This window comes from Streptacidiphilus jeojiensis (genome assembly GCF_042510965.1).
GTDB classification, from domain to species: Bacteria; Actinomycetota; Actinomycetes; order Streptomycetales; family Streptomycetaceae; genus Streptacidiphilus; species Streptacidiphilus jeojiensis.
The window spans coordinates 57,672-115,065 of the sequence record NZ_JBEUKS010000006.1 but is presented as its reverse complement, the minus strand read 5'-3'; the positions used below and the strand labels follow the sequence as shown (position 1 = coordinate 115,065).

Genomic DNA, 57,394 nt, shown 5'->3' with positions numbered 1-57,394 from the left:
CGGCAACGGCTCGCTGGTGTACTCCCCCGCCGCCGGCAGCTCCTTCGACCCGGCCGGGACGACCTACGCGAAGATCGTCGTACTGAAGCACAGCGGCACCGCCAACGGGCGCATCCTGGTGACCTACGACCAGCTGGTCTGGGTGAACGGCAAGCAGGTGTACCCGATCTACTCCAGCAGCGACAACGGCGCGACCTGGACGCACCTCAGCGACGTGGTGCCGGGGAACGACTTCTCCACGCTGATCAAGACCTCGCAGCCGTCGTTGTACGAGGTGCCGCAGGCCACCGGCGGTCTCGCGGCCGGGACGCTGCTGCTGGCGGGGAACATCATGCCGTCGGACAAGTCCAGCACCCGGATCGTGGTCTACAAGAGCACCGACCACGGCGCCACCTGGTCCTACCTGAGCACCGTGGACAGCGGCGGCCCCGCCGTCTACGACCCGAGCGCGACCTCGACCACGACCGCGGTCTGGGAGCCCTCGCTCGGCCTGGACTCGGCCGGGGCGCTGGTGTGCTACTTCTCCGACGAACGGCAGAAGGCGAGCGGCATCCTGCAGGCGGTCTCCTACCACGTGTCCACCGACGGCGGGGCCACCTGGGGCGCGGAGGGCAACGTCACCGCGATCGCCAACGACAGCGACCGCCCCGGCATGATCACCGTCACCGCGCTGCCCAACGGCAAGTACATGGCGACCTACGAGGTGGTCAACCGCCCCTCGACGACGCTGAACACCGCGGTGGTGTACTACAAGTTCTCCGACGACGGCATCACCTGGACCGCCTCCGACCTGGGCACTCCGATCAAGCTGGCCAACGGCCGGGGGCTCGGCTCCTCGCCCTTCGTGAAGTGGGTGGCCGGCGGCGGGCCCAACGGCATGGTCGTGGTCTCCGCCAAGTGGGCCCTGGACTCCTCCGGGAACATCAGCGGCGGCCAGAACTTCTACGTCAACTACAACCTCGGCCAGGGGCCCTGGGAGCGGCTGCCGTACGCGGTGACCTACGACGCCAGTGACACCCAGGGCGGCTACTTCGCCGGATTCGCCCAGGCCTTCGACACCAGCGTGGACGGGAACACGTTGTACCAGGCGACCGATGTGGAGAACCTGACCACCACGTACAACGACATCCGGGTCGGCTCCGTCCCGCTGAACGCCCACCACTACGAGGCCGAACGGGCCACCCTGACCGACGCCTCCGTGGTCACCCAGGTCGACGCGGACAACGGCAGCAAGGTGGGCTACATCAACTACTCCGACAGCAAGGTCGCGTTCACCCACGTCAACGTCCCCACCGCGGGGACGTACACGGTGAACGTCCGCTACGACAACGGCAGCGGCGCCACCAGCAGCCAGACCGTGAGCGTGAACGGGGGCACGGCCAGCACGGTGAGCTATCCGGCCACCGTCGACTGGAACCGCTACGGCTGGGCGCAGTTCACCGCGACCCTGAACGCCGGGTCCAACACGATCACCTTCGGGTACAACGGCAGCTACGCGGAGCTCGACGCCATCGACGTCTACCAGGCCGGGGTCGCCGCGGACGGGGAGTTCAAGCTGGTCAACCGCAACAGCGCGAAGGACCTGGAGATCACCTCCGCGCTGACCACCGAGAGCGCGCCGGCGGGCCAGTGGGGGGACACGAACAACCCCACCCAGACCTGGCGGATCAGCGCCGCCTCCGCGGGCGGCTACACGCTGACCAACCTCAACAGCGGGAAGCTGCTGACCGTGAGCGGGGCCTCCACCGCCAACGGCGCCGCGGTGGTGCAGAACGCCTCCAGCGGCTCGGCCTCCCAGCGCTGGACCCTGACGCCGACCGACTCCGGGTACGCGACCTGGACCAACGCCAACAGCAGCAAGCTGTTGGAGATCTACGCGAACTCCACGGCCGACGGTGCCATCGCCGACCAGTGGGCGTCCACCGGCTACAACTGCCAGCAGTGGCTCCTGGTCAAGGAAGGCATCCAGTAGCCGTCGCACCACCAGCAGCGTGACCAGCAGGAGCAGTCGAGGCGGCGGGCCGTGCACGGCCCGCCGCCCGGCACCCCCACGCCCCGGGGCGGCCTCCGGCGCAGTGTTACGAAGAGGCGACGGCGGGATGTCGGACAGGCCATTGACGCGACCGCCGTACCACGGGTACAACGTAAGAACCTGATCAGCCGACCACCGCCACCAGCGGACTGCGGACGGCGAACCCCGCAGGTACGGGCCGGTGCTCCGCGCTTGGAGCCGCACCACCCCCAGGACCTTCGCCGGCGCCTGCCCGCCCCCAGCTTCGCCCGCTCCACCCCCTCTGCGCCACCCATCCGCCCCACCCCACCCGCGGCACTCCCCCTGCGTGTGCCGCACCCCCCGCTCGCCCGCCCCGCCGAACTCCACGGCGGCAGCCATCAGCAGCAGTCAAGGGAGACTCTCATGTCGTCGAACAGCTCCGAGCACAGATCCGCCGCCGACCAGCCCGTGGCCGGCCCGTCCCGCCGTTCACTGCTCCGTGTGCTCGGCGCGGCCGGTGTCGGAGCCGCCGCCGTCGGCGCGCTCAGCGCCTGTGCTCCCGGCTCCTCCGCCGCCCCCAAGGCCCTGGGCTCGGTCGCTCCCTCGCAGGCCAAGGGCAGCACGACGCTCTGGTTCAAGGACGACGACATCCTGAAGGTCTTCCGCGGCGTGGTGCCCTCGTTCACCAAGAAGTACCCGGCGGTGACCGTGAACCTGGTCGGCGTCGACATCGACAAGAAGCTGGCCCCGGCGCTGATCTCCGGCGCCGGCGTGCCCGACGGCGCCTACCTCGGCGACGGCAGCGTGCTGGGCCAGGCCGAGCATCTGACCGACCTGACCTCCCTGATGGCCAAGTACCGCGCCGACACCGTGCAGTACAAGCTGGACGTGAACACCGACGGCCAGCGCCTGGTCGGCATCCCCTGGGACACCGACCCCGGCCTGCTCTACTACCGCGAGGACATCCTGTCCGCCGCGAAGGTCGACCCCACCCAGCTCACCTCCTACGACGCCCTGCTGGACGCCGCCCGGGAGATCAAGGGCCGCAACCCCAAGGCCCAGCCGATCCCGCTGGAGCAGGACCCCGACCTGGCCATGCAGTGGCTGATGATGCTGGTCAACCAGCAGCAGGGCACCGGCATGGTCGACTCCGCGGGCAAGCTCACCATCGACACCGACGCCTTCCGCACGGCGCTGACCTGGATCAAGAAGGTCGCCGACGAAGGCCTGGGGGCCCGCAGCAAGTTCGCGAGCACCGCGCAGATCGCCCAGGCCGACGGCGGCACGGTCTCCCTGGTGCCGTGGGCGATCTGGTACAACTTCCTGGTCCAGGGCACCTTCAAGAAGAGCGTGGGCCACTGGCGGGCCGCGCAGCTGCCCGCGTGGACCACCGGCGGGGCGCGCTCGGGCGTGATGGGCGGCAGCTCCTTCGTCATCCCGGCCAAGGCCGCCAACCCGGACCTGGCCTGGCTCTTCTACGAGCACGCGGTCTACAGCGCCGAGGGCTACCAGGCCGTGTTCGGCAGCAACAGCGTCTACCCCAACGGCCTGAACACCGCGCTGCCGTCGGTCAAGTCCGCGCTCAACCCGCAGAACTCGCTGTTCAAGCCACTGGCCGGGCTCGGCAACGAGAACCTGTGGGAGGTCGGCACCCAGGCCTCGCTGGCCATCCCGCCGGGCTACCGCATCCCGACCTGGTTCAACCAGGCCGACGCCTACCTGGGCGCCAACCTGCAGAAGCTGATGGACGGGAAGATGAGCGTGGACGCGGTCATCAAGCAGTCCGTGTCGGCGATCCAGACCAACCTCGTCGACCGGGCCTGACCGCCATGGCGAACCTGACCTGGAACACACGCGCGCCGCAGTCGGCGCAGCAGGATTCGCCGCCCGCCCGCCGGGTCCGGGGCCGTCGCCCCGGGTCCGGCGGGTCCCGGGCCCGGCAGGAGCGGTGGTGGGGCCTGGCCCTGATCTCGCCCTTCCTGCTGATCTTCGCCGCCTTCACCGCCTACCCGCTGGTCTACGCCCTGGAGCTGAGCTTCAGCGACTGGCACGGCGCCGGCGTGCTGCGCTGGGTGGGCTGGTCCAACTACAGCTACCTGCTGACCAACGGGGACTTCTGGGCCTCGCTGGGCAACACCGGGGTGATGTGGCTGCTGATCGTCCCAGTGCAGACCCTCGGCGCGGTCGCGGTCGCCAGCCTGCTGACCCGCTCGCGGCTGAGGTTCAAGAAGACCCTGCGCACCGTCGTCATCCTGCCCTACGTGACGCCGCTGGCGGCGATGGCGCAGGCCTTCGTGCTGCTCTTCGACGACCACTTCGGCGCGGTGGACCGGGTGCTGACCGCGCTCGGCGGCCCGAACATCGGCTGGCTGACCACGACCACCTGGGCCAAGCCCGCCATCGCGCTCTTCGTGATCTGGAAGACCAGCGGCTTCGCCCTGATCATCATGCTCGCCGCGGTCCAGGGCATCACGCCCGAGGTGTACGAGGCGGCCTCGCTGGACGGAGCCGGTCCGGTGCGGACCTTCTTCTCGGTCACGGTCCCGCTGGTGCGCCCCGCGGTCGGCTTCTTCGTGGTCATCTCGACCCTCGGCATCTCGCAGATGTTCCTGGAGCCGTTCATGATCACCCAGGGCGGCCCCTACAACTCCTCGACCACGTCGGGCATGTACCTCTACAACCACATCCGGGCCTCCGACCTGGGCACCGGCGCGGCGAACTCCTTCCTCCTGGTGGTCCTCGTCCTGCTGCTGTCCCTGGCCGCGGTCCGCGTCCTGCGCTCCAGGGAGGACTGAGCCGGTGACCTCCACCACTCTGACCGAGCGGCCGCGCGCCGCCACCGCTTCGGGGGGAGCCGGGTCCGCCTGGCAGCCCGTCCGCACCGTTGCCGGCTACGCCTGCATGGTGCTGGCCGCGATCGTCTTCCTGTACCCCATCGTCTGGATGGTGCTGTCCTCCTTCCGGCCGGGCGCGAGCATCCTCAACGACCCGCTGGGCTTCGACCCGTCCGCGGCGACGCTGCGCAACTGGACCGGCATGCTCGACAACACGCCGATCATGCACGCCCTGTACAACACCGCCCTGGTGGTGGTCGGCAAGGGCGGCCTGCTGCTGGTCCTCAGCCCGCTGGCCGGCTACGGGTTCGCCAAGTTCGACTTCCCGTTCAAGAGCGCGTTCTTCGGGCTGGTGCTGCTCACCCTGATGCTGCCGACGATGGTGCTGATCATCCCGATGCTGCTGGAGATGAGCCAGCTGAACTGGGTGAACACCTACCAGGCGCTGATCCTGCCCGGCGCGGTCGACGCCTTCAGCGTGTTCTGGATGCGGCAGACCATCAGTCAGATCCCGGACGAACTGCTGGACGCCGCGCGGATCGACGGCTGCGGGCCACTGCGCGCCTTCTGGTCGGTGATCGTCCCGGTGCTGCGGCCCAGCCTGGCCGCGCTGGCCGTGCTGTCCCTGTTCAACATCTACAACGACCTGGTCTGGCCGATCGTGGCCATCAACGACCAGCAGCACGAGACCCTCTCGGTCCTGCTGGCGGGCATGTCCTCGAACATCCAGGGCGGTCAGGCCGGCGTGAGCAGCGCCGACCTGTGGGGCCAGCTGATGGCGGCCTGCACCTTCGCGACCGTGCCGACCGTGCTGCTGTTCGTGTTCCTGCAGCGCCACTTCATCCGCGGTCTGCTCGCGGGCAGCAGCCGCTGACCGCCACCAGCCCCGACCGCGCCAGCCACCGCCCGACCGCCGAAGGAATGACCTCCACGTGACCGCACGGCAGCAAGCCCACCTCACCGTCCACCCCCTGTTCGACATTGGCGAGATCGATCCGCGCATCTTCGGCAGCTTCGTGGAGCACATGGGACGCTGCGTCTACTCGGGCGTCTTCGAGCCCGGCCACCCCACCGCCGACGCGGCCGGCTTCCGCGGCGACGTCACCGACCTGGTCCGCGAACTGGGCGTCAGCGTGGTGCGCTACCCGGGCGGCAACTTCGTCTCCGGCTACGACTGGCGCGACGGCGTCGGCCCGGTCGGCGACCGTCCGACCCGGCTGGACCTGGCCTGGCGCTCGCTGGAGCCGAACACGGTCGGTATCGACGAGTTCCTGCCCTGGGCGCGACGGAACGGCCTGGAGCCGATGATGGCCGTCAACCTCGGAACTGCCGGACCCAAGGAGGCGGCGGAGCTGGTCGAGTACTGCAACCTGGCCGGCGGCACCGCCACCGCCGCCGAGCGCGCCGCCAACGGCCATCCCGCGCCGCACGCGGTGCGGACCTGGTGCCTGGGCAACGAGATGGACGGCCCCTGGCAGATCGGCCACACCACCGCGGCCGAGTACGGCCGCCGCGCGGCCGAGGCCGGCAAGGCCATGCGCCTGGTCGACCCGGGCATCGAACTGGTCGCCTGCGGCTCCTCCTTCCGCCACATGCCGACCTTCGGCGCCTGGGAGGACACCGTCGCCGAGCTCACCCTGGACGTCGCCGACTACATGTCCATGCACGCGTACTACGACGGCACCGCCGACCGCCGCGACTACCTCGCCTCGGGGCAGCGGCTGGAACGCTTCATCACCGACGTGGTTGCCACCTGCGACGCCGTCAGCGCCAGGCTGGGCTCCCCGCGCCGGATGATGATCTCGCTGGACGAGTGGAACGTGTGGTCGTCAGCTGCCGCCTCCTCGCCCGTCGGCGAGGGCCAGGACCACGAGATCAGCCACGCCCCGCGGATCACCGAGGACCCCTACCAGGCCCTGGACGCCGTCGTCCTCGGCGACCTGATCATCGGGATCCTCAACCACGCGGACCGGGTCAAGATCGGCTGCCTCTCGCTGCTGGTCAACGTCAGCGCGCCGATCCTCACCGAGCCCGGCGGCGGGGCGAGCAGGCAGGCGATCTTCCACCCCTTCGCCGCCGCCGCGCACACCGCGCGCGGACGCGCGCTGAACGCCCGGCTCACCGCGCCGGCGTTCGCGACGCCCACCCACGGCGACGTCCCGCAGGTGGCAGCCGCCGTCACCCACGACCCGGCGACCGGCCAGGCCGCGGTGTTCGCCACCAACCGCGGCACCGAACCGGTCGAACTCACCATCGACCACAACGCGTTCGGTGCCTTCGACATCAAGTCCGCGCACACCCTGACCGCCGCCGACCTTCGCTCCCCCGGCGACCTCACCCTGGTCCCGCTGGAGCAGTTCCACCCGGGGGCCCGCAGCTCGACGCTGCTGCTGCCGCCCGAGTCCTGGACCCTCGCCGAAGCCGTCGCCCGGGCCTGAGCCGGTCCGCCCGCCCGCCGCCCACCTGCCCTGGCCCTCCGCCTGCCCGCCTGCCCGCCTGCTCCGACCTTTCAGTGAAAGGCAGTCATGCCGCACCAACGCACCGCCCCCGCCCGCTTCACCCTCGACCCCGCGTTCAGCGTCGGCACGGTCGACCCGCGCCTGTTCGGCTCCTTCGTGGAACACCTGGGGCGCTGCGTCTACACCGGCATCTACGAGCCGGGCCACCCCGCCGCCGACGAGGCGGGCCTGCGCACCGACGTGCTGGAACTGGTCCGCGAGCTGGGGGTGACCACGATCCGCTACCCCGGCGGCAACTTCGTCTCCGGCTACAAGTGGGAGGACAGCGTGGGTCCGGTGGAGTCGCGTCCGCGCCGGCTCGACCCGGCCTGGCGCGCCACCGAGACCAACGCCTTCGGACTGTCCGAGTTCATGGGCTTCCTCGGCAAGCTCGGGCCCGAGGCCGAACCCATGATGGCGGTCAACCTCGGCACCCGCGGCACCGCCGAGGCGATCGAACTGCAGGAGTACGCCAACCACCCGGCCGGCACCGCGCTGTCCGACCTGCGCGCCGCGCACGGCGACAAGAACCCGTTCGCGATCGGGCTCTGGTGCCTGGGCAACGAGATGGACGGCCCCTGGCAGATCGGCCACAAGAACGCCGAGGACTACGGCAAGCTGGCCGCCGCCACCGCCCGCGCGATGCGCATGATCGACAAGAACCTGGAACTGGTCGCCTGCGGCAGCTCCAGCCAGAGCATGCCGACCTTCGGCGCCTGGGAGGCCACCGTTCTGGAGCACACCTACGACCTGGTCGACTACATCTCCATGCACGCCTACTACGAGGAGCTCGACGGCGACCGCGACTCCTTCCTCGCCTCGGCGGTGGACATGGAGGCGTTCATCGAGAACGTGGTGGCCACCTGCGACCACGTGGGCGCCCGGCTGAAGTCGTCGAAGAAGATCAACATCTCCTTCGACGAGTGGAACATCTGGTACAACGCCCGCTTCCAGCAGGACTTCGACGAGAACCCGCCGGACTGGCCCGAGGCGCCGCGGCAGCTGGAGGACAGCTACTCGCTGACCGACGCGGTGGTCTTCGGCTCGCTGCTGATCACCCTGCTGCGCCACGCCGACCGGGTCCGGGTGGCCTGCCTGGCCCAGCTGGTCAACGTGATCGCCCCGATCATGACCGAGCCCGGCGGCCCGGCCTGGCGGCAGACCACCTTCTTCCCCTTCGCGCAGGCGTCGCGGTACGGGCGCGGACGGGTGCTGCAGGTCGAGGCGGAGAGCCCGGCGTACACCACCGCCAAGTACGGCGAGGTGCCGCTGCTGCACGCCACGGCGGTGCTGGACGAGCAGAGCGGGGAGGTGACGGTGTTCGCGGTCAACCGCAGCCGGACCCGGGCGCTGCCGCTGGAGGTCGCCCTGCACGGCACCGGCGTGTCCGAGGTGGTCGAGCACAGCGTGCTGGCGGACCAGGACCCGGACGCCCGCAACACCCTGGCCGAACCCGACCGGGTCGTCCCCCGGCCGGCCGAGGGCGCCACCGTCGACGGGGAGCTGCTCCGCTGCGAACTCCCGCCGCTCTCCTGGAGCATGATCCGGCTGGCACCGGGCCGCGGCTGACCCTGCCGGCGGGGGCGGTCCGACGTGACCGGGCCGCCCCGGCCGTTCCACCCCCGCCGTACCGACCGGTGACAACCGTTCCCACGTTGTACCCTTGGCCTCGCAGGCCTGTCAGCGGTTGTCCGGCGGCTGCCCGCCTCGATTGGATAACGTCGGGCCGGAAGCACGCTCACGCAATGCTCAGCGGCGTCAAAGTCTCAGTGGACCGACATCTGGAGGAACCCCGTGGGTGAGCCCACCTTGCACGACGTCGCGGCCCGGGCCGGAGTGTCGATCAAGACGGTCTCCAATGTGCTCCGCGGGGTGACCGGCAAGGTGTCGGCGGAGACCTCGGCCCGGGTGCTCCAGGTCATCGAGGAGATCGGCTACCGCCCCAACCTCTCGGCCCGACGACTGCGCAGCGGCCGGTCCAACGTGGTCGCCCTCGCCGTGCCCGACCTGCGCAACCCGTACTTCGCCGAGGTCGCCACCGCGATGATCAGCGCCGCCCGACAGGCCGGCTACACCCTGCTGATCGAGGAGACCGGCGGCAACGCCGGGGACGAGCTGAACGCGGCCGAGGGGCTGCGCGATCCGCTGATCGAGGGCGTCATCATGGCGCCGCTGGCCCTGGACCCGCGGCAGTTGGACCGGCGCGGCCGTACCGTCCCGCTGGTGCTGCTGGGCGAGCACGACTACGACGGCGACTGCGACCACGTCATGTTCGACAATCTGACGGCCTCTCAGCGGATGACCGCGCACCTGATCGAGCAGGGCTACCGACGGATCGCGGTGATCGGACGGCAGGACGCCCCGCCGCAGGCGGCGGCCATGGCCGCGATGCGGTTCAACGGCTACCGCAGGGCGCTGACCGAGGCGGGTCTGGCCTACGACCAGCGGCTGGCCCCGGTCATCGCCACCACCGCCTACGGCAAGGCGGCCGGCGCCGAGGCGGCCGAGCAGATCTTCGCGCGGGGGCTGAAGCCGGACGCGCTGTACTGCTTCGCCGACGTGCTCGCCATCGGCGCGCTGCGCGCCGCGCACTGCCGGGGCCTGCACGCCCCCGAGGACTTCGGCCTGGCCGGGTTCGACGGCATCGAGGAGGGCCGGTTCACCATCCCCACCCTGACGACCATCGCCCCGGACTACGCGGACATGGCCGCACTGGCGGTGAACGCGCTGATCGAGCGGATGGAGTCGACGGTCCCGATCGGCCACCGGGACATCCTCTGCCGCTACGAGCTGGAGGTGCGCGAGAGCACCCAGCCGGGACTGCGCACCGGCGCTGCGGGCGCCTCGGGCGCCGGCGCGGTCAGGGCTGGGGCGGTCGGGGCGGTCGCCGGCTGAGCGTCGGGGCCCCGGCGCAGCTGCTTGAGGCGGTCGATGTCCCTGGTGTGCAGGGCGCCCTCGATCCGGTCGGGGGCGTGGCGGTCGTCCGGGGTCTCGATGATCAGCGGGACCCCGTCGGTGGCCGGGTGGGTGAAGAGTTCGCCGAAGGGCTCCGCGCCGATGTGACCGGCGCCGATGTTGGCGTGGCGGTCCTTGCGGGCTCCGGCCACGTCCTTGGAGTCGTTGGCGTGGATCAGCCGCAGCCGACCGGGACCGGCCGCGGCGACCAGTTCGTCCAGCATCCGCGCCGTGCCACCGGGGGCGGCCAGGTCGTGGCCGGCCGCGAAGGCATGGCAGGTGTCCAGGCAGACGCCGACCCTGGGGTGGCGCTCCAGCGCGTCGACGTACTCGGCGAGGTCCGCCATCCGCGAGCACAGTGAGCTGCCCTGCCCGGCCGTGGGTTCCAGCAGCAGCCAGGGCGCGTCCTCGCCGTAGCCGTCCAGCTCGTCCAGCAGCGGCAGCATGCCGTCGTGGACCTGGCGCAGTGCCGCCGTCCGGCTGCCGCCCACCGCCGAGCCGGTGTGCACCACCACTCCCGCCGCGCCGATCGCACGGCCGCGGCTCAGCGAGTGGCGCAGCGACTCGCCGGAGCGCTCGCGGGTCGCCGCGGAGTCGGAGCCGAAGTTGATCAGGTACGGCGCGTGCACATAGGCGGAGATCCCGCGCTCGGCGCAGCCGGCGCGGAAGGCCCGGTCCTGCTCCGGGTTGCCGGTCGGGGCGGCCCAGCCGCGCGGGTTGGCGACGAAGACCTGCACGCTCTCGGCCCCCACCTTGTCGGCGTAGGCCAGGCCGGTACCGGCCAGCCCCCGGCCGGCGACCGGGACATGCGCGCCGACGGGGTTGCGCGGAGTGGAACGGATCACCGCCCGAGCATCGCACACCTGTGGAGGCATGGGATCTCCCTGCCGTCCCATGTGGTTATCCCTGTGGTTCATGCCCGAGTGTGTGTTTTATTGCCCGAAACTCTTGACGGCCCTCGCAACCGGGCGTAAAACCATTCGAAACAAGCTTCTAACGGCGGTGAAACCACATGTACGCGGAGGAGCGTCACCAGCTCATCGTGGAGCAGGCGCGGCGGGACGGCCGGGTCGACGTCACAGCCCTCGCATCGGGGCTCGACGTCGCCACCGAGACCATCCGGCGCGATCTGACCATGCTGGAGCGGCAGGGCCTGCTGCGCCGGGTCCACGGCGGGGCCATCCCGGTCGAACGGCTCGGGTTCGAGCCCGGTCTGGCCCAACGGGCGGCCGCCCTGATCGGGGAGAAGGAGCGCATCGCCAAGGCGGCGGTCGCCGAGCTTCCCGACGAGGGGTCGATCCTGCTCGACGCGGGGACCACGACCGCCCGGCTGGCCGAGCAACTGCCCGCCGACCGCGAACTCACCGTGGTCACCAACGGACTGGCCATCGCGGCCCTGCTGGCCAACCGCCCCAACATCAACCTCTTCATCGTCGGCGGCCGGGTGCGTTCGCGCACCCACGCGATGGTCGGTGAATGGACCCGGAACCCGCTCGCCGACACCTATGTCGACGTGGCCTTCATGGGCACCAACGGCATCTCCGTGCAGCGCGGGCTGACCACGCCCGACTCCGCCGAGGCCGACGTCAAGCGGCAGATGATGGCCAGCGCCCGACGCACGGTGGTGCTGGCCGACCACACCAAGTTCGCCGCCGACCACTTCGCCCGCTTCGGCCGGGTGGACGAGGTCGACGTGGTGATCACCGATTCGGGCCTGGACGCCGAGGTCGCCGACGAGCTCTCCGACGCCGGCCCCCGGGTGGTGCGCGCATGATCGTCACGCTGACCCCCAACCCCAGCCTGGACCGCACCCTTGAGGTCCCGGACCTGCACCGCGGCGCCGTGCTGCGGGCCACGGCCCGGCGCACCGACCCCGGCGGGAAGGGCGTCAACGTCTCCCGGGCGCTGGCGGCCAACGGCCGCAAGACCGTGGCGGTGCTGCCCTGCGGCGGAATCGTCGGCAGCCGGCTGGCCGAACTGCTCGCGCCCCAGGGGGTCGAGGTCCTCGCGGTGCCGGTGCTCGGCGAGATCCGGGTCAACATCAGCGTGGTCGAACCCGACGGCACGGTCACCAAGATCAACGAGCCGGGCCCGGTGCTCACCCCGCAGGAACTGGACGCGCTCGCCGAGGCCGCCGTCCGGGCCGGCCAGGGAGCCGCCTGGGTCGCGCTCAGCGGCAGCCTCCCCCCGGGGGCGCCGGACGACCTCTACGCCCGGCTGATCGGCCGGATCCGCGAGGCAGGCGGACCGCTGATCGCCGTCGACTCCAGCGGCGTACCGCTGGTCGCCGCCCTCGCCGCCGGTCCGGACCTGGTCAAACCCAACCGCGCCGAGCTGGCCGAGGCGTCGGGGCTGCCGGTCACCACCCTCGGCGAGGCCGTCGCCGCCGCGCTGGCGCTGCGCGACCGCGGTGCCCGCACCGTACTGGCCAGCCTGGGCGCCGACGGAGCGCTGCTGGTGGACGGTTCGGGCGCGGTGCACGGCCGGGCCCGGGTCGCCGAGCCCCGCAGCGCCGTGGGCGCGGGCGACGCGCTGCTCGCCGGCTACCTCTCGGCCGGCGACGGCGGTACCGGGGCCCTGGCCGAGGCCGTCGCCTGGGGCGCCGCTGCGACCTCGCTCCCCGGCAGCCGGATGCCCGGCCGCGAACACCTGGACCGGGCGGGCGTCCACCTCGACCCGGACTTCGACCCCAACCACCCGCTCACCGAACGGAACTGACGCCATGTCCGATCTGATCACCCCCGATTTCGTGGATCTCGACCTCAGGGCCGCAGATCGCCATGAGGTGGCCTTCTCCCTGGCCTCCCGGCTGGCGTCCGACGGCAGGGTCACCGACCTCGCCGGGTTCCTCGCCGACGTGCGGGCCCGCGAGGAGCAGATGCCCACCGGCATCGAGGGCGGCATCGGCATCCCCCATGCCCGCTCCGCCCATGTCACCGAACCCTCGCTGGCGTTCGGCCGCAGCACCGCCGGAGTCGACTTCGGCGCCGAGGACGGCCCCGCCGACCTGGTGTTCCTCATCGCCGCCCCGGCGGGCGGCGACACCGACCACCTCACCATCCTGGCCTCGCTGGCCCGCCGCCTGGTGCACGCCTCCTTCCGGCAGGCCCTGCGCGACGCATCCGACCCGCAGGCCGTCGTCGACCTCGTCAACAAGGAGGTGCTGGGCAGATGAGACTCGTAGCCGTCACCGCATGCCCCACCGGCATCGCCCACACCTACATGGCCGCCGAGGCCCTGGAGCAGTCGGCCAAGGACGCCGGCCACCAGATCACCGTGGAGACCCAGGGGGCGGCGGGCGCCGTCCCGCTGACGCCGGATCAGATCGCCGAGGCCGACGCCGTGATCTTCGCTGTCGACGTCGAGGTGCGCGGCCGGGACCGGTTCGCCGGCAAGCCGACCGTCGAGGTGCCGGTCAAGAAGGCCATCAGCGGCTCGGCCGAACTGCTGGCCCGCGCCGAGGAGGCCGTCCGGCAGGCCGCCCCCGCGAACGCGGCGGCTGCTCCCGGTGACGCGCCGGCCCCGGCCCCGGCGGTCCCGGCCGGCGCAGCCGCCCCGTCGGACCAGCGCTCCTCGGCCGCCCGCTTCGGCACCCATCTGCGCCAGTGGATGATGACCGGCGTCAGCTACATGATCCCGTTCGTCGCGGCGGGCGGCATCCTGATCGCGCTGGCCTTCATGTTCGGCGGCGCCGAGGTCGCCATGAAGGTCAACGGCGGCGTGTTCCAGGGCCACACCTACCCGGGCGTGACCGACCTGTCCAAGCTCATCGACCAGGCCGGGTACGCCGGGGTGCTGTTCAAGATCGGCTCCACCGCGTTCTCCATGCTGGTGCCCGTCCTGGCCGGCTTCATCGCCTACGCCATGGCGGACCGTCAGGGCCTGGTGCCCGGAATCGTCTCCGGGCTGCTGGCCTCGGCGATCGGCGCCGGCTTCCTCGGCGGCCTGGTCGGCGGCCTGCTGGCCGGTGCCCTGGTGCTGGCACTGACCAGGTACAAGCCGCCGCGTGCGATCGCCGGCATCATGCCGGTGGTGGTCATCCCACTGGTCTCGACCCTGATCATGGGCGTGCTGATGCTGGTGGTCATCGGCGAGCCGATCGCGGCGGCGCAGCGGGGGCTCACCGACTGGCTCGGCGGGCTCTCCGGCACCAACGCGATCCTGCTGGGCGCGCTGCTGGGGCTGATGATGGCCTTCGACCTCGGCGGCCCGGTCAACAAGGTCGCCTACACCTTCGGTGTCGGCAGCCTCGCCAGCGGCGACCTCAAGGTCATGGCCGCCGTGATGGCGGCCGGTATGGTGCCGCCGATCGCGATGGCACTGTCCACCGTGGTGCGACCGAAGCTGTTCGGCGAAAGCGAGCGCAAGGCCGGAGAGGCGGCCTGGCTGCTCGGCGCCTCGTTCATCACCGAGGGCGCGATCCCCTTCGCCGCGGCCGACCCGCTGCGGGTGCTCCCCTCGCTGATGGCGGGCAGCACCACCACCGGCGCCCTGTCCATGGCCTTCGGCGCCACCTCGCGGGCCCCGCACGGCGGGCTCTGGGTGATCGGCCTGATCGGCCGGCCCGGGCTCTACCTGCTGGCCATCGCAGCGGGTGTGCTGGTGGGTGCGGCCTGCGTCATCGGGGCCAAGCAGATCGGCCGGGCCGAGGTCGCCGGCGGGGCCGAGGGTGCGGCTGGCGCTGCGGCCGCGGACGGAGCTGGAGCCGGTACCGGAGCCACCGCCGACAAGCCGGCCGTCAACCACGAGGCACTGGTCGGCTGATCCGGGCACCCATCCTGCCCCGATCCGCCTCCGATCCGCCCGGCCCCGCGCGCTCCCCCGGCTCGCGGGGCCGAGCATCCGCCCTGACCGACCATCAGCTCCCCACCTGCGATACCACCCGCAGCCCCACCCGTCCCCGGATCTGTCCCTGGAGGGATTCCCATGCCCCAGCGCTCGGTCGCCGTAGGTTCCAGCAGCGGCCTGCACGCCCGCCCCGCCTCCCTGTTCGTCCAGGCCGCCGCCCGGCAGCCGGTGCGGATCAGCGTCGCCCGGGAGGGCGGCACCGCGGTCGACGCGCGCAGCCTGCTCTCGGTGCTCGCCCTCGGTGCGCGCCACGGCGACACCGTGGTGCTCTCCGCCGAGGACGAGGGCCCGCAGGCCGAGCAGGCGCTGGAGGAACTCGCCACCCTGGTCGCCCGTGACTTCGACGCACCGGAGCAGTCGTGACCACGGTGCTGACCGGCATAGCCGTCGGCATCGGCAGTGTCACCGGACCGGTGGCGCGGATGGCGCCGGTGCCGCCGCTGCCCGAACCCCGCACCGTGGTCGACACCGCCGCCGAGGCCGGGGCCACCCTCGCTGCGCTGCGGGACGTCGTCACCGACCTGGAGTCCCGCGCGGCGACGGCCGGAGCCGCCGCGGCCGAGGTCCTCGCGGCGCAGGGCATGATGGCGGCCGACCCGGTACTCGCCGAGCGGGTGGCCGAGTTGATCCGCGGCGGCCGGGACGGCGCGCACGCCCTGGACGCCGCCTTCGGCGAGTTCCGCGCCGCGCTGGAAGCTGCGGGCGGGTACTTCGCCGAACGCGCCGCCGATCTGGACGACCTGCGCAACCGAGCCGTCGCCCGGCTGCTGGGGCTGCCGATGCCGGGACTGCCCGCCCCCGGCCATCCGTTCGTGCTGGTCGCCGAAGACCTCGCACCCGCCGACACCGCGCTGCTCGACCCGGCCCAGGTCCTGGCGCTGGTCACCGAGCGCGGCGGACCGACCAGCCACACCGCCATCCTGGCCAAGGCCCTGGGACTGCCTGCCGTCGTCGGCTGCGGTGACGCGAACACCCTCACCGAAGGGCGTCCGGTCCTGGTCGACGCCGCCGCCGGCACGGTCCGACTCGACCCGGCCCCCGAGGCGGTGGCCTCCGCCGCCGCCCGCGAGCAGCGACGCCGGGAGCGCGCCGGACGCGTCCACGGCCCCGGGCGCACCGCCGACGGCCACCCGGTGAAGCTCCTCGCCAACCTCGGTGCGCTGCAGGAGCTTTCCAGCGCCGCAGCGGCCGACTGCGAGGGCGTGGGCCTGTTCCGCACCGAATTCCTCTATCTGGACCGGGCCGAGGCGCCGGGCCTGGAGGAGCAGACGGCCGCCTACCGTCAGGTCTTCGACGCCTTCGCGGGTCGGCGCGTGGTGGTCCGCACCCTGGACGCGGGGGCCGACAAGCCGCTGCCCTTCGTGAACGCGGGCGATGAGCAGAACCCGGCCCTCGGCATCCGGGGGCTCCGCACGGCGGCCCGCGACCCGGAACTGATCGACACTCAACTCGCGGCTGTGGCAGCGGCAGCGGCCGCCTCCGGTGCCGAGGTCTGGGTGATGGCGCCGATGGTGTCGGTGCCGCGCGAGGCGGCGGACTTCGCGGCGCGGGTCCGCGCCCACGGCCTTCCGGTCGCCGGAGCCATGGTGGAGGTTCCCGCCGCCGCACTGCGCGCCGGCGCCATGGCCGACGCCTGCGACTTCCTCAGCATCGGCACCAACGATCTGGCCCAGTACACCTTCGCTGCCGACCGCACCCTCGGTTCCCTCGCCGCGCTGCTCGACCCCTGGCAGCCCGCGCTGCTGGACCTGGTGCGGATGACGGCAGAGGAGGGCGGACGCCGTGGCCGCCCGGTGGGCGTCTGCGGCGAGGCGGCCGCGGACCCGCTGCTGGCCCTGGTGCTGGTGGGGCTGGGGGTGACCAGCCTGTCGGCGGCCCCGTCCTGTCTGGGCGAGGTGCGCGCCACCCTGTCGGAGCACACCCTGGAGGACTGCCGGGCCCTGGCGGCCCTCGCCCTCGCCGCCGGGGACGCGCAGTCGGCCCGTGCGGCCGTGCTGGACCGCACCGGCTGATCACCAGCCGGGCACCGTACTCCGCCTGGTCCCGGCATCGGCGCGGTCGGTACGGTCATGGTCGGAACCGACGCTCGCAGCCTGCCGGACCAGGACCTCGGTGAGCTCGTCCGGAGCCGAGAAGAAGGGCGAGTGGTCGCAGTCCAGCGCGACCTGCTCCTCGGCCCGCTCGGCGCAGGCGCGCTGCGCCTCCACGCGGACGGTGCGGTCCCGCAGGCACACCACGTACAGGCTGGGGACGGTGCACCAGGCCGGGTCGGCGAGCGGCTGCTCGGGCACCCGGCTCCACATCGGCCGCCAGCGCCGGGCCGCCGACTCCGCCAGGGCGGGCGGCGACCCTGAGTACAGCACCTCCCGGGCGGCCGCGGTCAGGGTGACGGCCCCGTCCGCGCGCACGGACCAGCTCTCGCGGAAGCCCGGGTGGTTCCACTCGGGGGTGAGGGCGGCCGGCGACCGGCCGGGCAGCGGCATCCTGGCTGCCACGAAGACCAGCCGGTCGGCGGCATGGCCGCCGGCGGACACCGGCAGGCCGCCGTAGCTGTGCGCGACCAGCACGACCGGGCCGTGCACCCGCGCGTCAGCGACCGCGTCCCGTACCGCCCGGGTGTCGGCGTCGTAGGAGTCGAGCGGCAGGTCGACGGTGCGAGCGCGCACCCCGGCTCGGTCCAGCCGCTCCAGCACCGGGGTCCAGCACCATCCGTCGTGGTTGGCGCCGTGCACCAGTACCACCGTCGGCGTCGGCGACCTGTGCACGATGTCCTCCCTGTCCCTGTCCCTGTCTCTCCCGCTCCCCGTCCCCCGCCCGCGGGTTCAGCGCCAGTTGTTGTTGCTGTGGTGGTCGCCCTCGATCCAGGACTTCAGCTCGGCCCTGGCCGACGCCCGTCGGGCCTCGGCCGAGTCCTCGACACCGGGCGCGTCCAGGGTGAACTCCAGCAGCAGACCGTTGGGGTCCTCCGTGTAGAGCGAGCGGCAGTAGCCGTGCTCGAGCACATAGGTCTGCTCCGGCTTCCAGTCGGCGGCCTTCAGCCGGGCGGCTATCGCGTCCTGGGTCTCCTCGCTGACCTTCAACGCTATGTGCTGGAACGGGGAGTGCGGCATCTCCGGACCGAACTGCTCCTGGTCCGCCGGGTCGACGAACTGGAAGAAGGCGAGCGCACCGCCGTCACCGAGCCCGTAGAAGGTGTGGCAGTAGGTGCGCACCGCGCCGAAGAGCTCGTCGCTCTCCTTCCACGTCGCTGTCAGCGGCAGGCCGATGACCTCCTCGTAGAACGCACGGGTCGCCTCCTGGTCCTTGGTGACATAGGCGGTGTGGTGCAGACGCGAGGGGAGGGCGGCCTGCTCGGGCGAGGCCTGCCGGCTGCTGTCGAGGGTCTCGGTCATGATTCGCTCCTCGGTGGTGTCAGTACGTTTCCGAGAAGTGAACACCAGGGCACGGGGCCACCTCTCGGGCTGCGCGGCCAAGCCGGACACCCGGGTTTGGCCCGGTGGACCAGTCTGCGGCTGATCACCGCCGGCGCGGGGTGGCGGGCTCCTCGCGCAACACGGCCGAGCCTACGACATGAGCCACCGTCAGGGCGGCCTGCACTTCCAGATGACGATCAGCAACGCCGTGCCCGAGCAACTGCTCCGCCCGCTTGACCCGGTAGGTGACGGTGTTGCGGGCGACGTGCATCCGCGCGGCGGCCTTCAGCAGGCTGCGTTCCGCCTGCAGATAGTGGCGCAGCGTCTCGCGCAGTTCCTCGGCGTGCGGGGTGTCGTCCGCCAGCGGCCCCAACTCGCGCTGAACGAAGCGCCGGGCCCGGTCGAGGTCGCCGGTGAGCAGGGACGCCAGCTCGACGTCGCGGTAGTGCGTGACGCCGGACCGGGGCCGGCTGCTCAGCCGGGCGGTCCGTTCGGCGAGGACGGCCTCCTCATGGCTCCGGCGGAAGCCGTCGAGTCCGCTCGCCGGCGATCCGCAGGCCATCTGCACGGAGGGGTGCCCTTCGGGATCCGCTGCGGCGTCCGCCACGGGATCCTCCGCGGGGCTCGCTGCGGGGTTCGCTGCGGTGTTCCCCTGGGCGGTACGGGCTCCCCATGCCCACAGTCCGGTGCGCCCGATCGGCACCACCAGGGTCGTGACACAGCGCCGGGCTCTCAGGAACTCCACAGCAGCCCGCTGGAGTTCGGAGGCCTCGGCACCCGTGGCGGGATGGCACCAGGCGGTCAGGGCGAGGTGCTCGCGCCGCAGGTCGTAGTCGAGGGTCCGGCTCGCGGTTCCGATGTCGACCGGGGACTCCTCCAGGATCGAGCGGACCGTCTCCTCCCGCGCCGCCGCACTGCTGGTGACCCAGCGGTCGCGCTCGGCCAGGTACTCCTCGGCCATGCCGGAGGAGAAGCCGTCGATGAACTCGAACAGGGTCTCCGAGACGCGCTTCATCTGCGCCGACCGGTCGGCCTCGGCCACGGTCGCCTCGCAGGCTGCCATGAAGGCCCGGGCCATGGCGGCATGGCCGAGGTGGATCCCTCGCAGCACCTTGTCCAACGGCACTCCGCGCCGGACGAAATCGCGGTCGCCCAGCAGGGCCTCGTCGGTGAGCGGGCTGGTGGCGCCGTCGGCGACCAGGGTCACCAGCGCGCGCAGGGCCACTGACTCGGTGCCCATCCGCAGTGTCTCGAACGGTCCTTCCCCACCGCCCAGTTCGGGGACGGCGGCGATCACCGCCGTCGCCATGTCATGACCGACCTCGACCGCCCAGGCGACTGCGCCGGGGCCGACCGCAGCGGTCGCCTCGGCGAGGACGGCGGCCCCGCTGGCCGGGCCGAGCCCCGCTCCGGCCCGGGTAGGGCGAAGGCTGCGGGGCCAGCCGCGGGCCGCATCGAGCCCGTCGTCGGATCCGTTCACTGCTCCCACCTCGATCCCCTGACGCTCAGCCCGGGAACGGGACGGCCGCGGTGCTCACGCGGTCTCCGTGCTCTCTGAGCCCTCTGAGCCCTCTGAGCCCTCTGAGCCCTCAGGGGAAACGTAACGGGCATTGCGGTCCACGGCCATGTAGACGTCGTTGGCGATGGGCCGGCGCAGCTCCTCGGCGAGGTGCCCGAGCAGGCCGGCGGCGCGGGCCAGCAGGGCGAAGCCGCGCAGCAGCTCCACCGGCAGGCCGAGGTCGGCGAGCGCCGCCCCGCAGACGCCCGCCCCGTTCAGCGGCAGCCGGCGGCCCAGGACCTCCGGGTGGACCCGGCCGACTGCCTCGAACAGGCGCAGGTGCGGGCCGCGCAGCCGCTCCTCCTCGGCGATGGCGATGATGACCGGCGTACGCGGGTCCTGCTCCTTGTGGACGGGATGGCCCAGGCCCGGGACGATCCGGCGTTCCGCGCGGTAACGGCCGACGGCCCGGCGGGCCAGCTCGTCGAACTCCTCGTCGGTCCGGGGAGCCTGCTCGGCGGCGGCCAGTACCTCGGCGAGGAAGCGTCCGGTGTCCTCGGTGACGCCGAGAAAGCGGGAGCCTCCCCCCAGCAGGCCGGCCGCGAGCGCTCCCTGGATCGCGTCGGGAGCACTGAGAAAGGTGAGCCTGGCGGCGATGGCGGTCGGGGTGAACCCGTGGTCGGCGAGGGCGACCAGCACGGACTCGAAGACCCGGGTCTCCCCGGGCGTCGGGCGGCGCAGGGTCGCCAGCCAGAAGGCGAGCTCGCCGAAGCCGACCCTGCCCAGCAGGTCCTGGGAGAGGTCCTGGCCGAGCAGCCGGATCGTGGTCGGGTCGGAGGTTCCGAGCGAGGTCGGGAAGTCCAGCGCGGAGCTTCCGGGGACGGGGAGGGAGGCGGTCATCGGTCGGCTCCTTGTGCCTGCTGCGGGTCGGGCGTGGGGGCTGGGGTGGCGGCGGGGTAGTTCCGGGGGTGACTGTGGGTGTCCGGCTGCGGCACGGCCAGCCACGCCTTGATCTCGTCGGTGTGCTCGCCGAGGGCCGGCGCCGGCAGCAGGTGCTGCGGCGGGGTCTCCGAGAAGGTGATCGGGTTGCGGATCACCGGAACGGCTCCGTCGCCCTCCCCGACCGTCACCACCGGGTGCAGGCCGAGGTCGCGGGCGAGCTCGACGCCTCCCGCGACCGTGTTGATGGGACCGCAGGCCACCCCGGCCTGCGAGAGCAGCCGGAACCACTCGTCCGCGGGCTTCAGCGCCAGGCGGTCGACCAGCAGCGGGCGCAGCAGCTCCCGGTTGGCGGTGCGGTCCTCGGTGCGACGGAAGCGGTCGTCGTCGGCCAGCTCCGGGACGCCGAGCGCGCCGCAGAGCTTGCGGAACTGGCCGTCGTTCCCGGCGGTGACGATGAGGTCCTTGTCCGCGGTGGGCAGCGGCTCGTACGGGAACAGGCTCGGGTGGGCGTTGCCCATCCGGCTCGGCACCACGCCGCCCGCGACATAGGCGGAGGTGTGGTTGACCAGCGCGGACAGGGCCGAGGAGAGCAGGTTCACCTCGATCTGCTGCCCCTGACCGGTGGCGGTGCGGTGGTGCACGGCGGCGAGGATGCCGATCGTGGCGTGCAACCCGGTCATCACGTCGAAGACCGAGATCCCGGCCCGGTAGCCGGGACCCTCGGGGTCCCCGGTCAGGCTCATCAGGCCGGAGACCGCCTGGACGATGAGGTCGTAGCCGGGCAGGCCGGCTCCCCCGCTGGTACCGAACCCGCTGATCGAGCAGTAGACGACGGACTCGTTGCGGCTCCGGACGGTGTCGTAGTCGAGACCGAAGCGCAGCAGGCCACCGGGCTTGAAGTTCTCTATGACCACGTCCGCACGGGCCGCGAGCTCCTGCGCGGCGGCCAGGTCGTCGGAGTCCTTGAAGTCCAGCACGACCGAGCGCTTGTTGCGGTTGACGGCCAGGTAGTACGTCGACACGTCCTCCCGCACCGGCGGCTTCCAGCTGCGGGTGTCGTCCCCGCCGGGGCCCTCCACCTTGATCACGGTGGCCCCCAGGTCCGCCAGCAGCATCGTGCTGTACGGGCCTGCCAGGACTCGGGAGAAGTCCGCTATCAGCAGCCCCTCCAGCGGTCGCGCCGCTCCGGTCGGTGGCTGGGCGCTCTGCTGCCGGCCGCTCGCCTGCTGCGGGTGGGTGGACATGGTCGCTTCCTCTCCTTGCCGAGCGATGTCCGCAGAACGGACACTCGTCCGCTTGATCCTGCGCGCTGTCCCCAGTGACTGTCAAGGCGCTCCCCACCCCTGGCGACCGTGGTAAATCCGCCGCCCTCCCCGGCCCGACGGTCCTGATGGATGGATGTCCGCCTCGCGGACAACGGCGGCTATCCTGCACAGGAGGGCAGCGGAGAACGATCGTGAGGAGGTCCGTGATGCCACGTGAGGGAACAGGTCCCGACTTCATCGAGGCACTGGCACGCGGCCTGGAGGTGATCGCGGCGTTCCGGCCGCACCGTCCCGCGATGACGCTCGCCGAAGTGTCCACCGCCACCGGGCTGGCCCGTCCCACCGCCCGGCGGATCCTGCTCACCCTGGAGGAGCTCGGGTACGTGCGGGCGGCCGAGCGCGGCTACTCGCTGACCCCCCGGGTCCTCGAACTCGGCATGGCGTACGTGCACTCGATGGGACTGTGGGAGGTGGCCCGGCCGCACCTGGAGCGGCTCGTGGCCCGTACCGACGAGTCCTGCTCGATCGCCCAGCTCGACGGCTCGGACATCGTCTATGTGGCCCGGGTGTCGGTCCCGAAGATCGTGTCACTGGCGGTGCAGATCGGCACCCGCTTCCCGGCGCTCGCCACCTCACTGGGAAAGGTGCAGCTCGCAGCACTGCCACCGGACGAGCTGGACGCGGTATTGGCGGAGCCGACCCGCTCCGGCCTGGTTCCCCGCTGGCAGCCCGACCGGACCGAACGCGACGCCGAGCTGAGGGACGTGCGGGCCCGCGGCTGGGCGCTGACGGACGAGCAACTCACCCTCGGCATCCGGTCGGTGGCGGCTCCGCTGCGGGACGGATCGGGGCGGGTCATCGCCGGGATCAACGTCAACTGCCACTCGGCGGAGACGACAGTGGAGCGCCTGCTGGAGCACCATCTGCCGCTGCTGCTGCAGGCCGCGGGCGATATCAGCGCCGACTTCGCCCGACTCCAGGACGTACCGCACACCAGCGCCACCGCCGGAACCCGCTGAGCCGGGTGCCGGGTGCCGGACATCGGACGCCGAACCTCGGGCGGACACTCGTCCGCGATGCGGACAGCAGGCATCTCTCTCAGTCGCCGGGGCGCATGATCAGGCAGCTGCTGGTCGCCGTCGCGCAGACCTTGCCCGCCGCGTCCAGCAGTCGCGCCTCGGCCAGCGCGGTACGGCGGCCGAGGTGGACCACCGAGCCCACCGCGGTGATCGTGCCGGTGGCGACGGAGACCGGGCGCAGGAACTTCACCGAGAGGTCGAGGCTGGTGTAGAAGACGCCGACCGGAAGCCGGGTGTGCACGGCACAGCCGCAGGCCGAGTCCAGCAGGGTGGCGAACACCCCACCGTGCACCGAGCCGATCGGGTTGTAGTGGAACTCCTTGGGCGTGAGCCGGAACTCGACACGCCCCTCCTCGAAGGAGACGCCGTCGAAGTCCAGGGTGTTCAGGATCGGCGGGGGCGGGACCAGACCCTTCGCCATCGCCTCGAAGAACTCCATCCCGCTGAGACCGGCCGCGATCCCGGCCGTCTCCATCGGATCGGACCAGCTGTACGCGCGCTCGCGGACCGTCTGCGACGTCTGTGCCTGCTCGGTACCGGTGTCGGTCATCGTCGTGGCCCCTCGTTCGTCCGCTCGGCGTTCGGGCTACGCCCCGTTCGGGCTGCACGCCCACGCTAGGCCAGCTGAGTTCTCTTTAGCAACTCAGCTCGGTAGAATGCCGCTATGAGCAACAGCACAGGGTGGGCCATCCCGGAGTACAGCGCCTTCGACAGCGAGACCTGCTCGATCGCGCGCACCCTGGCGCTGGTCGGCGACCGCTGGACGCTGCTGGTACTGCGCGACCTGGCGAACGGCGTCAACCGCTTCGACGACCTGACCACACACCTCGGCATCGCCCGCAATGTGCTCTCCAAGCGGCTCGCGGCGCTGGTCGATGCGGAGTTGGCGGTCCGCACCGGCTACCGGACCGAGGGCTCCCGCGAGCGGTACGAGTACCGACTCAGCCGCGCGGGGCGCGAGTTGATGCCGATCCTGCTCGCCTTCATGGGCTGGGGCGACCGCCACCTCGCCGGCCCGCAGGGCCCCCCGGCCCTCCCGGTCCACGCCGACTGCGGCGCCCCGGTACGGGTGGCGGTGACCTGCGAAGCAGGACACGACCTCGGCGAGCGCCCCCGGGTACGGGTACAGCCCGGCCCGGGCAGCCGCCGACGCGAGGGGTGACCGGTCGGGGGCCGAAGAAACGTCCCTCCCGGCTGCACAGCCCGGGTTTTGGGGTCACTGACCCTACGTTGGGGCCACTGGCCCGACATACACTGACCGTTATGTCTTATATGTCCGATATAAGGGTGGCGCCGACCTGACGGTGCGACACCTCGGGTGCGGCAGACCGCCCCAGCCCGAGTTGGGACAGATGGGGCTGGTGTGACAGGTGATGCGTCGCCGTCGCCCGAATGGTTCACGCCGGTGGCGCTATCGGGTGACGATCGCAGGCTGGTCATGGGAGGCCGCGCAACCGCGGGCTCCGGGCCAGGCGGTTGGTTAGCCCCAACTGCCAAGCGGGGCAGAGGACTCCGCCAGGCGAACGATCAGGTGACCAGCCCTGACTTCCCGTCAACCGTTCCAGCCGCCCCGTGCGGCCCATCCCGACCAGCAGCACCATCCACATCAGGAGGCACCTGTGGCACGCGCCATTTCCGCCAACGCCATCGCCAGCGCCAACGCTCAGGCGAACGCCGGCACCCAGGCGAACGCCGACGAAGAAGACTACGAACTCCATGCCCAAGGCGGTCCCGACGCGGCCCAGGCTCCCCGCAGCGATGCCGGACGGCTGCTGCGCACCGTCGCGCTGCAGCGACCGGTCCCGGAGCTGCTGCAGCTGGTGACGCTGCTCAGCGCGGCGAACCAGCGCGTCCACGCCCAGGAGATCCTCACCACCGCGGCGACGTTGCGGCCGGTGGTGGATGTCGCCGCCATGGTCCCGCTGCTGATGGGACCCCAGGCGGCCAGCACGCTGAACGCCGTGGCCCAGCGGCCGGTGGAGGAGCTCGCCGAGCTGGTCGAGCACCTGGACACGTCCACACCGGTTCCCCCGGCTCCCCCGGAGCCCGACCAACCCGGCCGCTGGAAGCTGCTCCGCTGAGGCACGGGCACAGCCGGCGAGGGCCCCGCGGTCTCGCAGGGGCCCTCGCCGGCGGCATGCCGGGCCTCCCTCAGGAGGTGTACGTGGTGGTGCAGACCGTCCCGTTGAGGCTGATCGCCGTGGGCGGGCCGTAGGCGCCGGTGTTGCTGCCGACGAAGCCGACGGTGGTGGAGTTGCCGGAGTACGGGGCCAGTTGGGCGTTGCTGTCCAGGCTGGTGACCCGGACGCTCGTTCCGGTCGACGTCCAGTTGCCGTTCCAGCCCGAGCTGACGCTCTCCCCGGCGTCCGGGAAGCTGAAGTTCAGCGTCCAACCGTCGATCGCGGCCGGGCCGGTGTCGGTGACGGTGATGTTGGCGACCCAGCCGCTGCCCCAGCCGTCGGAGAACTGGTACGACGCGGCGCAGGTGCTGCTGCTGGGCGTGCCGGTGGTGAAGGTCAGCGGCGCCGAGGGCTGGGAGAGATGCCCCGCCTGGTCCGTGGCCAGCACGTTCACCGTGTAGGAGGTCCCCGGCACCAGGTTGTGCAGGGTCGCTCCGGTCGAGGTGGACTCGGCCAGCAGCTCGCTGACGGTGCCGACCTGCCGGTACACCCCGTAGCGGGTCACCGCGCCGCCGCTGGAGGCGGGCCAGTTGACGGTCGCCGAGGTGTCGGTGACGGCGCTGACCGTGGGAGCCCCCGGCGCGGTGAGCGCGGTGGCGTTCTGGCCGGACGGCGTCAGCACGACCGTCTCGATCGAGTACGGCGGCAGCGTCTGCGTCGAACTGCTGCCCTGCGCCGCGCTGGTGATCGCGGTTCCCTCGTCGGCGTAGCTGTAGACGGTGGGCGTGGCCGTGCTCGGGCTGTAGCCGGTGTAGTGCAGGTTCACCGTGTAGGTGTGGTCCGGGTCCTTGTTGACCAGGTCCACGGCGAGGTCGCCGTTGGCCTGCCGGACCGCGTGCGCGGCCACCAGTTGCTGGTCGGTGCTGGCCCGGACCAGGGTGTCGCCCGGGCGGCCCACCTTGCTCAGCATGCTGAGCGCGAAGTAGGTCGGGAACGGCGTGTTCATCGCCGGTTCGCAGGTCGTGCCGACGCAGCCGCCGCTGGACAGGATCCCGTAGTCGCCGTAGTCCGTCGCCCCGTCCGGTGCGGTGCCGACGGCGGTGGCGCCGTTGTGGGTGTCCCACCAGTCCGCGGTGAAGACGCCGTCCTCCAGCGCGGTGAAGTAGGCGTCGGCCCCGAACAGCGCGTCCGGCTGGGTGTCCTCGTACTGGTTGGAGTTGATCTCGGTGAGCGCCACCTGGAGGTTGGCCGCGTTGGCGCCGGCGTACTGGTCGATCTCCTGCCGCAGCTGCGCCAACTCGCCGGTCAGCTGGGCCGGTTCGGCGAGCATGGTGGCGGCGCCCTGCCCGCCGGGGTACCAGTGCACGATGACGAAGTCGACCGCGCTGCCGGCGATGGAGAGCACGGTGCGGTTCCAGTCGGCGGCGTCGCCCGCGGCCAGCACCCCGTCCGGCCAGTTGCCGGGCAGCGTGAGCACGGCGCCGATCTTGATGCTGGGGTCGACGGCCTTCATCGCCGAGGCGTACTGGACCACGTTGTCCGCGTAGGCGGTCGGGCTCTTGTCGGTGTGGGTGTCGGTCTCCCAGCCGCTGCCGTAGTAGCCGTTGCCGTAGATCTCGTTGCCGATCTCCCAGTACTTGGCGCCGTAGCCCTTGGTGATGTTCGCGTAGCGGACCCAGTCGGCCGCCTCCTGGGGTGTCCCGGAGCCGTAGTCGGCGATCAGCATCGGCTGGGCGCCGATCGTCTTCACCGTGCCCATGAACGCGTCGAAGTCCGTGCCCGGCGCGACGTAGCCGCCGGGGGCGGTGTTGGTCTGCCAGTGGTAGATGTCGCCGTAGGAGCCGCCGGGGTAGCGCAGCACGCCGACCCCGGCCTGACCCAGCAGCCCGGCCACCGCCGGGGTGTTCATCTGGGCGTCCCATACCGCGCTGTTGAGGCCGTAGGCGGTGGCCGGGATGGTGCCCAGCCCCTCCTGGGCGTTGACGGTGACGTCGACGGCGGGCCCGGAGGCCTCGGCGTGGGCGCTGGGCGCGGTCGCGGCGAACGCCGCGGCCAGGGCCGCTGCGCAGGCCGCTGCGGCGCGTCCCAGCCGCGAGCGGGCCGATCGGTTTGCAACTCTCATGCGGTCCGGTCTCCCCCTTTGGAGTCGGTGCGCCGGGCGCACCGCGGATGCCACGGGCTCCGCATCGTGACAGCTGCCGGTAAGTGTCGTCAAAGGGTTGTGAAACTTACATGGCCGCCGCCCCGGCAATCTGACGTATCACCAGTTCAGGGGTGGCGAACGTGCCCGCCGGTCGCTGCGCGCGGACAATGGACCGGAAGGTCACCGGACCATCGACCGTCCGCCGAACGAACCGAACGAACCGAACGAAGGAGCACGCGATGGCGACCGCCCTCCGCCTCGCCCAGAACGAGGAGGCCGACGCGCTGCTCAGCCGCAGCCCGCTGGCCGCGCTGATCGGCATGCTGCTGGACCAGCACATTTGATTACGAGGTGATCAATGTTACTATGAGTAACAGGAGATCACCGAGTGCAATAATCGAACATCCTTGCCGACGCCCGCCGTGGCGACCTGACCGGCCTTCACTTCGCCGGACTGGTTCGATTGTCCTTCGAGATCCACCCCGACCGTGAGCGCCCCGAAGTCCCTTTCAGCGGGACGGACATCAATAACCGGGAAGAGCAAGAGAAGCTCTGTCGCGAGTATGTCGAACAGCGCGGCGGAGTCTACGTCGGCACCTACGACGAACCTGACACCTCGGCCTGGAAGAAGAAGCGAGTCAGGCAACCTGACGGTAGCCACGCCTACCGCGTGGTGCGCCCGGTCTTCGAGGGGATGCTCAAGGATCTGAAGAACGGTCAGACCCCGGCCACGTACTTCACGCCGGTAGACGGCCTCTCCGCCACGACTGAGATCGACGGCTCCATCGTCTATGACATTGACCGGTTGACCCGAGACAACCGGCATCTCGAAGACGCCATCGAGACGGTTGAACACTTCCATCGCCCGATCATCGACATCACGGGCACGCTCGACCTTCTGACCGAGAACGGCCGCGACATGGCCCGTGTCATGGTGACCATGGCGGGCAAGCAGTCCAGCGCGACTTCTCGCCGCGTCCGCAATATCCATCGCGCAATGGCCCGCGAAGGCATCCCTGTCAGTGGTAGTCGCCCCTTCGGGTGGATGGCAGACAAGCGCACCGCCGACCCAGAAGAAGCCAAGTACATCCGCGACGCAGCCTGCAGCCTACTCGACGGCGTTCCGGCCTACCGACTGCTGAAGCAGTGGGAAGAGCAGAACGTGCGCACTCCCAAAGGCAACTACTGGGTGCGGGCGACCTTCATCCACATGATGATCTCGCCGCGCCTCGTGGGCTGGCGGGTCTACGGTGGACCAGCGGTGCCACTCCCCGAGCGCTACTACCGCGACGCCGAGGGCAACCCAGTCAAGGGCCAATACGACAGCATCTTGGACGAGAGGACCTGGCGCAACGTCGTGAACCTCTTGGCCGGCCCGGACCGTCCGGGAGCTAGCCGCTATGTCGGCAACCTCAAGTACCTCTGCTCGGGCCATCTTCGGTGCGGCAACTGCGGCAGCAGGCTGCGCGGCAACGCCAAGCCCAAGGGAGCGCACGAGTACGTCTGTGATACCTGCCATAAAGTGACCGGCGCCGGGAAAGCCATTGACAAGCTCATTACGGAGCTGGTGCTTGCCCGGCTAGCGCAACAGGAAGTCATTATCGAGGCTGCACCATGGCCCAACGAAGATGAACTCAAAGCACACGAGGCCACCAAGGCGAGTTTACTCGACCAGTTCAAGGAGAACCCAGACATGGGTTCCTACATCTGGCCGGAAGTACGCAAGGTCGAGCAGACCATTGCCCAGCTCTCCAAGGAACGTCGTTCTTACCTGCGTAAGACCGCACGGCCAAGCGAATTGGACATCGTGGAGCGCTGGCCGAGCTTGGAGCTGGAACAGCAACGCGACATCCTCGACGAGAACTTCGAGGCGATCATCCTGAATCCGGCCACCAAGCGGGGGCCGAAGTTCGACTCATCTAGGCTCCAGGTGGTTTACCGCTGATAATCTCGGCGATCCGCTTGAGCTGAGTGGGTTGGAGTGCAGGCGCTACGGCGAGCTGTGCTTCAACCCACTTCTTCGCCTCTGCTTCATCGAGCTGCGGATTGTAACGAGCGCATGACTGATGCACTAGACCGCGCTGTCGTTACGCAATTCTTAAAGCATCAACGAGCGCAGGAAGAACCTGCTTGGGAAGTCGATGCAGAGAACTTCGATCCCGAGGACACGAGGATGTTCCACGAAGCAATGGATCTGAAACATAGGTCTCAGGGGCGTCATCGTAGAAGCGCTTGAACAGTCTTTTGGAGGGCTTACCGAGCCCAGTACTCGTGGCACTTGGCTACCTGGCGCCACCAGAACTCTTCGCGAGCCATGGCGTTCGATCCCGTGCTGAGGCCGAGCTGCTCGGCCGCCTGGTAGAAGCCCGGCCCAGGTCCACTCTTGTCCTTGTAGACAACGAGCGAGCTAAGAAGCGGGAGACCCTCGGCACGGCACTGCCCCCCGATCTCACCGAGCATGGCCGCGAGCGCATGTGACTGGGCGCCGTCGATCTCGGGGACACCCCGGACAAGATCGCTGTAGGCGATTAGATCCCTCCGTCGCGCGACCTCGATGATCGCGTCCTTCAACTGGTCCCGGACCCGATCCCAGTCCTCGTCTTCAACTTCCCAGCGCGACATGGACGCTCCTTCACCTGAGCAACGGTGTTCCCTGGAGAGAGAAGGAAGCTATCAGCGACGGTAGCCCGTCGCAGAGCTTCGGCCAACTACCGCGGCGCCGGCCACGCACTCGTGGGCAGGCCTACCTACCGTGCCGACCTTGCCTTCCCACTACGGCGGGCTACTCTTGGCGGATTTCACTCGAAATCCCAGCCGTGAGCGTACAATAATGATCATGCTAGATGTTGAATTTAGAATCAAGAACTACCGCTGCTTCGGCGATGAGCCGACTATCTTCCGGGTACGTGACGGCTTCACTGCGCTTGTTGGCACGAATAACTCCGGCAAGAGTTCACTCCTGCGGTTCCTCTATGAGATCAGGCCGCTACTGACACAACTTTGCCAAGCCAATGGAAGCTACACACGCAATGCTCTATTTGAAAATCAGCAATGGACTTGGACTCCCACTGTTCTTCCTGGGGAGCGCTTCCTGCGGGCGGGAAGTGAACGCCCTATGGAGATTCAAATCATTGTCCATGACGGACCCTCTGGGCAATTCCCAGACGAGGCCGAGCCACTAATTTTGACGACTCGCTATACCCAGCAAGGCATCGGAGTTGGACTGGAGCTCAGGGCGCTCAATGGAACCAAGCTTGTGCGCGACATGCCAGGCGCAGAAAGATTCACATCAGAGGTGTACTTCGCACCTCTGATTGCGGCGATTGGCGTTCTTGTCGACACCATGTACATCGGACCATTTCGCAACACTATCAATGTTGGCGGAAATCCGGGTTACTACGACATCCAGACAGGCGATTCCTTTGTAAATACCTTCTTGCAGCACAAGTCTGGAGAAAATCCAACATCCAACGAAGCTGTGTATAAGATGCTCCAGGAGCTCAAGAGAATCTTCGGATTCGATAACTTGGACGTGAACGCCTCCGGGCAGACGCTTCAACTTACAGTCGGCGGTACAAGTTTCCGTATCAGCGAGTTGGGGGCTGGGTTTGCCCACTTCGTCATCGTCATGGTGAACGTGCTGGTGCGACGTCCAAAGCTTCTGCTCATTGATGAACCAGAGTTGAACCTCCACGCGTCTTTGCAGCTTGACTTTCTGCAAACCCTGGCTAAGTACACCGAGTACGGGGTCATCTTCGCCACGCATAGCGTGGGCCTGGCCCGGACAGCAGCCGACCATATCTATACCGTTTCCAAGCCTGCCGGCGGAACGAGTGACCTGCGGACTTACGAGGACAACCAGGATCTCGTAACCCTGCTCGGACAGTTGTCATTCGACAACAGACCAGAGATGGGGTTCAATAAGGTCTTGCTGGTCGAGGGCAAGACTGAGATCCGGACGCTCATGCAGTTGCTGCGACTGTACGGCAAGGAACACGAGATCCTCATGATCCCGATGCACGGCAACGACCTTATCCGCGGTGACGTGGAACAAGAACTTGCCAATCTTCTGCGTATCGGCGGAGACGTTCACTATTTGATCGACAGCGAGCGTCTGGCTGCTGGTGACGAGCTTGCAAAGGATCGCCGGGACTTCGTAGCGCTATGCGAACGGTTGAATATCCCTGGGCACGTGCTCGACCGGCGGGCGCTTGAGAACTACTTCACTGACTCCGCCGTGAAGCGAGCGTTCGGCAATGGCGCCCAGACGCTCGGACCCTACGACAAGCTGGCAAAGGCTTCAGGCAGCGTCTGGCGAAAGACCGAGAACTGGCGGGCGGCATCCGAAATGAGTAAAGCTGACCTCGATAACACTGACCTCGGGGCCTTTCTCCAGGGGCTCTAGCTCACCTCGTTTCGGCCGCTGGCCGAGAAACCTTGGACCCCACCGGAGGAGTACCAACCCGTGGCCAGCGGAGCTTTGGAACGTGGCCATGGCAAACGCGTACCGGAACAGCTCTGTGCTTGTACTGGTACTGCTTGGTCGGACCTATGGGCCAAGCAGCACCAGGACGAGGGCTCTTACTTGCCGCGCTCGCCGTTCAGCCTCGCTACAGCTGCGGCCACGCCAGTGAGGAGGGTCGAAGCAGCTGCTATCTGCTCCGGGTTCATGGCCACGGCCAGCAAGACGATGATCACCACAAGGATCATCACGTTGCCGCTGGGTCGAGGCCGCTCAACCACTCCGGGATCGTGGAGCTTGATCGACATCTCACGTCCTCTCGTCAACCCCTTGTCGCGCTCGATCTCGAACCATCGGCGTGGCGAGAGGTGCTCAGGCGCCGAGAGCTCGGACGCCTTGAAGATGTTCAACCCGGCACTTCGCGAGGGCTAACCGGCGCGGCACCTTCTATGCCAAACGGTGGGCGCTCGCTTCGACTTGCAAGGTGGAGGTGATCAAGGCGTCCTCCGGGCGTCGAACGTCTTGCTTTACATGTCCCACCCGAAGCAGCCGAAGTACAAACCCGCGGGGCGTCGACGGCGGGGCCGGTACCCGCAGAGACCTACGGGGACCTCAAGTCAGCTTCTGATCAATGATGTTGGCCATGGCACGCCGAACGAGCCGTGACTTCCATGGTCCACCCGAACGATCTTGGTCCTAAACATCGAGTTTCCGAGGCCATGGGAGCATCACCGAAGGCGGAGCTTCTTGCCTCCATCTGCTGCGTCGCAAGACGCCACTCGTCCACGCCTTCAGCGGGTTCTGTGCCGCGGCGGACTGATTCCAGGCCTCAGCCACGACGAGATGGAGCAGATGCAGCAGTACGAGCGCTGACCCGATCAGAGACTTCGGCTGATCAGCAAGAACTTCACGGGAGCCCTGCACACCCTGATCGATCCAACGATCTACGGACGTGCCGACGACTGGCGCCGCCCATCCTGCCCAGTCGATCCGACCTTGTAGAACCCCAGGACCAACCCGTCGCCGGCCACGTCGTCAGATCCGCCTGATCCACCGACGCCGAGCAACGGCACGTGAGGTAATGGCTGCCGTGGATCAGAACTCGCTGCGGAAGGTCGTTGAAGGCCGGCTCGTCCTCCTCGAAGGCAACGCCTTCCAGGACTGCATGGACCGACTGGGTGTGGAGCTCTATCCGGGCGACTATCAGCCGGTACGGGCAGCCGGGCCGAAGGGTGACACCAAGAACGACGGCTATTGTCCCAAGGCCAGGGTGTTCATGGCCGCGCACGCAACCCGCGGTGAGCGGATCGACAAGACCAAGTCCAAGATCCGCGGCGACCTGGAAGGTTGTCTCAACGAGCACCGCGACGTGAGTCTATGGCGCTTCCTCACCAACGACACCTTGCCGGGCGAGGTCGACCAGTTCATCGACAACGGCCTCCGCCCCCTGTACCCGGCCGTCACCATCGAGGTGTGGGGGCTCAAGACGCTCGTCGATGAGATCTGCAGGCTCAAGCAAGCGCAGGTCGACAGGATCATCGACGTCAACTCGACGGAGGAGATGCCGCCGATCCAGATCGTTCCGGACCCCAAGTCGCCGCCCCTCGTTGAACTCAGGCGCATGCAGACAGGGCGTGATCTGTGGCCGATCCTCTCTGGAGCCTTGGCGTGGATAACCGACGAGCCCGATGAGTGCACCGAGGAGGAAGAAGACCTCATCGACGGCGCCGTCCAGGACCTCACCGACTGGCTTGAGATCTCCGGCGCCGTTGAAGAATCCCGGGCAGGGCTACGTGATGCCCAACGGAGCGTCACCAGCATCCTGGACGGCCTGCATACCGGTGGCTTCGACTTCTACGCCGGGATCAGGCACGACCTTGCGACGGGAGGCGTCTTGCCTCCCTCACCGTTCCGCATAGCCGTGTTCAAGGTCGTACGGGCGACGAGCGGGCTGTCATCGTCTGCCGGTAGATGAGCGGAGCTGTGCAAGTTTGAACGAGGCAGAGAAGTCACATGAAGCAGAGTATTAGATGTAGACGTTAAGCGGCCCTGCCGCCTGACCACTCAATCTATGGAACATCATAGTTGCATAAGCGTCGGTCATGTTTGACACGTGATCTGCCGCAAATCGCAGCAGTCCCATCTTGTCTCCACCCTCACGCAAGGACAGGATCGTATCTTTACGACCCTGTGGAAAGATACTGAGGCCCCCTTCGCTTCCATGAAGTGCAACCTGCACGTGCTTGTCTAGCAGAAATCTGACTACCTCCCGCTGTCCGAACTGATGCGTTGCCATCCGAGGGTTGTCAATTACGTAGACCCAAACCAACTGCTTCAATATCCCATTGAGCAACCTGACGCCGTCATCTACCTCAAGGGCAGCGAAGTGTCTCCCTCTTGAAATATCGCCCGTATACGCCGCTTTGTCTATGAACATAGAGAAGAGCTCTTTTCGCATGTTCCTAACTGCTCGCTTAGCACCTAGCGAGCCGTCATACTCATAGCCCAACCCTCGAAATCCTGAGAACGCGGCGTGCTGGCCAAAGAAGAACGCGATTCGTTCAGCGACTTCATCCTCCGATGTTTCAAACTTGGACGCTAGAATGCCAACTACGCGATCGGCGAATCGCTGCTGCGTTTCCTCGCTTCGGGACATGGTGAGCGTCTTGTCCCGGTGCCCGTTGCGCAGCGCGGTGCGCGCGTCGGTGTGCTCGTTCCACTCCGCGCCGATCCTGGCCGTCGCCTCGGCCTCGATCAGCTCCTGGAGCATCCGCTCGGCCACCGAGCGCACCAGTTCCAGGCCGTCTGCCGAACGTAGTGACTCCAGCAGCCGCAGTAGGTCATGCTGAGACAGGGCCACCTGGCACCTCCCGCGTTGAACTGCCCGTTCACAACGGAGAGTTGCACGGTGGCCCACCCTGTCGGCAGGGAGCGGAAGCTACCCGGGCCCACGCCCCCGGCGCACCACCCCACGCTGATCGGCTACACCACGCCAAGGGACGCGATCGTCGCTGGTCGATAGGGCGCGGATCAGACCGCCTTGGTACCCGTGTCTCCCCGAGCGCTGCTGATGTCACTGACGCTTCCACCGCCGGTTCGCTTCCTTGTCAGTTCGGCACGCTCGTTGAGTGCGTCCGCCAGGACGACGAGCCGCTTCGCAAGGTGGTCTTGTTCTCTGTCCGTCATCTCGTTGGCGACGAGTGCAGCAGCGATCTTCGCCGCATCGTCCCTGAGCGTGGTGAGGCCGAAGACGATCGCCTGGTCGAGTTCGCTCAACATGCCTTCGCCGTCTCGTGGACAGCCGCACCGGCATCAAGTTCAACCTGGTCGACCATGAGCGCCTGGACTATCTGGGAGTCAGCCAGCTGCTCCAGGGAGGGCACAACCACGTGGTGCGCCTCCGATCGTCGAAGCTCGTGGATCAGCTGAGCGAAGGCCGCCTGAGAGCCGCTGTCGTACTCGTAGAAGATCGTCGCCAGGCAGTACCCCTCGACCGTGGCGAAGGTCGTAAGCGCCTGCTCCGTCTGTAGGACTTCCTGGTCGTCCATGTCATCCGTGACCCGCATGTAGCCGTAGATCAGAGGCTTCATCGTCGTTCCCACATCCACCGGTGGATGACGCGGCTGGTGGGAACCCTCAATTCCCACCAGCCGCGTCGGCTTATGACGTGCTGGCAGGTTGAGCGAAGAAGCTCGTCAGGCGATCGCGGATGACTCGTGCCACCTGCTCGGGTGCCCGCTGGTTGCAGTCCACGCGGAGCACATCGAAACCCGCCTGGATCAAACGCTCCGTGGCCTGACGGTAGAAGTGCACTTCAGCGTGAGAACTGCCCGGCGAGAGCTGAAAGCGGTTGTGTGCACCCCGGTCGTGCAGGCGCTCTGCGATGACCTCGGCGTCGGCTTCGAGGATGACCGCGAGATCCGGCCGATCAGCGGCTGCATTGATCTGCCACAAGAACGTCGGGTCGATGCCATCGAACCGCTGCATGACCAGTCCGGACGGAATGTAGCGGTCGCTGATCACCGTCCGGCCGGCCTCTAGGTGTGGCCGGATCTCCTCATCCACATGGTGGTAGCGGTCGGCAGCGTACAAGCAGGCCAGCGCGTAGCCCTTGGTCGTCTCCGTCAGCTCCCGGCACAACCCACCGATGGCACCTTTGGATGGCTCAGCCGTGACGTGGACGGCTTCGCCGGTCGCCACGAGCATCTGCTCCAAGTGCCGGACGATCGTTGACTTACCGGCACCGCTTGGCCCATCGATGCTGACGAACACTCCGCGCGGGTGGTCAGAAAAGGGTCGCAGCTTCATCGCCAATCCCTCCCGGTAGTTGGTTGCGGAGGGCTTCAAGCGTCAGCGGCTCCATCCCAGGCGGATTCGCCATGTGGATGAACAGCTGTGCTGCGACCAGGGCGTCATAGGTTGCGCGGTGCGGCATAAGGTCCGTAGGCATTCCCTCGGCCAGCTTGTACGCCTCGACCAGGGCACCGAGCTTGTAGCTCATCTGGTGCGGGATCAGGCGACGGGCGAGCTTGAGGGTGTCGAAGACCTCCGGACACTCCCAGTCGCCGAGCTTGCGTTGAAGAACGCCAACGTCAACGTGGGCGTTGTGGGCGACCAAGGCATCCCCGTCCAGCGCCCGAAGCACTTCGTGCTTGATGTCCCTGAACACCGGGAGGCCAGCCACCTGCTCGTTGCTGATGCCATGGATCGACTCGGCAAACCGCGTAATCGGTGTCGCCGGACGTACCAACCATGTCGACAGCGACCCGATGACTCCCCCGGCGATCCGGACAGCAGCCAGCTCTACAAGGTCGGGCGGCTGTTGCCCGTTGCCCTCGACATCCACGACCACGTAATCAAGGCTCGTCCAGTCGGTCATGAGGTTGCTTCCTTCCATCCGATGTCCGCCCGGCCATGTCGCCGGTCGCGGTGAGGGTGACGGACATCGTGAACCTGGAAGCCAAGCGCGTGCTGCAAGTAGTAGCGCGGCTGCTCTTCTTTGAGCCCAGATACGACGGCGGCTCCCTCCGTGATGTCAACGACCACCAGGCCGTTGGCGTCGGGAAGAGTGCGTGCGACTTCCTGTATCCGTCTCGCCGTCGGCACTTGGTGCCTGCTCCCACAGAGGTCGAGCTGCGCTAGGGGGCAGATGTCGCAAAGTTCTGGGATGCCGTAGTGGCCGTTGTAGTCCGGCTCACCATGGGCGAACGACACCGCGCAGGAGGTCTTACGGAACAACGAGCTGCTGCCGGCGAAGGTTGAGAGGACACGCTCTTCCAGCGTCTCCGGCACGATCTTGCGCCGGGCGGTCTCGTCGTACGGCTCAGGCAATCCATTCACCTGGTAGTACTCAGCGATCTCGTCCCGGTAGAACAGTCCCGTGAACACGGTGGCGTCAGCGTACTTGCTCAGCTCGTACGCGGTCGCGAGGTGTTCCGGCGAATCGTTGAGCCCCGGAACCAGCGGGCGCCAGTAGAGGACCGTTCGGTAGCGACGCCCGACGGCTGCGCTCATGATCTTCAGCGACTGAGCCGCCACGGTCGACGGGTAGGGCTCGATGTCCTTGTTGTCGATCCCGGAGTAGGTGAACAACAGCGTCACCTTGACGTTCCGCAGCCCGTTGAGTCGTACGGCGTCCTCGGTCTTCATCTGGTGGCGCGTGATCACCAGTACGTGGTTCCGAAGGCCGCGGGCGTCCAGGTCCTCCAGCACGGCGAAGGTGTGGGGACGGACAGCGGGCAGGAACGGGTCGGTGGCTCGGTTGAACAACTGCACCGGCGTGATGTGCGGCTGGAAGTAGCGGTGATTGACCAGTTCATCGACTGCCTCAGCATCCGTCATCAGCGCTCGCGGTACGCGCTGGTCCCACAAGCCGTAGGTGTGGCGGATGCAGTAGGCACAGTCCAGGGGGCATCCCTGCACATGGTTGAGGCTGAGCCCGCTCTTGCGGTACTCGACCACATTCCGTGCCCGCTCAGGCAGGCGGGCAAGCTGCTCGGAAGTGAGCAGCGGAAGCGAGGTGCGCACGAGATGATCTCCTGACTCCCAGTCAGAGCTTCTGCTCCACAAGGGAGCGTAGGGACACGAAGGAGAGTCAGGAAGAAAGTTTCTCCAGGTTTCTAGAACTCACAGAAGAGAGCTGGCGCCTGCGAATCATCGAGAACGGTTCGGCTCGCCCCTTAGGCAGAGATCATGAACTGTTCGTGCAGCTCATCCGGCTTCCGTGTGCGCCCAAGGAGATCCTCCAGGTACGGCCGGAGGAAGTCGGCGGCTTCGTTGCCAAGAGTAAGGCGCTCGATGTTGTCCAGAACAACCGTGAACGAGAGGATAACGAGCATGAGGGGCACTTGAGGCCGGACCTCGAAGCTCTTTAGGTTCGGAAGGAACTCCCCACCTTCAACGGAGAGGTGGTTGCGGTAAAGGTCGTTCCAATCGCCGTGGGTTTCGACCGAACCCATGCGGTAGGCAATGTAGGCGTTCCGCCCGAGGAGCTTGATTCGCTCCTCCGCATTTGGATAGCGGATCTTCGCTCGCCCCGGGAGCTTTGAAACATCATCGATACCCGCTGCCTTGGCAGTCTTCTCCGCCGACCGCTTCATGCGCTCCTCAATAGGCCAAACCTCGCCATTGCGGAGCTTGATGTTCTCCTCGATGTCTCGGAGGAGTTCGCGTTCGGCGACCAGGCTGTTCATGATGTACCGGTCGAAGTGGATGCCCGTGCCGTCGTCGCTGAGCAGGTAGAGCAACGTGGCAAGCGTCTCAATTGAATCCCGCGTGATGCTTTGCTGCTGAAATGTCTCTTGGCTGTGCAGCTCTCGAAGAGTTAGGCGCAGCAATTTGCACTGCCGGACAAGCAGTCCACGCAAGATGGCGTCATTTCGCGCGAAGGGCTTCTCGGGAATCACCAGGCCCGCAAGGATGCCAAACCACTGCGTCCCCTCCCTCAAGAGATAGAACGCAGCCTCCATAAAAGGAGATTCATCAGCCGCTCCCCCAAGGGCATCCCAATTGGGCCCGTAGGGGTCTGGCAAATGTTCATCCTCAAGCTCGTCGTAGACCATTCCGTCAGGCTACGCCTGCACGCCAACGAGCCGCATGAGGTTTTTCGGAAGCTACGTCGGCCCTTCGCCTTCCGCAACCAGGTCATCAATGATGCGCGTGATGATCGCCCGGGCTGCCCTGCCGTAGCTGGCCACGCCCGCCAATGACTCAAAGACGCCGGAGTAGAGCTCGACTTCCTGGGGTTGGGCAAGGTTGAGCTCAGCCGAGTAGGTCTCAACCATCACCCGGTCGTTGTCCAAGATCCAGAAACCGTGCCACGGGGCGACGACGTACTGCGTCTCAAAACCGATGATCCCCAGATGCACGCTCGGCAGTGCTGACAGAGAGATCAGGCGGTCGAGCTGCCCGAGCATGATGTCTGGGGAGCACAGCCGGAAGCGAAGCGCAGCCTCGGTCAGAACGAAGTGGAACCGTTTGCCCGGCCGGTAGAGCATCTCCTGACGCTGCATCCGACCGCGGATCGCATCATTGATGTCGTTCGGCGCCTTGAACAGGGTGACCCCTTGGACGAGACGGGCTCGGGCGTACTCGGCCGTCTGCAAGAGTCCAGGGATCACCGTTGACTCGAACACGCGGAAGTGGCGGGTCTTCTCGTCAAGGTCAGCCAGCTCACCCTGATGGGCCGCCAGTCCCACTTTGAACTGACGCTGCCACTCGGCGTGCTGGAGTTCGAGCGTGTGCAGCAATGCGAGCAGGGCTTCTGTCTCGCCCACGCTGCCGGTGGTAGACGCCCACCCCCGGATGTCCTCATCCGTCGGGGTCTGTCTTCCGTTCTCTAGCTTGGAAACCTTCGACGGTGGCCACGCCAACGACTCCGCGAGCTGCCGTCCAGTCAGGTTCGACCGCTGGCGTAGCTCACGGAGTCGTTGTCCGAGCGCCCTACGCGCCTCTTGGACGTTAGTAGCGCTCGATGCGTTGTTCGGTGGCAAAGTCTTCCCGTCGTCTGGCGTGGTGCCATGCGGCATCCCGCCAGTAGTTGTGCTCCACGATCACAGCCGGCTCCTCGATGATCTCAGCTCCAAGGAAGCCATCACCGTCATCGAAGTGCATCCGCACCAAGATGCACGAGTCGAAGAGCCAGTAGTCGTGGTTGGGCAGCCCCGCGGCCGTAGCCTCGGGGCGAGGGAGGTAACGGATGTCCTCGCCCGCACCGTTCGTGAACTGGGAACACCAGACGCCGAAGCGGCTGTAGTCCGTCAGGGGCAAGCTGACGACGCGCACCCGTGAGAACCGCAACCCTCGCTGTGTCGCAGCGCTGATCATGGTCAGCCAGTCCTGAATCCAGGGCAGGTCATCCGGTTCGCCCGCGAGGAACTTGCGAAGTGACTCGTTCTCGTATGAGGCGTCGTACCTGTCACGCACCTCCAGGCGGAACGCCGTGTGCTCGAAGGTGCGGAACAGCTTGGCGAAGTCGTCTCCAACCAGGAGGCTCAGTGATCTCCCTCCTGTTCCATGTAGCGGCGGGCGTAGAACTTCAGAACCTCTTCGGGGATCTCGATCAGGGTCTCGTGGTCGGGCACGGGACCGATGTCAGCGAGCGCCTGGGGGTCAGTGACCTTCCATCCCTGGGCGATGTAGGTGACGCGGTCCTTACGGTCCGTCGCGAACAGGGTGGGCGAGTTGCCCACCTGCGACTCAGGATCCTTGCCAAGGAAGCCAGCGCGCACGGCGCCTCCTTCACTCGAAGGTTCGAGAAACATTCTCGGGATCCATCGTGCACGTCTGGGCAACGGTGGTCAATGGGTTACAGGGGGCGTTCGCGGCCGGACTCTGCTCATGACCGCTGCCCCTGCAATCTGACGAATGACCAGTTCAGGAGTGGCGCACATGCCCGACGGTCGGTGCGCGCGGACAATAGACCGGAAGGTCACCGGACCATCGACCGTCCGCCGAACGAACCGAACGAACCGAACGAAGGAGCACGCGATGGCGACCGCCCTCCGCCTCGCCCAGAACGAGCAGGCCGACGCGCTGCTCAGCCGCAGCCCGCTGGCCGCGCTGATCGGCATGCTGCTGGACCAGCAGGTGCCGATGGAGTGGGCGTTCAGCGGCCCGTACACGCTGCTGGAACGGCTCGGCGGCGACGATCTCGACGCACATGCGATCGCCGGCTACGACCCGGACGCCTTCGCCGCGCTCTGCTCGCAGAAGCCCGCGGTGCACCGCTACCCCGGCGCGATGGCCAAGCGGATCCAGCAGCTCTGCGCGTACCTGGACGAGCACTACGACGGCGACACCACCGCGGTGTGGCGGGACGCAGGGACCGGGACCGAACTGCTCAACCGGCTGATCGAGCTGCCGGGCTTCGGCAAGCAGAAGGCGCAGATCTTCCTGGCCCTGCTGGGCAAGCAGCTCGGGGTACAGCCCAAGGGCTGGCGCGAGGCGGCCGGCCCCTACGGCGAGAAGAACAGCTTCCGTTCCGTGGCGGACATCACCGGCCCGGAGTCCCTGGACCAGGTCCGGGCCTTCAAGCAGGAGGCCAAGGCCGCAGCCAGGGCGGCGAAGGCGAGCAAAGCCGCCCAGGGGTAGTCCGAACGACCGAGCGGCCGAACGGCCGAGTGGTCCGCTGTCAGTGCAGCGCCACGCGGGCTGCCGCATCGCGGTGGACGGCGTCCAGGAGGGTGGCGTAGGAGGCGACCATGCGGGTGCGGCTGAAGCGCTCGCGGCTGCGGGTCAGCGACGGGGCGAGCTCGGTTCGGCGGGCCACCGCCTCGGACCAGGCGGCGGCGATCGACTCGGGGTCGGGGGGTGTGATGAAGCCGTGGCCGGCCACGATCGGGACGCAGTCGCCCACGTCGGTCGCGACCGGGACCGCGCCGCACATCATGCCCTCGATCAGGCAGAGCGGGGCGGCCTCCCCGTTGGCGGAGGTCAGCGAGACCACGTCGGCGGCCGCGTAGACGTTCTCCATGTCCAGGCGCACTCCGAGCAGCTTCAGCCGGCCGGCCAGCCGGGGCCGGTCGGCGAAGGCCGCCGCGATGTCGGCGAGCAGGCCCGGGTTGTCGGCGGTCATCCCCGCGCCGCAGAGCAGCAGCCGGGCCCGGGGCTCGCGGCGCAGGTAGGCGCGGGCGGCGCGGAGGAACAGCGGCACGTTCTTCATCGCGGCGTAGCGGGCCGCGAAGACGATCACCGGGGCGCCGGCCGGGATCCGCAGCGAGGCCCGCAGCTGCGCGCGCCGGACCGGGTCGGGGCGGAACCTCAGCAGGTCGACCCCGTTGGGGATGACCCGCATCAGGCCGGCCGGGACTCCGGCGTCCCGGTAGGCGTCGCGGGTGGACTCCGCGCAGCAGACGCAGGCGGCGACGCGGCCGTCGGCGACGGCGGCCAGCAGGTCGTCCAGGGCCGGCCCCTGGTTCTCCGGGTCGGAGCGGTGCAGGCAGACCACCACTGGCCGGTGCGCGGGGACGGCCTGGCTGAGCAGGCCGAGGGGCTGCTCCTTCAGGGACAGCAGGATGTCGGCCCCGGCCGCGAGGCGTGCGGTGGCGTCCAACTCCGCGGCGGTGAAGTCCGGTCCTCTGGAAAGATCCTGACTTGATGTCAGATTGGGGCTGCGGTCCAGCGAGGCGACCGGCACGCCGGCGGCGGTGAGCCTGGCGTAGCAGGCGTCGTCCTCCATCCGCTGGCGGGTCGCCTCGCGGTGCACCTCACCGTGGATGCTCAGCACGCTGTGGCGCTGGCCGCTCCGGTGCAGCCCGATCACCGCGTCGCTGTGCAGCATTCGGGCCCCGCCGGAGAAGAACCCCTCGTAGACCGAGAGCACCCGCAGTCCGTCCTTCTCCAGCACCTCATCACCAGCCGTCCGTACGCAACCGTCCCGTGAACCCCGGGCCCGCCGCCATCAGGAGGACCCACCGAGCTTGCCGGTCCGTGACGAACGTGTTGCCAACAGAAAAATCATCCGCTCAGGTGCCGGTCGCGCAGTTGGAGCGCGAACCGACCGGTGCAGCCGGCGATCCGGTCGGCCTCCGCCGCCGTGGCCAGTCCGGCGAAGGCGCCCCAGGTCCGGACCCAGTACTCCAGGGTGACCAGGGTGGTGATCACGGCCTGGACGGTGGTGGAGGGCTGGGACTCCAGCCGCCCCCAGCCGTCGCCCACGGTGTCCCCGCTGGCGGCGGCCCAGGTACGGCTGTGGGCGGCTCCGGAGAGGACCGTGTAGACGCCCAGGCTGGCGTTGGCGGGCAGCAGCTTGCCGATGGTCCTGGTGAGGTTCACCCCGGTCTCCTCCAGCGTGGTGCGTTCGACCTGGAGCGCCAGCGGATGGCCGCGGCGGTCCTCCAGCAGGCTGATGCCGGCCTGCTGGAACGTCTCGACCATCTCCTGCCGGCGCGCCAGCGCGCCGGTCGCGTCCTGCGGCGAGACGGCGGTGGTCAGGTCGACCTCGTAGGCGGTCTCGGTGGCCCAGAGCCCGGCGGCGCGGGCCAGCCTCACCGTCAGCGATTCCGAGCTGTCCTGTAAGTGGAACGCCAGCGCCGCTGCCTCCAGCACGGCCCGGGCGAGGGTCACCGGGGGAAAGGCCGGCGGCTGCCGGGTGAGCAGCGCGGCCAGGGCCTCGACGTGACCCCGGGCGTCCTCCCAGGCGAAGTGGGTCCGCACGGTCCCGGTGCGGTAGACGAGGGTCCGCGCCTCGACGACGTCGGCGGGCATCCGCCGGATGTCGTCGAGGTCCACCTGGAAGGCCGACCGGTCACCGCCGGCCCGGTGCAGCACCGTGTCGGCGATCCCCAGCGCCCCGAGCAGCGCGGCCCTGGCGTCGTCCAGAAGCTCGTTCGACCACGCCAGATTAGGGACAGGCGACTTCGGTTGCGGAGAAGTTGTGTCCATGCCACAGCACGCTAGGGCGTCCCACCTGCCTCCGCAGGCATTTCCGGCCAACCCGGGCCGCCATCGGCCCGACACATTTCGCGCGACGATCACCGGGCCCGGCCGGAGGACCCGATCCGGCCCCGGCCCGCTCCCTCTCCGGGTCCCTTCCAGGCCCCTTCCAAGTCCCCTCCAAGTCCCTTCCAGGTCCGCGAACATCGACATTCCTTCATCATCTGAAGCCATCCGCACGACCTGGGGCCGCCTGGCTACAGACCATTGACGGTGTATGAGCCAGCTGCTTCACTTCCACCTGAGAGCGCTCTCTCGCCCTCGAGGAGCAACTGCACCATCCTCCCCATCCACCACGTCAGGGAGAGTCATGTCCGTCAGCCCCAACCGTCGCACCGTGCTCCGCAGCGCGGCCGTCGCCGCAGCCGCATTGCCACTGGTCGGCAACCTCGCCACCGGATCCGCCTACGCCTCCGCGCCCGCTCACGGCAACAGCGGCGGCGGCAACGGCGGCGCCGGCGGCCTGGGCGCCAACGTCCTGGTCTTCGACCCGTCCATGGGCGACGCCGCGATCCAGGCCCAGGTCGACGCTGTGTTCAACACTCAGCAGTCGAACCAGTTCGGCACCGAGCGGTACGCCCTGGCCTTCAAGCCGGGCACCTACAACGTCGACGTCAACGTCGGCTTCTACACCCATGTGCTCGGTCTCGGCGACAGTCCCGACGATGTCGTGATCAACGGTCATGTCACGGTCGACGCCCAGTGGTTGCAGGGGAACGGCACCCAGAACTTCTGGCGCGCCGCCGAGAACCTGTGCATCGTCCCGCCGGACGGGCTGGAGCGCTGGGCGGTCGCCCAGGCCGGTCCGATGCGCCGCACCCACGTCAAGGGCGACATGACGTTGTGGCCGAGCCCGCCCGGCAACCGCTGGTCCAGCGGCGGGTTCCTGGCCGACAGTGTGGTGGACGGCCAGGTCGACTCCGGTTCGCAGCAGCAGTGGCTGTCCCGCAACGACACCTTCGGCAGCTGGGTCGGCTCCAACTGGAACATGGTCTTCGTCGGCACCCCGGGCGCTCCGGCCCAGCACTTCCCCAACCCGGCCTGGACCGTGGTCGACAAGACCCCGACCGTCCGGGAGAAGCCTTTCCTCACGCTGGCCCGCGACGGCTCGTACCGCGTCTTCGTCCCCGCGCTGCGCCGCAACTCCGCCGGGACCACCTGGGCCAACGGCCGGGCCGCGGGCGAGAGCATCCCGCTGTCCCGCTTCCACGTGGCCCACCCCGGCGACTCCGCCTCCACCATCAACCTGGCGCTGGAGCGGGGACAGCACGTGCTGTTCACCCCCGGCGTCTACGCCCTGTCCTCGGCGCTGCGGGTCAACCGCCCGAACACCGTCCTGCTCGGCATCGGTCTGGCCACCCTCCAGGCCACGCACGGCAATTCGCTCATCGAGGTGGCCGACGTCGGCGGCGTCACCGTCGCCGGGGTGCTGCTGGAGGCCGCATCGGCCAACTCCCCCGTGCTGCTCCGGGTGGGCCACGGCCGCAGTTGGACCCGGCACAGCGACAACCCCACCGTCCTCTTCGACGTCTACGCCCGCATCGGCGGCGCGCTGCCCGGCGGCGCCACCGTCAGCATCCAGCTCGACAGCAACGACGTGGTCTGCGACAACCTCTGGCTCTGGCGCGCCGACCACGGCAACGACGGCAGCGTGGGCTGGTCGGTCAACCCGGCCGACACCGGCTTCCTGGTCAACGGTGACCGCGTCACCGCCTACGGCCTCGCCGTCGAGCACTACCAGAAGTACGAGGTGCTCTGGAACGGCAACCACGGCCGCACCTACTTCTTCCAGAACGAGCACCCCTACGACGTCCCGACCCAGTCCGCCTGGGTGCACGGCAGCACCAACGGCTACGCCTCCTACAAGGTCGCCGACCACGTTACCGACCACCACGCCTGGGGGCTGGGCAGCTACTGCTTCTTCGACCTGTCGGCGAACATCTACACCGACCGGGCCTACGAGGTCCCGGACACCCCCGGCGTGGTCTTCACCGACCTGATGACGGTCTGCCTCAACGGCCCCGGCGGCGGAGGCATCCTGCACTGCATCAACAACACCGGTGACCCGGTCGAGAACGGCTTCGGCACCTTCAACATGACCAGCTACTCCAACGGCGTCGGAACCCTCTGAGGCTGTGCCGTCGGCCCCCTGACGTTCGGTCAGGGGGCCGACGGCGTTCTCAGGTTCCGGCGTGGGTCCAGAGGTAGTCGAGGACCAGCGCCCACTTGAAGGCGGTCTGCTCGTTGTTGGAGGCGCCGCCGTGGCCGCCCTCGGTGTTCTCGTAGTAGTCGACGGTGTGGCCCAGCTCCAGCATCCTGGCCGCCATCTTCCGGGCATGGCCCGGATGGACCCGGTCGTCCCGGGTGGAGGTGGCGAACAGCACCGGCGGATATCCGGGCTGCTCGCGGATGTTCTGGTACGGCGAGTAGGCGCCGATGTAGGCCCACTGCTCAGGATCGTCCGGGTCGCCGTACTCGGCCGTCCAGGAGGCTCCGGCGAGCAGCTTGTGGTAGCGCTTCATGTCCAGCAGCGGGACCTGGCAGGCGATCGCCGCGAACAGCTCGGGGTAGCGGGTGAGCATCACGCCCATCAGCAGCCCGCCGTTGCTGCCGCCCTGGATCACCAGCTCCGCAGGGGTGGTGACGCCCCGTCGGACCAGGTCCCGGGCGACGGCGGCGAAGTCCTCGTAGACCTTGTGCCGCCCGGCCTTGACCGCCTGGGTGTGCCATTCGGGCCCGTACTCGCCACCGCCGCGGATGTTGGCCAGGACGTAGGTCCCGCCGCGCTCCAGCCAGCCGCGGCCGACCACGGTGAGGTAGTCCGGCGTCAGCGAGACCTCGAAGCCGCCGTAACCGGTCAGCAGCGTGCGCCCGCCTTCTTCGCCGTCTGCGCCGTCCGCGCCGCCGCCGGGCCGTGGACGGACCACGAAGTACGGGATCCGGGTGCCGTCCTCGGACACCGCGAAGTGCTGCTCGACAGCGGTCCCCTCGGCGTCGAAGAGGTCCGGAGCCCGCTTGAGCACCTCGACGGGGCCGCCGACCACGCCCCTGCTGAGGGTGGGCGGGGTGGTGAACCCGGTGGTGAGGGTGAGGAACTCGTCGTCGTCCTCCGGGTTGGTGTCCAGGATCCCGGCCGACCCCAGCGGCGGCGTCCCCGGCAGCGGTTCGGACGCCCAGGGGCCTTCGCCGGCCGGGGTGAGCACCCGCAGCTCGGTGGCCACATCGCGCAGGACGGTGAGCAGCAGGTGGTTCCGGGTCCAGCGGTAGTCCTCCAGGGAGGTGCGGCCGTCCGGCTCGAAGACGGTGGTGAAGCCCCGGCCGCCGGCCATGAACTCCTCGAAGCCGATGGCCAGCAGCGCGCCGGTCGGATGGTCGCGGCCGCCGGTCCGCCAGGGCGAACGGGTCCGCACCAGCAGCCACTCGCGGTGCACCGACGCCTCCGCGTCCTCGGGAACCTCCACCCGCACCAACTCGCTGCCGTCGGACGGGCGCAGGAACAGCTCGTCGCGGAAGAAGTCGATCCCCCGGTGCACGAAGTCGCGCTCGAAGCCCGGTGTCGGATCGTGGTGGGCACTCACCGAGACGTCCTCGGTCCGGCCCTCGAAGACCGTCACCGCCTGGTCCGGCGGGGTGCCGCGGCGCCACTCCTTCACCAGCCGGGGATAGCCCGACTCGGTGAGCGAGCCCTCGCCGAAGTCGGTGCCCAGGTAGACCCGGTCGGCGTCGATCCAGCCGACCCGGCTCTTGGCCTCGGGGAGTTCGAAGCCGTCCTTGACGAACCGGCGCTCCTCGATGTCGAACTCCCGGACCACGGCGGCGTCCGCGCCACCGCGGGAGAGCTCGACCAGGGCGAGCCGGTGCCCCGGCCGCAGCACGTCGGCGCCGTGCCACACCCAGTTCTCGTCCTCGTCGCGGGCGAGCGCGTCGACGTCCAGGACCACCTCCCAGGCGGGGGCGTCGGTGCGGTACTGCTCCAGGGTGGTGCGGCGCCACAGGCCGCGCGGATGCTCGGCGTCCTGCCAGAAGTTGTAGAGGTACTCGCCGCGGCGGGTCACGTAGGGGATCCTGCCCTCCGCGTCCAGCACCGCCCGCAGGTCCTCGCGCAGGGCGTCGAAGGCCGGGCCGGTGGCGTACCGCCCGGTCGACTCCTCGTTGCGGGCGCGCACCCAGTCCAGGGCCCGCTCGCCGGTCACGTCCTCGAGCCACAGATACGGATCTTCGTCAGCCATTCCCCGAGTCTGGCAGCTTCCGACGGGTCTTTGAATGGGATCGGGCCAGGTCAGGCGATGCCGCCGTTGGCGAACAGCACCTGGCCGTTGATCCAGCGGCCGGGGCCGGCCAGGAAGGCGACCGCCTCGGCGATGTCGGCCGGGGTGCCGAGGCGCTCCATCGGCGCCAGGCCGGCGATCTGGTCGATGACCTGCTGCGGCTTCCCCTCCAGGAACAGCGGGGTGTCGGTCGGCCCTGGGGCCACCGCGTTGACGGTGACGTCGCGGCCGCGCAGCTCGCGGGCCAGGATCAGCGTCATCGCCTCCACCGCGCCCTTGGTGGCCGCGTAGGCGGCGTAGCCCGGCTGCTGCAGCCGGGTCACCGAGGTGGAGAAGTTGACCACGGCGCCCCCGGGGCGCAGCGTGCGCGCCGCCAGCTGGGAGACGACGAAGGTGCCGCGCACATTGGTGCGGTGCATCCGGTCGAAGTCACCGAGGTCGTACTCGGCGACGGGCCCCAGCAGCATGATGCCGGCGGTGTTCACCACCACGTCGACGCCGCCATACAGCTGTCCGGTCTGCTCGAAGAGCGCGGACATCTCCGCCTCGTCGGCGACGTCGCCGCGGATCGCGGTGGCGGTGCCGCCGGCCGCGGTGAGGGTGTCGACGACCTCCTTGGCGCGGGCCTCGTTGCCGGCGTAGTGCACCACCACGGCCATGCCGTCGGCGGCGAGCCGCTCCGCGACGGCGCGGCCGATGCCGCCGGTGGCACCGGTGACGATGGCTACCCGGGGAGTTGTCGTGGTCATCGGAATCAGCCTCCTCTTCACATGTGGACTACTTGTCCATAAATGAAATGTAGACTGATCGTCCATATAGCGCAAGCAGGAGGGCGAGGGGACACATGGACGAGACCGAGACCGAGACCGAGACCGGGGCCGAGGCCCAGCCACGGCGCGGCCGCGGACGGCGACCGGCGGCCCAGGTCCGCGGCGAGGTACTGGAGGCCGCCGCGGCGATGCTGTTCGAGGGCGGGCTGGCCTCGATCACCTTCGAGAAGGTCGCCGCCCGCGCCGGAGCGAGCAAGATGACGCTCTACAAGTGGTGGCCCTCCCCCGGGGCACTGGCCTTCGAGGCGTACTTCAGCGCGGTCGAGGAGACCCTCGCCTTCGCCGACACCGGCGACATCGAACGCGACCTGACCGCCCAACTGCACGCCTTCGTACGACTGCTGACGAAACAGCAGGCCGGCCCGGCGATCGCCCAACTGGTCGGCGCGGCGCAGACCGACCCCGCCCTGGCCGCGGCCCTCAGCCGCAGCTACACCCATCCGCGCCGACAGCTCGCCGTCGACCGCCTCCGAACCGCCCAGAACCAGGGCCAGATCCGACCGGACGTCGACCCCCAGGTCGTGGTCGACCAACTCTGGGGCGCCTGCTACCACCGCCTCCTGCTCCCCGACGAACCCCTCGACCCCGCCTTCGCCGACGCCCTGATCACCAACCTGCTACGCGGCATCCAGCCCTGAGCACCCCCTCGACATATATTCGCTCATCTGTTCTATTCTGGGGTTCGGAGGTCAACCGCACCAACCCGAGGAGGCGCCATGCGCTGGCAGAATCTGAGTGCCGACGGCACGGCCGCGCCGGGGCTCTTCGGCCTTGACGTGGTGACGCGGACGTTCGACACGCCCGAGTTCCGGGGCATCACGTTTCACGAGGTGCGGGCGCGGTCGATCATCAACCGGGTGCCGGGGTCGTCCCGGATGTCGTTCGGCTGGACCGTCAACCCGTACCGGGGCTGCAGTCATGCCTGCGTCTACTGCTTCGCGCGGAGCACCCACAGCTATCTCGACCTGGACACCGGGCACGACTTCGACAGCCAGATCGTCGTCAAGGTCAACGCCGCCGAACTGCTGCGGCGTGAACTGGCTGCGCCGAAGTGGGACGGTGCGCACATCGCCATGGGCACCAATGTCGACTGCTACCAGCGGGCCGAGGGCCGGTACCGGTTGATGCCCGGCATCCTGAGCGCGCTGCGCGACCGGGCGAACCCCTTCTCCATCCTGACCAAGGGCTCGCTGATCCTGCGTGACCTGCCGATCCTGGAACAGGCCGCCGAGGTCACCGAGGTCGCCACCGCCGTCTCGATCGGTTTCACCGACCACGGGCTGTGGCGCAGCGTGGAGCCCGGCACCCCGTCGCCGGCCAAGCGGCTGGAGGTCTGCCGCACGCTGATCGAGCACGGCATACCCTGCGGCGTGCTGATGGCGCCGGTGCTGCCCTACCTCTCCGACTCCCCCGAGCAGCTGCGTGCCACCGTCGCCGCCATCGCCGCCACCGGCGCGACCTCGGTCACCCCGCTGGTCCTGCACCTGCGACCGGGCGCCCGCGAGTGGTACTTCCAGTTGCTCGCCGAGAACCACCCCGACCTGGTCCGCCGCTACCAGGCCCTGTACCACCAGGGCGCCTACGCCCCCACCTGGTACCAGCGCCGGATCACCCGCCAGGTGCACGAACTGGCCGCCGAGTTCGGCATCGGGCCCAGTGAGCGACCGGCCCGGGCACGGGTCGAGGTGCCTGCGGAGCCCGCGCAGCCGTCGGAGCCCCCGGAGCCCCCGGGGCCGACGCAGCTCAGGCTGATCTGATCTGATCACCCCGCCGTCGACGGAACGCCGCTGCTGGTCGAGGATGTCGCCCAGCGACTCCACCGGTGAAAGCGAAGGGGACCAGACATGGGACAGCCGTTCGGCTCCTACCAGAACGAGATCTACCTCAACGGGCTGGGCGGTGTCCTGCCGCGGTTCCCGATGGGCTTCGCGGAGCTGGAGGAGCGGGCGCAGGCGGCACTGCCGCCCTCGGTGTGGTCCTATGTCGCGGGCGGTGCCGGCGACGAGCGCACCCAGCGGGCCAATGCGACCGCCTTCGAGCGCTGGGGCCTGGTGCCGCGGATGTTCGTCGGCGCCGCGGAGCGAGACCTGTCCGTGGAGCTGTTCGGGATGCGGCTGCCCGCGCCGGTGTTCATGGCCCCGATCGGTGTCATCGGACTGTGCGCCCAGGACGGGCACGGCGACCTGGCCACCGCCCGGGCCGCCGCGCGCACCGGGGTGCCCATGGTCGCCTCCACCCTGACCGTCGACCCGATGGAGCAGGTGGCCGCCGAGTTCGGGGACACCCCCGGCCTTTTCCAGCTGTACACCCCCACCGACCGGGAGCTGGCCGCCAGCCTGGTTCACCGCGCCGAGAAGGCGGGCTACCGGGGCATCGTGGTCACCCTGGACACCTGGATCACCGGCTGGCGCCCGCGCGACCTGGCCACCGCCAACTTCCCCCAGCTGCGCGGCCACTGCCTGGCCGACTACACCAGCGACCCGGTCTTCCGAGCCCGGCTGGCGCGCACGCCCGAGGAGGACCCGCAGTCGGCGGTGCTGCTCTGGACCCAGATCTTCGGCAACCCGCTCACCTGGGACGACCTGCCCTGGCTGCGCTCGCTGACCGACCTGCCGCTGATCGTCAAGGGCATCTGCCACCCCGAGGACGTGCGCCGGGCCAAGGACGGCGGCGTGGACGGCATCTACTGCTCCAACCACGGCGGCCGGCAGGCCAACGGCGGCCTCCCGGCCCTGGACGCGCTGCCCGGCGTGGTGGAGGCCGCCGACGGCCTGCCGGTGCTGTTCGACTCCGGGGTCCGCAGCGGAGCCGACATCGTCAAGGCCGTCGCCCTGGGCGCCTCCGCCGTCGGGATCGGCCGCCCCTATGCCTACGGCCTCGCCCTCGGCGGCACCGACGGCATCGTCCATGTGCTGCGCTCGCTGCTCGCCGAGGCCGACCTGATCATGGCCGTGGACGGCTACCCCACTCTGGCCGACCTCACCCCGGAGAGCCTGCGCCACCTTGGTTGACGGTCCAGGTACGTCCGGCCGGGACCGAGGGGTGCGGGGACGTGTGCAGCTGACCGGACCAGATCAGCGCCGCCCCTGCAGCGCGGTGCGGGTGGGGGTGCTGTTGGGGGAGTGTTCGACCGCCGGTACCCGGCGCGCGGGTCCGGCGTACCCGGGGCGTCCCTAGCGTGACTCCGTTCGAATACTCGGCACATTGGAGCGGACATGCACAGCACTCCTGGGGACGACCAGCACGCGGCCGACTGCGGCTGCCCCCGCACCGCTGACCTCGACGGCGACGGCATCGCCGCGTCCAGCCGCCGCACCTTCCTGCACCGGGCCGGTGCGCTCGGCGCCGGGGCCGCGGCCGCGGGGCTGCTCACCGAGACCCCCGCGTACGCTTCGACCGGCGGAGCCGGGAAGGGCAACGGCGGTGGCGCGGACGACGACCCGTACGGTCTGACCACGATGGTGCCCGCCCCGCGCGGGACCTGGAGCCCGGACCCGGAGAACCCCCGCTTCACCGTCGTCGTGATGCCCGACACCCAGTACATGTTCGACGAGGACCGGATCCACCCGGTGCCCATGGAGGCCTCGTTCCGCTACGTCCTGGACCCGGCCGGCCGGGCCGGCGGCCCCGACGAGAACATCGTCTTCCTGGCGCACCTCGGCGACGTGACCAACAACGGTCTCGCCGAGGAGTACGCCGCCGCCACCAAGGTGTTCGACCTGCTCGACCGGGCCGGGGCCGCGTACGGCGTGCTGGCCGGCAACCACGACGTGTCCGGCACCGACCAGCGCGGCAGCACCCCGTACCTGGACACCTTCGGCCCGGCCCGGGCCAGGAGGACGCCGGGCTACCACTCCTCCAGCCCGGACGGCTACAACACCGCCCACGTCTTCACCGGTGGCGGCCGCAAGTGGATGCTGCTGTCGCTGGACTGGCGGCTGTCGGAGCAGGGCTTCGCCTGGGCCAACGCCGTCATCGCCGACAACCCGACGCTGCCGGTGATCGTGACGACCCATGAGATCGTCGGCGCCGACGAGGACGGCGCGGCAAGCCTGTCCGCCTACGGGCAGCAGCTGTGGGACGGACTGATCAAGGACAACGACCAGATCTTCCTCACCCTCAACGGCCACTACTGGCCGCCCGGCAGCACCGTGCTGAAGAACAGCGCCGGCAACGACGTGCAGCTGCACATCACCAACTACCAGGACCGGTACTACGGCGGCGCCGGCATGATCCGCTCGTACCGCTTCGACCTCAACCGCGGCATGGTCGACATCGCCACCTTCTCCCCGTGGATCCGCGAGCTGGTGGAGAAGGACGAGGCCAACGCCCTCGCCGCGCAGGAGCTCGAACTCACCTCCAAGGTCGACTACTTCTCCATGGAGATCGACTTCGACCAGCGCTTCGCCGGCTTCGCACCGGTCCCGGCCCGCAAGGCCCGACCGGCCCGGCGGATGCTGCTGCCCGGCACCCTCGCCTACTGGCGCTTCGACGACGGCGGGGCGGCCGGCAGCGACGTGGCCGCGGACACGGTCATCAAGGACCAGACCGGGAAGGGCAACGACCTGGTGCTGCGCAGCGCCCCGGGCACCCCGGCGCACTCGCTCAGCTGGACCGCGGACCACCACCCCGACCAGCCCGCCCACGCCGGCCTGGTCTTCGCCGGCCAGGGCAACCCGGTCAGCGGCTCGTACCTGCAGACGGTCGACCAGGCGCCGATCAACGGCGAGACCTTCGCCCACGGCTACACCTTCGAGGCGTTCTTCAAGGTGCCCTCCGACTGGGACGGCGGCCGCAACGGCTGGTCGGCGATGCTCAGCCGGGCCGGCAGCGCCGGGCAGGCGGGCAAGAACGGCCCCACCGCCACCGCGGAGGAGCCCATCCTCACCCTCAGCCTGTCCAGCTCCATCGAACTGCAGTGGAACGTCTACCCGTTGAACCAGAACGGGGCCACCACCGCCTGGAGCCACCTGTTGCAGCAGGAGCAGTGGTGGCACGTCGCCGTGGTCAACGACGGCCGGATCAGCAAGCTCTACGTCAACGGCTGCGAGGAGGGCCGCAACCCCACCAGCACCGCCGTCGGACTGACCGCCCTCGGCATGCCGTTCCTGCTCGGCGGCTACCAGTGGGCCGGCGCCATCAACCAGGTCTTCCACGGCACCATCGGTGACGTCCGGATCACCGGGCGGGCGCTGACGCCCGGTCAGTTCATGAACGCCTGACCGGATCGGGCGCGCGGTGGCCCGAACCCCGCTCCACGGGTTCGGGCTGCTGCGGCTGGCCGTCCGCGGCCGCGATCCGCTGCTCGGCCGCCGCACCGAACCAGTCCCCGCCCTTGCGCCGCACGTCGTCCGTGCCCCAGGCCCGGCCGCCGCTCGGCAGTTTCGCCAACCGCGGGATGTGCTTGGAGCAGTGGATGTACGCCTCCTGGACCGACACCTCGACCCAGATCCTGGGGCGGCGGCCGGGCACCGGGTCGACCGGCAGATCCGGATGCTCCGAACGCATCTGGTCGTCCTGCACCAGCCGGACCGTGCCGTTGACGTGCAGTCCGATCCGGTGCACGTCGAAGTCCAGGAACAGCAGCCCGATATGGGCGTTCTCGCTGCAGTTCCCCAGGCTCGCCATCACCCCGTTCCCCCGGTAGTCGGGGTAGGCCAGCGAGGTGTCCCCGAGCACCTGGACGAACCCCGGCGGCCCGGCCCGGAACGAGCAGTCGCACTCCCCCTCGCCGTCGGCGGTCGCCACGAAAACCATCTCCTGCCAGGAGACGAACTCCCGCATCCGCGGGTTGAGGTGGTCCAGCACCTGGTCGCGGTAGAAGGCCCCGGCCCGCTCGGCGGTGCCGAACTCCCACTGCAACAGGTGCTCCCCGATCGAGCCCTTCCCTGACAGCTGGTCGTCCACTGGAGTCCCCCTCCGTCCGACGGTCCTCTTCCTCTGTCGCTCATCCGTACCCGGAACGAGCCAGGATCCATCCCGAATCGGGGTCTGTTCAGGGACAAATCGGCATATGCGCGCTTGATGCCGTCCGCACCGGACTGATGGCCCTCAGAGCGGACCCGCTCTGGCCGATCGGGCGCGAGCGGCGGCCATTCCGCGCTCAGCCCGCAGACAGCCGGTAGCCCCATAATGCCGGGATGACGATCATCCCGGTCTCCCCGGCAGATGTGCCCGCAAGACCCTGGCTTGCCGCCGACGCAGGACGCTGGGCCACCATCAGTGTTCCTCTCTGGGCCCGACCGCTGGGTCCGGCACTGTTGCTGTTCGGGTCCGTGGTCGCGGCGATGGTGTTCTCGCCGGCCTGCCCGGCGTGCTCGGTGACGGCGCCCTGCACGACGGACTGGCTCGACGCGGTCGGGACTATGGCCTTTCTGCCGCATCTGCTGTGGCTGTTCCTGCTTCCCGAACTGGCCGTCGTCTCCGCGCCGCTGTTGCTGCTGTGGATGACAGAACCGTCCACCTGGCAGGGCGGCGCGGGCGAGAAGATCGCGGACACCGTCGTGGTGGTGGCACTCTGCTGGGGCTGGGCAGCCATGGCAACCCGGCTGCGGACCAGGCGGAAGGCACGCTCGGCGGTGCACGACGCGGCCGGCGGCATCACCGCCTCCGCCCCGGCGCCGGGCGGGCCGCGGGTGCGCCAGGGTCTGATCCGCTGGGTCGCCGGTGCACTGGCCTGCACGGTGGCCGCCGTCCTGATCGCGGGCATCGTCCTGGACGACCGTGCCGACGACCGCAAGGCCGCTGCGGCCACCGCGCAGGACGCCCGCGTGGTGGCGGTCGACAACGACGACTACACCCTCACCGTCCGCCTGCCCGACGGCACTCGGCACCGATTCGACGTGCAGGGCAGCTACCGGAACGGCAGCACCGTGCGGGTGCTGGTGCACGGCGACTGGATGCGGCTGGCCTCCGAGCCCTACGGCGACCCCACCGACCGTCAGGTGGTCGCCCTCCTCTGCGCCGCCCTCGGCCTGACCCTGCTCGGCTGGGGCCTGCTCGCCCACCGACGCGATGCCGCGCTGCGCCGTGGCCCGGTGCCGGTGCTGCGCGTGCTGACCCGCCGCAACCACGGCCGCACCGAGATATTCGCGGCGGACGACACCGACGCCCTGCACCCCGTGCTGAACTACCAGCCGCACGACGGGCAGTGGACCTCACTCCGGCAGGGGCTGCTCTACGGGGCGCCGTGCGGGGGTGCTGCGTTGGTGCTGGCGAGCGCGACGGAGGCCGGACAGTGGCTCGTCGAGGTGAACATCTCCGCGATACGACGAGGTGCCGCCGCCGACTCCTACGCTCGCACCGCCGAACGCGAGGCCGCGCCCAGCATCGTCACCGAGGCCCAGGTCCAGCAGGCCCTCGCCGCCATGGCACCGGCGAGCGGACCGGTGCGCCGGCAGGCGGATGCGGCGACCCGCGCAGTCGCGGCACTCACCCTGCTGATATCCGGCGCGGTCGTCGCCCTGATGGTGGCCTCCAGGTGGTGGACCCTGATCCTCTGGGTGCCGTTGCTGTGCTCCGGGGCGGTGGCCTGCCTCCAGGTGATCAGCTGGCGGATCACCGCGGACGCCTTCGGACTGCGCATTCGCAGGATGTGGCATGGACACCGGGTTCCCTGGGCCGATGTCACAGGCGTCGTCTTCACCGGGAAGAACGAACTCACCATCTCCTGCCGCACCGGGATCGACGACGTCCGGGTCGGTCGCGTCGCCGTCCCCCGGCTGGACCGCCTGCTCCGGCGGCCCACCGTCGGCGAGCGCGCCGCCGTCGAGATCAGTGCCATGGTGCTGGAGCCGGGGCTCCGGCCGACGGACACGGTGTGAGACTGCGCGGTCACCGTCGTCGCACCTGCATCAGGCGTCACTTCCGCGCTGCCGCGGCGGAGGCGGCGGGTGTGCGAAATTGTGGGTTTGTTGGCGGCCGAGTTGCCTCTGCGGCGACATAGGATCTCCGTGTATCGACGTCGGCTGCCACGTTTCCGGGATGCGTGAAGGGTCTCAGGGTCCGATGATTGTTCTTTCGGGACGGGGATCGGACCAGGGAGGCGGGGTGCGTTCCGAGGGATCGGGCGCCGGCCCGGGCAACGGTGAAGCGGTGCGGGCCTCGGCGGCCCCCGGCACCGGCGACCTGCGCGATCTGCTGGCCGAGCGTGAGCGGCTGGTGCTGCTGAACGAGGCATCCGAACGCATCGGCACCTCGCTGGACCTGGAGGCCACCTGCGCCGAACTGGCCAGGTTCGCGGTGCCCCGGTTCGCGGATCTGGCGAGCGTGGAGATCCTGCCCCCCGAGGCGCTCCCGGCCGGACTGACCTT

Annotated in this window: 50 protein-coding genes and 3 pseudogenes (2 of these 53 only partly in view); 27 read left to right on the top strand and 26 right to left on the bottom strand. The window is 69.2% G+C overall.

Annotated elements, in window-relative coordinates; all coding sequences use genetic code 11:
- From ABUW04_RS18125 to ABUW04_RS18095, 7 genes are all read left to right on the top strand, one after another.
- On the top strand, nt 1-1,972 hold the 3' portion of the coding sequence (locus tag ABUW04_RS18125; RefSeq protein WP_380565732.1) for an RICIN domain-containing protein. Its footprint begins 119 nt before the window's first position; 1,972 of the gene's 2,091 nt are visible here — the last part of the coding sequence; its start codon lies off the left edge, out of view; its stop codon occupies nt 1,970-1,972.
- Between the two features lie 444 nt (nt 1,973-2,416).
- Nucleotides 2,417-3,817: an ABC transporter substrate-binding protein gene (locus ABUW04_RS18120; protein ID WP_380565731.1), complete on the top strand. Its 1,401-nt coding sequence runs from the start codon at nt 2,417-2,419 to the stop codon at nt 3,815-3,817.
- A 5-nt stretch (nt 3,818-3,822) separates the two neighbouring features.
- Nucleotides 3,823-4,788 carry a carbohydrate ABC transporter permease gene (locus ABUW04_RS18115; RefSeq protein ID WP_030256906.1) on the top strand — a complete coding sequence of 322 codons (966 nt, stop codon included), beginning with the start codon at nt 3,823-3,825 and terminating at the stop codon, nt 4,786-4,788.
- Nucleotides 4,789-4,792: 4 nt separating this feature from the next.
- Nucleotides 4,793-5,701: a carbohydrate ABC transporter permease gene (locus ABUW04_RS18110; RefSeq protein ID WP_380565730.1), complete on the top strand. Its 909-nt coding sequence runs from the start codon at nt 4,793-4,795 to the stop codon at nt 5,699-5,701.
- A 58-nt stretch (nt 5,702-5,759) separates the two neighbouring features.
- Nucleotides 5,760-7,265 (top strand): alpha-N-arabinofuranosidase, encoded by a 1,506-nt coding sequence (locus tag ABUW04_RS18105; protein ID WP_380565729.1) that lies wholly within the window; start codon nt 5,760-5,762, stop codon nt 7,263-7,265.
- An 87-nt stretch (nt 7,266-7,352) separates the two neighbouring features.
- Entirely contained in the window at nt 7,353-8,894 is a 1,542-nt protein-coding gene (arfA, locus tag ABUW04_RS18100) for an arabinosylfuranosidase ArfA (RefSeq protein WP_380565728.1), read from the top strand.
- A gap of 225 nt (nt 8,895-9,119) precedes the next feature.
- The gene (locus ABUW04_RS18095) at nt 9,120-10,220 is read left to right on the top strand and encodes a LacI family DNA-binding transcriptional regulator (RefSeq protein ID WP_380565727.1); all 1,101 of its coding nucleotides are present in this window, start codon (nt 9,120-9,122) and stop codon (nt 10,218-10,220) included.
- On the opposite strand, the gene ABUW04_RS18090 is transcribed toward ABUW04_RS18095, so the two are convergent.
- Nucleotides 10,109-11,155: a deoxyribonuclease IV gene (locus ABUW04_RS18090; RefSeq protein WP_380565726.1), complete on the bottom strand. Its 1,047-nt coding sequence runs from the start codon at nt 11,153-11,155 to the stop codon at nt 10,109-10,111. The genes ABUW04_RS18095 and ABUW04_RS18090 overlap by 112 nt on opposite strands.
- A 137-nt stretch (nt 11,156-11,292) precedes the next feature.
- On the opposite strand from ABUW04_RS18090, the gene ABUW04_RS18085 reads away from it, so the two are divergent.
- The 5 genes and pseudogenes from ABUW04_RS18085 (at nt 11,293) to ptsP (ending at nt 17,140) form a co-directional block, all read left to right on the top strand.
- Complete coding sequence (locus ABUW04_RS18085) at nt 11,293-12,054, top strand: DeoR/GlpR family DNA-binding transcription regulator (protein WP_030256920.1); 762 nt, start codon at nt 11,293-11,295, stop codon at nt 12,052-12,054.
- Complete coding sequence (locus tag ABUW04_RS18080; protein WP_380565725.1) at nt 12,051-12,998, top strand: 1-phosphofructokinase family hexose kinase; 948 nt, start codon at nt 12,051-12,053, stop codon at nt 12,996-12,998. Before ABUW04_RS18085 ends, ABUW04_RS18080 begins: the two co-directional genes overlap by 4 nt.
- Before the next feature lie 4 nt (nt 12,999-13,002).
- Nucleotides 13,003-15,044 (top strand): annotated as a pseudogene (locus ABUW04_RS18075) (PTS fructose transporter subunit IIABC).
- Between the two features lie 162 nt (nt 15,045-15,206).
- Nucleotides 15,207-15,491 (top strand): HPr family phosphocarrier protein, encoded by a 285-nt coding sequence (locus ABUW04_RS18070; RefSeq protein ID WP_030256936.1) that lies wholly within the window; start codon nt 15,207-15,209, stop codon nt 15,489-15,491.
- The gene (gene ptsP, locus ABUW04_RS18065) at nt 15,488-17,140 is read left to right on the top strand and encodes a phosphoenolpyruvate--protein phosphotransferase (protein WP_380565724.1); all 1,653 of its coding nucleotides are present in this window, start codon (nt 15,488-15,490) and stop codon (nt 17,138-17,140) included. Before ABUW04_RS18070 ends, ptsP begins: the two co-directional genes overlap by 4 nt.
- Here ptsP and ABUW04_RS18060 read toward each other — a convergent pair whose 3' ends face one another.
- The 5 genes from ABUW04_RS18060 to ABUW04_RS18040 form a co-directional block, all read right to left on the bottom strand.
- Nucleotides 17,141-17,893 carry an alpha/beta fold hydrolase gene (locus ABUW04_RS18060; protein ID WP_380565723.1) on the bottom strand — a complete coding sequence of 251 codons (753 nt, stop codon included), beginning with the start codon at nt 17,891-17,893 and terminating at the stop codon, nt 17,141-17,143.
- Between the two features lie 57 nt (nt 17,894-17,950).
- On the bottom strand, nt 17,951-18,520 hold the full coding sequence (locus tag ABUW04_RS18055; protein ID WP_380565722.1) for a VOC family protein: 570 nt from the start codon (nt 18,518-18,520) through the stop codon (nt 17,951-17,953).
- A gap of 124 nt (nt 18,521-18,644) precedes the next feature.
- The gene (locus ABUW04_RS18050) at nt 18,645-20,021 is read right to left on the bottom strand and encodes a PucR family transcriptional regulator (protein ID WP_380565721.1); all 1,377 of its coding nucleotides are present in this window, start codon (nt 20,019-20,021) and stop codon (nt 18,645-18,647) included.
- A gap of 54 nt (nt 20,022-20,075) precedes the next feature.
- Nucleotides 20,076-20,939, bottom strand: a complete 864-nt coding sequence (locus tag ABUW04_RS18045; RefSeq protein ID WP_380565720.1) for a citryl-CoA lyase — start codon at nt 20,937-20,939, stop codon at nt 20,076-20,078.
- Nucleotides 20,936-22,225 (bottom strand): CaiB/BaiF CoA transferase family protein, encoded by a 1,290-nt coding sequence (locus ABUW04_RS18040; RefSeq protein WP_380565719.1) that lies wholly within the window; start codon nt 22,223-22,225, stop codon nt 20,936-20,938. Before ABUW04_RS18040 ends, ABUW04_RS18045 begins: the two co-directional genes overlap by 4 nt.
- Nucleotides 22,226-22,452: 227 nt before the next feature.
- On the opposite strand from ABUW04_RS18040, the gene ABUW04_RS18035 reads away from it, so the two are divergent.
- Nucleotides 22,453-23,265, top strand: coding sequence for an IclR family transcriptional regulator domain-containing protein (locus tag ABUW04_RS18035; RefSeq protein ID WP_380565718.1), 813 nt, complete (start codon nt 22,453-22,455; stop codon nt 23,263-23,265).
- Nucleotides 23,266-23,344: 79 nt separating this feature from the next.
- Here ABUW04_RS18035 and ABUW04_RS18030 read toward each other — a convergent pair whose 3' ends face one another.
- Nucleotides 23,345-23,875, bottom strand: coding sequence for a PaaI family thioesterase (locus tag ABUW04_RS18030; RefSeq protein WP_030256955.1), 531 nt, complete (start codon nt 23,873-23,875; stop codon nt 23,345-23,347).
- Between the two features lie 114 nt (nt 23,876-23,989).
- Between ABUW04_RS18030 and ABUW04_RS18025 the strand changes: the two genes are divergently transcribed.
- Both ABUW04_RS18025 and ABUW04_RS18020 read left to right on the top strand, forming a co-directional pair.
- Nucleotides 23,990-24,487 carry a winged helix-turn-helix transcriptional regulator gene (locus ABUW04_RS18025; RefSeq protein ID WP_380565717.1) on the top strand — a complete coding sequence of 166 codons (498 nt, stop codon included), beginning with the start codon at nt 23,990-23,992 and terminating at the stop codon, nt 24,485-24,487.
- Nucleotides 24,488-24,944: 457 nt separating this feature from the next.
- Nucleotides 24,945-25,406 carry a hypothetical protein gene (locus tag ABUW04_RS18020; protein ID WP_380565716.1) on the top strand — a complete coding sequence of 154 codons (462 nt, stop codon included), beginning with the start codon at nt 24,945-24,947 and terminating at the stop codon, nt 25,404-25,406.
- Nucleotides 25,407-25,476: 70 nt separating this feature from the next.
- Here ABUW04_RS18020 and ABUW04_RS18015 read toward each other — a convergent pair whose 3' ends face one another.
- Nucleotides 25,477-27,567 (bottom strand): cellulose binding domain-containing protein, encoded by a 2,091-nt coding sequence (locus tag ABUW04_RS18015; protein ID WP_380565715.1) that lies wholly within the window; start codon nt 27,565-27,567, stop codon nt 25,477-25,479.
- A 260-nt stretch (nt 27,568-27,827) separates the two neighbouring features.
- On the opposite strand from ABUW04_RS18015, the pseudogene ABUW04_RS18010 reads away from it, so the two are divergent.
- Nucleotides 27,828-27,929, top strand: a pseudogene (locus ABUW04_RS18010) (HhH-GPD-type base excision DNA repair protein); the annotation flags it as partial.
- 122 nt (nt 27,930-28,051) lie between these two features.
- The gene (locus ABUW04_RS18005) at nt 28,052-29,533 is read left to right on the top strand and encodes a recombinase family protein (RefSeq protein ID WP_380565714.1); all 1,482 of its coding nucleotides are present in this window, start codon (nt 28,052-28,054) and stop codon (nt 29,531-29,533) included.
- Between the two features lie 308 nt (nt 29,534-29,841).
- Here ABUW04_RS18005 and ABUW04_RS18000 read toward each other — a convergent pair whose 3' ends face one another.
- A complete protein-coding gene (locus ABUW04_RS18000; protein ID WP_380565713.1) occupies nt 29,842-30,210 on the bottom strand; it encodes a hypothetical protein in 369 nt (122 codons plus the stop codon).
- Between the two features lie 214 nt (nt 30,211-30,424).
- Here ABUW04_RS18000 and ABUW04_RS17995 point away from each other — a divergent pair, with 214 nt between their 5' ends.
- Entirely contained in the window at nt 30,425-31,993 is a 1,569-nt protein-coding gene (locus ABUW04_RS17995) for an ATP-dependent nuclease (RefSeq protein WP_380565712.1), read from the top strand.
- Between the two features lie 176 nt (nt 31,994-32,169).
- Here the strand turns inward: ABUW04_RS17995 and ABUW04_RS17990 are convergent, their stop codons facing one another.
- Entirely contained in the window at nt 32,170-32,460 is a 291-nt protein-coding gene (locus ABUW04_RS17990; RefSeq protein WP_380565711.1) for a hypothetical protein, read from the bottom strand.
- Between the two features lie 680 nt (nt 32,461-33,140).
- Between ABUW04_RS17990 and ABUW04_RS17985 the strand changes: the two genes are divergently transcribed.
- Nucleotides 33,141-34,025 (top strand): hypothetical protein, encoded by an 885-nt coding sequence (locus ABUW04_RS17985; RefSeq protein WP_380565710.1) that lies wholly within the window; start codon nt 33,141-33,143, stop codon nt 34,023-34,025.
- A 51-nt stretch (nt 34,026-34,076) separates the two neighbouring features.
- Here ABUW04_RS17985 and ABUW04_RS17980 read toward each other — a convergent pair whose 3' ends face one another.
- From ABUW04_RS17980 to ABUW04_RS17935, 11 genes and pseudogenes are all read right to left on the bottom strand, one after another.
- Complete coding sequence (locus ABUW04_RS17980; RefSeq protein WP_449341752.1) at nt 34,077-34,706, bottom strand: hypothetical protein; 630 nt, start codon at nt 34,704-34,706, stop codon at nt 34,077-34,079.
- Nucleotides 34,707-34,910, bottom strand: a pseudogene (locus ABUW04_RS39710) (transposase); the annotation flags it as partial.
- Nucleotides 34,911-35,080: 170 nt separating this feature from the next.
- Complete coding sequence (locus tag ABUW04_RS17975; protein ID WP_380565708.1) at nt 35,081-35,329, bottom strand: hypothetical protein; 249 nt, start codon at nt 35,327-35,329, stop codon at nt 35,081-35,083.
- A complete protein-coding gene (locus ABUW04_RS17970) occupies nt 35,323-35,640 on the bottom strand; it encodes a recombinase family protein (RefSeq protein ID WP_380565707.1) in 318 nt (105 codons plus the stop codon). Before ABUW04_RS17970 ends, ABUW04_RS17975 begins: the two co-directional genes overlap by 7 nt.
- Before the next feature lie 70 nt (nt 35,641-35,710).
- Nucleotides 35,711-36,358 carry a dTMP kinase gene (tmk, locus tag ABUW04_RS17965; RefSeq protein ID WP_380565706.1) on the bottom strand — a complete coding sequence of 216 codons (648 nt, stop codon included), beginning with the start codon at nt 36,356-36,358 and terminating at the stop codon, nt 35,711-35,713.
- On the bottom strand, nt 36,336-36,929 hold the full coding sequence (locus tag ABUW04_RS17960) for a 3'-5' exonuclease (protein ID WP_380565705.1): 594 nt from the start codon (nt 36,927-36,929) through the stop codon (nt 36,336-36,338). The genes tmk and ABUW04_RS17960 overlap by 23 nt, the downstream gene beginning before the upstream one ends.
- Entirely contained in the window at nt 36,926-38,077 is a 1,152-nt protein-coding gene (locus tag ABUW04_RS17955; RefSeq protein WP_380565704.1) for a radical SAM protein, read from the bottom strand. Before ABUW04_RS17955 ends, ABUW04_RS17960 begins: the two co-directional genes overlap by 4 nt.
- A 152-nt stretch (nt 38,078-38,229) precedes the next feature.
- Nucleotides 38,230-39,111: a DUF5677 domain-containing protein gene (locus ABUW04_RS17950; RefSeq protein WP_380565703.1), complete on the bottom strand. Its 882-nt coding sequence runs from the start codon at nt 39,109-39,111 to the stop codon at nt 38,230-38,232.
- Between the two features lie 51 nt (nt 39,112-39,162).
- A complete protein-coding gene (locus ABUW04_RS17945) occupies nt 39,163-40,077 on the bottom strand; it encodes a helix-turn-helix domain-containing protein (protein WP_380565702.1) in 915 nt (304 codons plus the stop codon).
- Nucleotides 40,010-40,537 (bottom strand): DUF6879 family protein, encoded by a 528-nt coding sequence (locus ABUW04_RS17940; protein ID WP_380565990.1) that lies wholly within the window; start codon nt 40,535-40,537, stop codon nt 40,010-40,012. The genes ABUW04_RS17945 and ABUW04_RS17940 overlap by 68 nt, the downstream gene beginning before the upstream one ends.
- A 5-nt stretch (nt 40,538-40,542) precedes the next feature.
- Nucleotides 40,543-40,779: a hypothetical protein gene (locus tag ABUW04_RS17935; protein WP_380565701.1), complete on the bottom strand. Its 237-nt coding sequence runs from the start codon at nt 40,777-40,779 to the stop codon at nt 40,543-40,545.
- 259 nt (nt 40,780-41,038) lie between these two features.
- Between ABUW04_RS17935 and ABUW04_RS17930 the strand changes: the two genes are divergently transcribed.
- A complete protein-coding gene (locus ABUW04_RS17930) occupies nt 41,039-41,641 on the top strand; it encodes an HhH-GPD-type base excision DNA repair protein (RefSeq protein WP_380565700.1) in 603 nt (200 codons plus the stop codon).
- A gap of 40 nt (nt 41,642-41,681) precedes the next feature.
- Here the strand turns inward: ABUW04_RS17930 and ABUW04_RS17925 are convergent, their stop codons facing one another.
- Entirely contained in the window at nt 41,682-42,896 is a 1,215-nt protein-coding gene (locus ABUW04_RS17925) for a glycosyltransferase (protein ID WP_380565699.1), read from the bottom strand.
- Nucleotides 42,897-43,006: 110 nt separating this feature from the next.
- A complete protein-coding gene (locus tag ABUW04_RS17920; RefSeq protein ID WP_157623841.1) occupies nt 43,007-43,933 on the bottom strand; it encodes a hypothetical protein in 927 nt (308 codons plus the stop codon).
- 361 nt (nt 43,934-44,294) lie between these two features.
- Here ABUW04_RS17920 and ABUW04_RS17915 point away from each other — a divergent pair, with 361 nt between their 5' ends.
- Nucleotides 44,295-46,115, top strand: a complete 1,821-nt coding sequence (locus tag ABUW04_RS17915) for an adenylyl cyclase (RefSeq protein ID WP_380565698.1) — start codon at nt 44,295-44,297, stop codon at nt 46,113-46,115.
- 49 nt (nt 46,116-46,164) lie between these two features.
- Here the strand turns inward: ABUW04_RS17915 and ABUW04_RS17910 are convergent, their stop codons facing one another.
- Both ABUW04_RS17910 and ABUW04_RS17905 read right to left on the bottom strand, forming a co-directional pair.
- The gene (locus tag ABUW04_RS17910) at nt 46,165-48,213 is read right to left on the bottom strand and encodes a prolyl oligopeptidase family serine peptidase (protein ID WP_380565697.1); all 2,049 of its coding nucleotides are present in this window, start codon (nt 48,211-48,213) and stop codon (nt 46,165-46,167) included.
- 50 nt (nt 48,214-48,263) lie between these two features.
- Entirely contained in the window at nt 48,264-49,001 is a 738-nt protein-coding gene (locus ABUW04_RS17905) for an SDR family oxidoreductase (protein WP_380565696.1), read from the bottom strand.
- A 95-nt stretch (nt 49,002-49,096) separates the two neighbouring features.
- Here ABUW04_RS17905 and ABUW04_RS17900 point away from each other — a divergent pair, with 95 nt between their 5' ends.
- From ABUW04_RS17900 to ABUW04_RS17885, 4 genes are all read left to right on the top strand, one after another.
- Complete coding sequence (locus ABUW04_RS17900) at nt 49,097-49,720, top strand: TetR/AcrR family transcriptional regulator (RefSeq protein WP_380565695.1); 624 nt, start codon at nt 49,097-49,099, stop codon at nt 49,718-49,720.
- A 78-nt stretch (nt 49,721-49,798) separates the two neighbouring features.
- Nucleotides 49,799-50,839: an Rv2578c family radical SAM protein gene (locus ABUW04_RS17895; RefSeq protein ID WP_380565694.1), complete on the top strand. Its 1,041-nt coding sequence runs from the start codon at nt 49,799-49,801 to the stop codon at nt 50,837-50,839.
- A gap of 87 nt (nt 50,840-50,926) precedes the next feature.
- Complete coding sequence (locus ABUW04_RS17890) at nt 50,927-52,093, top strand: lactate 2-monooxygenase (protein ID WP_380565693.1); 1,167 nt, start codon at nt 50,927-50,929, stop codon at nt 52,091-52,093.
- A 204-nt stretch (nt 52,094-52,297) separates the two neighbouring features.
- The gene (locus ABUW04_RS17885; RefSeq protein ID WP_380565692.1) at nt 52,298-54,304 is read left to right on the top strand and encodes a LamG-like jellyroll fold domain-containing protein; all 2,007 of its coding nucleotides are present in this window, start codon (nt 52,298-52,300) and stop codon (nt 54,302-54,304) included.
- Here ABUW04_RS17885 and ABUW04_RS17880 read toward each other — a convergent pair.
- Nucleotides 54,291-54,989, bottom strand: a complete 699-nt coding sequence (locus ABUW04_RS17880; RefSeq protein WP_380565691.1) for a pyridoxamine 5'-phosphate oxidase family protein — start codon at nt 54,987-54,989, stop codon at nt 54,291-54,293. The genes ABUW04_RS17885 and ABUW04_RS17880 overlap by 14 nt on opposite strands.
- Before the next feature lie 233 nt (nt 54,990-55,222).
- On the opposite strand from ABUW04_RS17880, the gene ABUW04_RS17875 reads away from it, so the two are divergent.
- Complete coding sequence (locus ABUW04_RS17875) at nt 55,223-56,905, top strand: hypothetical protein (protein ID WP_380565690.1); 1,683 nt, start codon at nt 55,223-55,225, stop codon at nt 56,903-56,905.
- Nucleotides 56,906-57,131: 226 nt separating this feature from the next.
- A protein-coding gene (locus ABUW04_RS17870) for a PP2C family protein-serine/threonine phosphatase (protein ID WP_380565689.1) crosses the window boundary here: on the top strand, nt 57,132-57,394 show its 5' end (the start). The gene runs 1,123 nt beyond the window's last position; the window shows 263 of its 1,386 coding nt (coding positions 1-263); it begins with the start codon at nt 57,132-57,134; its stop codon lies beyond the right edge, outside the window.

Coding starts and splice junctions, on each gene's coding strand:
- ABUW04_RS18120 (WP_380565731.1), top strand. CDS start 2,417: ATGTCGTCGAACAGCTCCGAGCACAGATCCGCCGCCGACCAGCCCGTG.
- ABUW04_RS18115 (WP_030256906.1), top strand. CDS start 3,823: ATGGCGAACCTGACCTGGAACACACGCGCGCCGCAGTCGGCGCAGCAG.
- arfA (WP_380565728.1), top strand. CDS start 7,353: ATGCCGCACCAACGCACCGCCCCCGCCCGCTTCACCCTCGACCCCGCG.
- ABUW04_RS18090 (WP_380565726.1), bottom strand. CDS start 11,155: ATGCCTCCACAGGTGTGCGATGCTCGGGCGGTGATCCGTTCCACTCCG.
- ABUW04_RS18085 (WP_030256920.1), top strand. CDS start 11,293: ATGTACGCGGAGGAGCGTCACCAGCTCATCGTGGAGCAGGCGCGGCGG.
- ABUW04_RS18080 (WP_380565725.1), top strand. CDS start 12,051: ATGATCGTCACGCTGACCCCCAACCCCAGCCTGGACCGCACCCTTGAG.
- ABUW04_RS18070 (WP_030256936.1), top strand. CDS start 15,207: ATGCCCCAGCGCTCGGTCGCCGTAGGTTCCAGCAGCGGCCTGCACGCC.
- ABUW04_RS18055 (WP_380565722.1), bottom strand. CDS start 18,520: ATGACCGAGACCCTCGACAGCAGCCGGCAGGCCTCGCCCGAGCAGGCC.
- ABUW04_RS18045 (WP_380565720.1), bottom strand. CDS start 20,939: ATGACCGCCTCCCTCCCCGTCCCCGGAAGCTCCGCGCTGGACTTCCCG.
- ABUW04_RS18040 (WP_380565719.1), bottom strand. CDS start 22,225: ATGTCCACCCACCCGCAGCAGGCGAGCGGCCGGCAGCAGAGCGCCCAG.
- ABUW04_RS18035 (WP_380565718.1), top strand. CDS start 22,453: ATGCCACGTGAGGGAACAGGTCCCGACTTCATCGAGGCACTGGCACGC.
- ABUW04_RS18030 (WP_030256955.1), bottom strand. CDS start 23,875: ATGACCGACACCGGTACCGAGCAGGCACAGACGTCGCAGACGGTCCGC.
- ABUW04_RS18025 (WP_380565717.1), top strand. CDS start 23,990: ATGAGCAACAGCACAGGGTGGGCCATCCCGGAGTACAGCGCCTTCGAC.
- ABUW04_RS18015 (WP_380565715.1), bottom strand. CDS start 27,567: ATGAGAGTTGCAAACCGATCGGCCCGCTCGCGGCTGGGACGCGCCGCA.
- ABUW04_RS18000 (WP_380565713.1), bottom strand. CDS start 30,210: ATGTCGCGCTGGGAAGTTGAAGACGAGGACTGGGATCGGGTCCGGGAC.
- ABUW04_RS17995 (WP_380565712.1), top strand. CDS start 30,425: ATGCTAGATGTTGAATTTAGAATCAAGAACTACCGCTGCTTCGGCGAT.
- ABUW04_RS17980 (WP_449341752.1), bottom strand. CDS start 34,706: ATGTCCCGAAGCGAGGAAACGCAGCAGCGATTCGCCGATCGCGTAGTT.
- ABUW04_RS17975 (WP_380565708.1), bottom strand. CDS start 35,329: ATGTTGAGCGAACTCGACCAGGCGATCGTCTTCGGCCTCACCACGCTC.
- ABUW04_RS17970 (WP_380565707.1), bottom strand. CDS start 35,640: ATGAAGCCTCTGATCTACGGCTACATGCGGGTCACGGATGACATGGAC.
- tmk (WP_380565706.1), bottom strand. CDS start 36,358: ATGAAGCTGCGACCCTTTTCTGACCACCCGCGCGGAGTGTTCGTCAGC.
- ABUW04_RS17960 (WP_380565705.1), bottom strand. CDS start 36,929: ATGACCGACTGGACGAGCCTTGATTACGTGGTCGTGGATGTCGAGGGC.
- ABUW04_RS17950 (WP_380565703.1), bottom strand. CDS start 39,111: ATGGTCTACGACGAGCTTGAGGATGAACATTTGCCAGACCCCTACGGG.
- ABUW04_RS17945 (WP_380565702.1), bottom strand. CDS start 40,077: ATGCCGCATGGCACCACGCCAGACGACGGGAAGACTTTGCCACCGAAC.
- ABUW04_RS17930 (WP_380565700.1), top strand. CDS start 41,039: ATGGCGACCGCCCTCCGCCTCGCCCAGAACGAGCAGGCCGACGCGCTG.
- ABUW04_RS17920 (WP_157623841.1), bottom strand. CDS start 43,933: ATGGACACAACTTCTCCGCAACCGAAGTCGCCTGTCCCTAATCTGGCG.
- ABUW04_RS17915 (WP_380565698.1), top strand. CDS start 44,295: ATGTCCGTCAGCCCCAACCGTCGCACCGTGCTCCGCAGCGCGGCCGTC.
- ABUW04_RS17910 (WP_380565697.1), bottom strand. CDS start 48,213: ATGGCTGACGAAGATCCGTATCTGTGGCTCGAGGACGTGACCGGCGAG.
- ABUW04_RS17905 (WP_380565696.1), bottom strand. CDS start 49,001: ATGACCACGACAACTCCCCGGGTAGCCATCGTCACCGGTGCCACCGGC.
- ABUW04_RS17900 (WP_380565695.1), top strand. CDS start 49,097: ATGGACGAGACCGAGACCGAGACCGAGACCGGGGCCGAGGCCCAGCCA.
- ABUW04_RS17895 (WP_380565694.1), top strand. CDS start 49,799: ATGCGCTGGCAGAATCTGAGTGCCGACGGCACGGCCGCGCCGGGGCTC.
- ABUW04_RS17890 (WP_380565693.1), top strand. CDS start 50,927: ATGGGACAGCCGTTCGGCTCCTACCAGAACGAGATCTACCTCAACGGG.
- ABUW04_RS17885 (WP_380565692.1), top strand. CDS start 52,298: ATGCACAGCACTCCTGGGGACGACCAGCACGCGGCCGACTGCGGCTGC.
- ABUW04_RS17875 (WP_380565690.1), top strand. CDS start 55,223: ATGACGATCATCCCGGTCTCCCCGGCAGATGTGCCCGCAAGACCCTGG.